The 54,496-nt window shown below is 42.1% G+C and carries 45 protein-coding genes and 1 rRNA gene; 18 read left to right on the top strand and 28 right to left on the bottom strand.

Annotation, left to right across the window (positions count from 1 at the left end; genetic code table 11):
- Nucleotides 1–253: 253 nt before the first annotated feature.
- Entirely contained in the window at nucleotides 254–1,129 is an 876-nt protein-coding gene (gene folD / locus WN50_RS06095; protein WP_046281818.1) for a bifunctional methylenetetrahydrofolate dehydrogenase/methenyltetrahydrofolate cyclohydrolase FolD, read from the bottom strand.
- Between the two features lie 400 nt (nucleotides 1,130–1,529).
- Here folD and WN50_RS06090 point away from each other — a divergent pair, with 400 nt between their 5' ends.
- On the top strand, nucleotides 1,530–2,006 hold the full coding sequence (locus WN50_RS06090; RefSeq protein WP_046281816.1) for a hypothetical protein: 477 nt from the start codon (nucleotides 1,530–1,532) through the stop codon (nucleotides 2,004–2,006).
- Complete coding sequence (locus WN50_RS06085) at nucleotides 2,003–2,443, top strand: NUDIX hydrolase (RefSeq protein ID WP_046281815.1); 441 nt, start codon at nucleotides 2,003–2,005, stop codon at nucleotides 2,441–2,443. The genes WN50_RS06090 and WN50_RS06085 overlap by 4 nt, the downstream gene beginning before the upstream one ends.
- A gap of 61 nt (nucleotides 2,444–2,504) precedes the next feature.
- Here WN50_RS06085 and WN50_RS06080 read toward each other — a convergent pair whose 3' ends face one another.
- On the bottom strand, nucleotides 2,505–2,720 hold the full coding sequence (locus WN50_RS06080) for a hypothetical protein (protein WP_046281814.1): 216 nt from the start codon (nucleotides 2,718–2,720) through the stop codon (nucleotides 2,505–2,507).
- 2 nt (nucleotides 2,721–2,722) lie between these two features.
- Between WN50_RS06080 and WN50_RS06075 the strand changes: the two genes are divergently transcribed.
- Nucleotides 2,723–3,172, top strand: coding sequence for a DUF2996 domain-containing protein (locus WN50_RS06075; protein WP_046281813.1), 450 nt, complete (start codon nucleotides 2,723–2,725; stop codon nucleotides 3,170–3,172).
- A 143-nt stretch (nucleotides 3,173–3,315) separates the two neighbouring features.
- Complete coding sequence (gene msrB, locus WN50_RS06070) at nucleotides 3,316–3,717, top strand: peptide-methionine (R)-S-oxide reductase MsrB (RefSeq protein ID WP_046281812.1); 402 nt, start codon at nucleotides 3,316–3,318, stop codon at nucleotides 3,715–3,717.
- Between the two features lie 109 nt (nucleotides 3,718–3,826).
- Here msrB and WN50_RS06065 read toward each other — a convergent pair whose 3' ends face one another.
- The 14 genes from WN50_RS06065 to rimP all read right to left on the bottom strand — a co-directional run bounded on the left by WN50_RS06065 (nucleotide 3,827) and on the right by rimP (nucleotide 21,421).
- Nucleotides 3,827–4,129 (bottom strand): 2Fe-2S iron-sulfur cluster-binding protein, encoded by a 303-nt coding sequence (locus WN50_RS06065; protein ID WP_046281811.1) that lies wholly within the window; start codon nucleotides 4,127–4,129, stop codon nucleotides 3,827–3,829.
- A gap of 128 nt (nucleotides 4,130–4,257) precedes the next feature.
- Nucleotides 4,258–6,999 carry a TolC family protein gene (locus tag WN50_RS06060; protein ID WP_049558399.1) on the bottom strand — a complete coding sequence of 914 codons (2,742 nt, stop codon included), beginning with the start codon at nucleotides 6,997–6,999 and terminating at the stop codon, nucleotides 4,258–4,260.
- Between the two features lie 136 nt (nucleotides 7,000–7,135).
- Nucleotides 7,136–8,467, bottom strand: a complete 1,332-nt coding sequence (locus WN50_RS06055) for a TIGR03279 family radical SAM protein (protein WP_046281809.1) — start codon at nucleotides 8,465–8,467, stop codon at nucleotides 7,136–7,138.
- Between the two features lie 79 nt (nucleotides 8,468–8,546).
- Nucleotides 8,547–9,416, bottom strand: coding sequence for an undecaprenyl-diphosphate phosphatase (locus WN50_RS06050; protein ID WP_082172341.1), 870 nt, complete (start codon nucleotides 9,414–9,416; stop codon nucleotides 8,547–8,549).
- Nucleotides 9,417–9,529: 113 nt separating this feature from the next.
- Nucleotides 9,530–11,095 (bottom strand): circadian clock protein KaiC, encoded by a 1,566-nt coding sequence (gene kaiC, locus WN50_RS06045; RefSeq protein WP_046281807.1) that lies wholly within the window; start codon nucleotides 11,093–11,095, stop codon nucleotides 9,530–9,532.
- 210 nt (nucleotides 11,096–11,305) lie between these two features.
- Complete coding sequence (gene kaiB / locus WN50_RS06040) at nucleotides 11,306–11,620, bottom strand: circadian clock protein KaiB (protein WP_009782897.1); 315 nt, start codon at nucleotides 11,618–11,620, stop codon at nucleotides 11,306–11,308.
- A gap of 163 nt (nucleotides 11,621–11,783) precedes the next feature.
- Entirely contained in the window at nucleotides 11,784–12,692 is a 909-nt protein-coding gene (locus WN50_RS06035) for a circadian clock protein KaiA (protein WP_323274224.1), read from the bottom strand.
- A gap of 318 nt (nucleotides 12,693–13,010) precedes the next feature.
- Nucleotides 13,011–14,291 (bottom strand): RNA-guided endonuclease IscB, encoded by a 1,281-nt coding sequence (gene iscB, locus WN50_RS06030; RefSeq protein WP_046277836.1) that lies wholly within the window; start codon nucleotides 14,289–14,291, stop codon nucleotides 13,011–13,013.
- 417 nt (nucleotides 14,292–14,708) lie between these two features.
- Nucleotides 14,709–14,936, bottom strand: a complete 228-nt coding sequence (locus WN50_RS06025) for a hypothetical protein (RefSeq protein ID WP_046277837.1) — start codon at nucleotides 14,934–14,936, stop codon at nucleotides 14,709–14,711.
- A gap of 133 nt (nucleotides 14,937–15,069) precedes the next feature.
- The gene (locus WN50_RS06020; protein ID WP_046277838.1) at nucleotides 15,070–15,720 is read right to left on the bottom strand and encodes a low-complexity tail membrane protein; all 651 of its coding nucleotides are present in this window, start codon (nucleotides 15,718–15,720) and stop codon (nucleotides 15,070–15,072) included.
- 135 nt (nucleotides 15,721–15,855) lie between these two features.
- Nucleotides 15,856–19,002, bottom strand: coding sequence for a translation initiation factor IF-2 (gene infB / locus WN50_RS06015; RefSeq protein WP_046277839.1), 3,147 nt, complete (start codon nucleotides 19,000–19,002; stop codon nucleotides 15,856–15,858).
- A gap of 142 nt (nucleotides 19,003–19,144) precedes the next feature.
- Nucleotides 19,145–19,396: a YlxR family protein gene (locus tag WN50_RS06010; protein WP_046277840.1), complete on the bottom strand. Its 252-nt coding sequence runs from the start codon at nucleotides 19,394–19,396 to the stop codon at nucleotides 19,145–19,147.
- Between the two features lie 154 nt (nucleotides 19,397–19,550).
- Complete coding sequence (gene nusA, locus WN50_RS06005) at nucleotides 19,551–20,771, bottom strand: transcription termination factor NusA (RefSeq protein ID WP_046277841.1); 1,221 nt, start codon at nucleotides 20,769–20,771, stop codon at nucleotides 19,551–19,553.
- 188 nt (nucleotides 20,772–20,959) lie between these two features.
- Entirely contained in the window at nucleotides 20,960–21,421 is a 462-nt protein-coding gene (gene rimP / locus WN50_RS06000) for a ribosome maturation factor RimP (RefSeq protein WP_046277842.1), read from the bottom strand.
- 486 nt (nucleotides 21,422–21,907) lie between these two features.
- Between rimP and WN50_RS05995 the strand changes: the two genes are divergently transcribed.
- Nucleotides 21,908–22,915 (top strand): SGNH/GDSL hydrolase family protein, encoded by a 1,008-nt coding sequence (locus tag WN50_RS05995; RefSeq protein WP_049558392.1) that lies wholly within the window; start codon nucleotides 21,908–21,910, stop codon nucleotides 22,913–22,915.
- A 108-nt stretch (nucleotides 22,916–23,023) separates the two neighbouring features.
- On the opposite strand, the gene WN50_RS05990 is transcribed toward WN50_RS05995, so the two are convergent.
- On the bottom strand, nucleotides 23,024–24,469 hold the full coding sequence (locus tag WN50_RS05990) for a hypothetical protein (RefSeq protein ID WP_342586740.1): 1,446 nt from the start codon (nucleotides 24,467–24,469) through the stop codon (nucleotides 23,024–23,026).
- A 93-nt stretch (nucleotides 24,470–24,562) separates the two neighbouring features.
- Between WN50_RS05990 and WN50_RS05985 the strand changes: the two genes are divergently transcribed.
- On the top strand, nucleotides 24,563–25,573 hold the full coding sequence (locus WN50_RS05985) for a glycosyltransferase family 2 protein (protein WP_046277843.1): 1,011 nt from the start codon (nucleotides 24,563–24,565) through the stop codon (nucleotides 25,571–25,573).
- 4 nt (nucleotides 25,574–25,577) lie between these two features.
- On the opposite strand, the gene WN50_RS05980 is transcribed toward WN50_RS05985, so the two are convergent.
- The 5 genes from WN50_RS05980 to WN50_RS05960 all read right to left on the bottom strand — a co-directional run bounded on the left by WN50_RS05980 (nucleotide 25,578) and on the right by WN50_RS05960 (nucleotide 34,096).
- Complete coding sequence (locus WN50_RS05980; RefSeq protein WP_046277844.1) at nucleotides 25,578–28,025, bottom strand: tetratricopeptide repeat protein; 2,448 nt, start codon at nucleotides 28,023–28,025, stop codon at nucleotides 25,578–25,580.
- A 244-nt stretch (nucleotides 28,026–28,269) separates the two neighbouring features.
- Nucleotides 28,270–30,108: a tetratricopeptide repeat-containing sulfotransferase family protein gene (locus WN50_RS05975; protein ID WP_046277845.1), complete on the bottom strand. Its 1,839-nt coding sequence runs from the start codon at nucleotides 30,106–30,108 to the stop codon at nucleotides 28,270–28,272.
- A gap of 48 nt (nucleotides 30,109–30,156) precedes the next feature.
- Nucleotides 30,157–32,007, bottom strand: a complete 1,851-nt coding sequence (locus tag WN50_RS05970) for a tetratricopeptide repeat protein (RefSeq protein WP_046277846.1) — start codon at nucleotides 32,005–32,007, stop codon at nucleotides 30,157–30,159.
- A 31-nt stretch (nucleotides 32,008–32,038) separates the two neighbouring features.
- On the bottom strand, nucleotides 32,039–33,847 hold the full coding sequence (locus WN50_RS05965) for a tetratricopeptide repeat protein (protein WP_046277847.1): 1,809 nt from the start codon (nucleotides 33,845–33,847) through the stop codon (nucleotides 32,039–32,041).
- Nucleotides 33,848–33,853: 6 nt separating this feature from the next.
- Nucleotides 33,854–34,096 (bottom strand): hypothetical protein, encoded by a 243-nt coding sequence (locus WN50_RS05960; protein WP_046277848.1) that lies wholly within the window; start codon nucleotides 34,094–34,096, stop codon nucleotides 33,854–33,856.
- A 121-nt stretch (nucleotides 34,097–34,217) separates the two neighbouring features.
- On the opposite strand from WN50_RS05960, the gene WN50_RS05955 reads away from it, so the two are divergent.
- The 5 genes from WN50_RS05955 to WN50_RS05935 all read left to right on the top strand — a co-directional run bounded on the left by WN50_RS05955 (nucleotide 34,218) and on the right by WN50_RS05935 (nucleotide 41,929).
- Nucleotides 34,218–37,703, top strand: coding sequence for a glycosyltransferase (locus WN50_RS05955; protein WP_046277849.1), 3,486 nt, complete (start codon nucleotides 34,218–34,220; stop codon nucleotides 37,701–37,703).
- Nucleotides 37,704–37,743: 40 nt separating this feature from the next.
- On the top strand, nucleotides 37,744–38,469 hold the full coding sequence (locus WN50_RS05950; RefSeq protein ID WP_046277850.1) for a Uma2 family endonuclease: 726 nt from the start codon (nucleotides 37,744–37,746) through the stop codon (nucleotides 38,467–38,469).
- A gap of 57 nt (nucleotides 38,470–38,526) precedes the next feature.
- Nucleotides 38,527–39,486, top strand: a complete 960-nt coding sequence (locus tag WN50_RS05945) for a GDP-mannose 4,6-dehydratase (protein ID WP_046277851.1) — start codon at nucleotides 38,527–38,529, stop codon at nucleotides 39,484–39,486.
- 62 nt (nucleotides 39,487–39,548) lie between these two features.
- Nucleotides 39,549–40,397: a YaaW family protein gene (locus WN50_RS05940; protein WP_046277852.1), complete on the top strand. Its 849-nt coding sequence runs from the start codon at nucleotides 39,549–39,551 to the stop codon at nucleotides 40,395–40,397.
- Between the two features lie 200 nt (nucleotides 40,398–40,597).
- Nucleotides 40,598–41,929, top strand: a complete 1,332-nt coding sequence (locus WN50_RS05935) for an O-antigen ligase family protein (protein WP_046281332.1) — start codon at nucleotides 40,598–40,600, stop codon at nucleotides 41,927–41,929.
- On the opposite strand, the gene WN50_RS05930 is transcribed toward WN50_RS05935, so the two are convergent.
- Nucleotides 41,871–42,635 (bottom strand): class II aldolase/adducin family protein, encoded by a 765-nt coding sequence (locus WN50_RS05930; protein ID WP_046281331.1) that lies wholly within the window; start codon nucleotides 42,633–42,635, stop codon nucleotides 41,871–41,873. The genes WN50_RS05935 and WN50_RS05930 overlap by 59 nt on opposite strands.
- Before the next feature lie 148 nt (nucleotides 42,636–42,783).
- Here WN50_RS05930 and rrf point away from each other — a divergent pair.
- The 6 genes from rrf (at nucleotide 42,784) to urtE (ending at nucleotide 48,531) form a co-directional block, all read left to right on the top strand.
- A 5S ribosomal RNA gene (gene rrf / locus WN50_RS05925) occupies nucleotides 42,784–42,900 on the top strand.
- A 410-nt stretch (nucleotides 42,901–43,310) separates the two neighbouring features.
- The gene (urtA, locus tag WN50_RS05920) at nucleotides 43,311–44,612 is read left to right on the top strand and encodes an urea ABC transporter substrate-binding protein (RefSeq protein WP_046280712.1); all 1,302 of its coding nucleotides are present in this window, start codon (nucleotides 43,311–43,313) and stop codon (nucleotides 44,610–44,612) included.
- Nucleotides 44,613–44,658: 46 nt separating this feature from the next.
- Nucleotides 44,659–45,819: an ABC transporter permease subunit gene (locus WN50_RS05915; protein WP_046280711.1), complete on the top strand. Its 1,161-nt coding sequence runs from the start codon at nucleotides 44,659–44,661 to the stop codon at nucleotides 45,817–45,819.
- On the top strand, nucleotides 45,816–46,988 hold the full coding sequence (gene urtC / locus WN50_RS05910; protein ID WP_046280710.1) for an urea ABC transporter permease subunit UrtC: 1,173 nt from the start codon (nucleotides 45,816–45,818) through the stop codon (nucleotides 46,986–46,988). The genes WN50_RS05915 and urtC overlap by 4 nt, the downstream gene beginning before the upstream one ends.
- Before the next feature lie 53 nt (nucleotides 46,989–47,041).
- On the top strand, nucleotides 47,042–47,797 hold the full coding sequence (gene urtD, locus WN50_RS05905; RefSeq protein ID WP_046280709.1) for an urea ABC transporter ATP-binding protein UrtD: 756 nt from the start codon (nucleotides 47,042–47,044) through the stop codon (nucleotides 47,795–47,797).
- Between the two features lie 38 nt (nucleotides 47,798–47,835).
- Nucleotides 47,836–48,531, top strand: coding sequence for an urea ABC transporter ATP-binding subunit UrtE (gene urtE, locus WN50_RS05900; protein WP_046280714.1), 696 nt, complete (start codon nucleotides 47,836–47,838; stop codon nucleotides 48,529–48,531).
- Between the two features lie 42 nt (nucleotides 48,532–48,573).
- Here urtE and WN50_RS31860 read toward each other — a convergent pair whose 3' ends face one another.
- The 3 genes from WN50_RS31860 to WN50_RS05885 form a co-directional block, all read right to left on the bottom strand.
- Nucleotides 48,574–48,756, bottom strand: a complete 183-nt coding sequence (locus WN50_RS31860) for a hypothetical protein (protein ID WP_425354783.1) — start codon at nucleotides 48,754–48,756, stop codon at nucleotides 48,574–48,576.
- Between the two features lie 67 nt (nucleotides 48,757–48,823).
- On the bottom strand, nucleotides 48,824–49,858 hold the full coding sequence (locus WN50_RS05895; RefSeq protein ID WP_046280708.1) for a CobW family GTP-binding protein: 1,035 nt from the start codon (nucleotides 49,856–49,858) through the stop codon (nucleotides 48,824–48,826).
- Nucleotides 49,859–50,218: 360 nt separating this feature from the next.
- Nucleotides 50,219–50,938 (bottom strand): GTPase G3E family protein, encoded by a 720-nt coding sequence (locus WN50_RS05885; RefSeq protein ID WP_046280706.1) that lies wholly within the window; start codon nucleotides 50,936–50,938, stop codon nucleotides 50,219–50,221.
- A 69-nt stretch (nucleotides 50,939–51,007) separates the two neighbouring features.
- On the opposite strand from WN50_RS05885, the gene WN50_RS05880 reads away from it, so the two are divergent.
- Nucleotides 51,008–51,589 (top strand): FAD/NAD(P)-binding protein, encoded by a 582-nt coding sequence (locus WN50_RS05880; protein ID WP_082172338.1) that lies wholly within the window; start codon nucleotides 51,008–51,010, stop codon nucleotides 51,587–51,589.
- Between the two features lie 42 nt (nucleotides 51,590–51,631).
- On the opposite strand, the gene WN50_RS05875 is transcribed toward WN50_RS05880, so the two are convergent.
- Nucleotides 51,632–52,864 (bottom strand): site-specific integrase, encoded by a 1,233-nt coding sequence (locus WN50_RS05875; protein ID WP_049558379.1) that lies wholly within the window; start codon nucleotides 52,862–52,864, stop codon nucleotides 51,632–51,634.
- The coding region (locus tag WN50_RS05870; protein WP_049558376.1) for a DUF5906 domain-containing protein at nucleotides 52,861–54,496 on the bottom strand (1,636 nt) is incomplete at its 5' end. The genes WN50_RS05870 and WN50_RS05875, both read right to left, overlap by 4 nt.

Raw genomic sequence — 54,496 nt, 5'->3', positions numbered from 1 at the left:
GGGGCGAGTATTTTAGTGGGAAAAGGAAAAAAGTTTTTTATTTGGAAGGAGGAGTAATTAATAGTTTTAGACATTTAATAATAAAAAAAAATACTCCCCTCTCGATTAATAAATAGTCCCGCCAGGGACACTTTTTCCCTCTCCTCGTAGGAGAGGGTTAGGGAGAGGTGGAGAGGGTTAGGGAGAGGTAGGAGAGGGGTTGGGGGAGAGGTTCTAAGCAAATGTTTATCGACTTTGAAACAGCCCTGCTACATCACTGTAAACTGTACTGAACCCGTTGCTTGTAACTCCAGAGGGTATTTTGTAACAACATGGCGACGGTCATTGGCCCGACACCACCCGGAACGGGGCTAATATAATCCACTAAAGGTTCGACACCTGCAAAATCAACATCTCCAACAATCACTGAGCGCCCTTCATAGTCGGTAATCCGGTTAATTCCCACATCAACCACCACAGCGCCCGGTTTAACCATTTGAGGGGTAATTAGTTTAGGATAACCCGCCGCGACGACTAAAATCTCAGCATCACAGGTGAGTTTTGCTAAATCTCGCGTTTTAATATGAGCAATAGATACGGTACTTTCTGCTTCCAACAGCATCAACGCCATTGGTTTTCCCACTAAAATACTCGCCCCAACCACCACCGCATCTTTACCTGCGACCTCTATGTTATATTCCCGTAATAACTGCATCACGCCTGCGGGTGTACAACTGCGAAGTCCTGCTTCTCCTCGTACCAGTCGCCCCATATTTGCCGGATGAAGCCCGTCTACATCCTTATCGGGGGAGATCTCGTATAATAGCGGAATCGCGTTCAGATGAGACGGTAGGGGGAGCTGAAGCAATATTCCATCAACAGTTGGGTTGTTATTTAAAGAATGTATGACCTCTGTTAACTCGGCTTGAGAGATATTTGCGGGAAAATGGGAACCAAATGATACAATTCCCACTTGTTCACAAGCCCGTTCTTTATTGCGAACATAAACCGCACTGGCTGGGTTTTCCCCCACCATCAACACCGCTAGCCCCGGCGGACGTCCAACTTTGGCTTGCAGAGATTGAATTTCTTGCTGTAACTGGGTTCTAATTTTTTGAGCGAGCGCTTTACCATCTAATACGTTAGCCATAGGAATTTTGGGGCTTAAAAAGACATCATTCACTCATATTCACATAAGCCTGTTTTGTTGGCTATAGCAGAGAAAGAGTTGATTAGGACACTGTTTTTCTGTCAAATCCTTTTATGATAAAGGTTTCAATTCTGTCTCCTGTCTCCTGTCTCCTGATTTCTGCTATATATTCGGAACAAAAGCAATAGAACCCACCGTCAATCTCTGTAGATTGAGTTAGATATCATAACTCCTTGCTTAAATTTACAGGTGAGGTGGGGAAATTGCCAAACTTCCCAACTCACCTCTTTAGTTTTCCGAACCTCTATCAAGATGCCAGAATTTGCTGCTATTGTGAATCTCAGGCAAATTTCAAACGGTTCAACTGTTGCCTAAAATTTTACCGGATGTTTTCTGTTCCATGACTACTACAACCCAGCCGAAATTTGTTCAGGTGTCTCCCACTGTGATGTTATTTTGTCTAACACCGTTGTTGTTTGGCTGCAATCAGTTGGCGACTTCAACGGCGAAACTCTCTCTCAATGTTACTCCCATTGAAAAGCTGGAGAAACGCAAAGCAGAGGCGAAGGTTTACATTAAAGGAACCGTAGAAAGTCATGCGCCCTTTGTCGGTGCGGCAGCCTATCAGCTTCAGGATAACACGGGTGAAGTTTGGGTATTCACGACTGAGCGTTTACCTGAGTTGGGACAGGAAATCCTCGTTCGCGGTAAAGTGAGTTATGAGAGTATTACCCTCAAAGAACTCCCTGAACAAGATATTGGTGGGGTTTATCTCAAAGAACTTGAACGAATTCAAGAACCTTCACCGGAAAACAGCGACAAAGAAACAAAACCTCCTATTCCTCAGTCTGAACCAGTTGTTGAGGAAAAAGAATGACAAACTTACCCGTTCATGTGGCTTTGGCTATTCTTTACCGAGAAGGTAAGTTTTTGATGCAACTCCGAGATGATATTCCGGGTATTGTATATCCTGGCGTTTGGGGTTTATTTGGGGGTCATGTTGAACCCGGTGAAACCCCTGAAATAGCAGTCAAACGAGAATTAATCGAAGAAATTGGTTATGAAATCTCTGAAGTTTCAGCGTTTGGTTGGTACAGTGAAACAAACGTCATTCGTCATGTTTTTTACGCCCCTTTAACCGTTGATCTTGATCAATTAGTTCTCAATGAAGGCTGGGATATGGGATTAATCACTCCTGAACAAATTCGCTACAGTCAAGCCTACTCCCAAAAAGCCGGAATGGTGCGATCGCTTGGTCGTCCCCATCAACATATTTTACTCGATTTTCTCGAACAAAAACAAGAAATCCTCTAGGAATAGAACAGTGGCTTGAGTCAAAGTGAGTCACGTAGTTATAAGGGTTTAAAGTTAACTGTCAGCCCACTACGCAGCCAATGTTCTGTTTTTTTGGCGATCGCACTAGACTTCCGCTCAGAGAACGGTATAATAAGGTTGGCATTGCTCCGAAGTTCATAGCAGTTTGTGAGCGAGTCAATTCTAACTTCACTTTTCGAGCGAGGTTGAGAAAAAAACGTTCATCAATAATTGCTGATTCTCGTGAGTTGTTGCTGAGATTTGAGCAAGGAAACATCAATGTCAGAAGAAACAAAAGCGAACGAGACTGATCAAGCTGAACCTAAAAACGCTGCTGCCGCGAAAAAAGAAAAGCCGCCTGCCGTTGAGGATAAGCCCTTTGCTGAGTTTATCGAACAAGATTATCTTCCCGCTTTGAAAAAGGCTTTAGGTTCTCAAGGGGTTGAGGACTTAGACCTAAAGTTTGCCCAAGAAAAGCTTCCGGCTGGGTTAGGGAATTCTGAACGGTGTTGGCAAGTTATAGGTCAATGGCAAAGCGGTAAACGTCAATTTAATGTTTACTTTCCCAATGAAGATATTAAAGCTCAAAAAGTATTTTCCTGTGCTGCAAATGGCAAACCGAGTATAATCGAGCCGTTTTTGGGAGATGAGCGCAAAATTACACTTCCCTTACTGGTTTTTGGTGTGGTTCAGCGACTCAATGCTCAAAAGTGGTTAAATCGTAATTAAGTCTTTCTATTTTCAACTGGATGTCTAAGTCAGTTTTTAGTAAAATGCTGGCTTATTTTTATGGATTGAGCTAATTGTTAAATTTTGTAAAAATTATTATAATTGATCAAAGAACAGACTGATTAACGACCCTATCTAAAATTATGGTTGAGAAAGTGCAGAAATCCGAACAGGAGTGGAAACAACAACTCACTCCCGAACAGTTCCAAGTCACCCGTAAACACGGAACCGAACGAGCCTTTACAGGCAAATATCACGATAATAAACAACCTGGAATTTACAAATGCGTTTGTTGTGGGACTGAGTTATTCACCTCAGATGCTAAATACGACTCAGGAACCGGTTGGCCAAGTTTTTGGAAACCCGTTACCGAAGCAAATGTTACTTGCAAAGACGATAATAGCCTGTTCATGCGACGTACAGAAGTATTATGTGCGAGTTGCGATGCTCATTTAGGTCATGTGTTTAATGATGGCCCCGCTCCCACAGGTCAACGCTATTGCATGAACTCCGCCGCTCTTGACTTTGTTCCCGCAGAGTCCTAACAAACTGCACTAATTGTTGATTTTTTGCTCAGGAGACTGACCACAAAGACACAAAGGCACAAAGATTAGATGGGGACAACCCTACCTCACGGGTTGCCCCTGATTATCGTTAACGCTTGGGTTTAGTATTAATACTAACCGGGCCATTAACCATTGTTTGGCAAGCCAGTCGATAAGTATCGGGTTTTTTCTTGAGGATGCGTTTTTCGGCGTCAGTAGGGGGTGAGAGATTTTCCATTCCTTCAACGACTTCTACAATACAAGTTCCACATTGACCAAAGCCCCCACAATTCATCATTTTTCCCATAAAGGTATAGAGATCAATTTGCTTTTCTAGGGCTTTAATCCTCAAGTTTGCGCCGTCTGCTGCAATAATTTCCTGATTTTCGTTGACAAATTTAATGTTAGCCATTCGAGATTCCTGAGTTCAATTTCTTTAAACTTATAAAAAAATGTTAACAAAATGAAGAATCATTCGTGATTCTGTGTTAAACATACAGAGTCAAAAAACCCTGATTTGAGATCAGCAACGACACCCGTTTACGGCGTGGCTTGCAGGTTGTTATCGGGAAGATTGCTTACTGCTCGGTGCAAACGAGACAAAGAACGGTTGTAACCAATAATCGCTTGCAGCAACTGGTTTTGAGCGCGAGTTAAGTCGGTTTCTTGGTTAATGACATCAAGCTGAGTTCCTACACCCGCCTGGAACCGCAACCGCGCCAAACGTAACGCTTCTGTTGCTTCTTCGACCCCTAAATTCGCCACCCCAATATTTTCAAAAGTCGCCTGCAAATCATAAAAGGCACTTTCTACTTCCAAGCGAATATCATTACGAAGTTCAGAATACCGTTCTTCTGCGATCGCAATATTAATCTCTTGCTGACGAGCATTCGCTTTCGCCAAACCCCCATCAAAGAAATTCCAGCGCATTTGTAACTGAATTGAATAACCATCGGCCCAACCTTGGTCTGCAAACGGATCACTGTTATCGGATAATATCCCTAAGACATTGTAGTTGGCACTGGTCGTTAAATTCGGTCGTTGTGCAGCACGGGCGTTAATTCGTCTTTGTTCAGCGAGATTGCGGTTAACCAATTCCTGTTCTAATTCCGCTCGGTTTTGGTAAGCCAGTACAATACTTTCGTCTAAAGTGAAATCCCAAGCCCCAGCCAGGGAGATGGCATCGGCGGCGATTAAGTTAACATTTTGACTGACATTCAAAATATTCGCCAGTTCCCGTCGTCGGGTTCTTTGGTTACTAATCGCATTGGTTAAATCCTGCTGAACTCGTGATAACGTGACTCGCGCCTGCAACACTTCAAATCGAGTTCCCACACCTGCTCGTTCTAAAGCTTCCGCATCTTCCAAACTTTTTTGGGAGTTGCGAACCGCAGCCCGTTGAATCTCGACTTCGGCATCAGCTTCTTGCAAATTATAATAGGCTTCGGTGACATCCAAACGCAATTGTTCAACACTGCGTTCAAACTCCAACCGCGCCAAACGCAACTGTTCTTCAGCCGCTCTGATTCGCGCTCCTCGCGCCCCACTCACGTCAAAATCATACTGAAGTTGGAATGTATTCTCAAACGTAGTCACCCCGTAAGTTCGGGAAAGAGAGATGGCTTGTTCTGGAGTCGCTCTGGCTTCGACCTCACGATTTCTCGCTGAGTTGGCAATATCGCTACCGGCACTAAAAGAGCGAGTTAGGGTTGAGATGTACGCTAGAGTCGGATAAAGATCTGCTTGAGCTGATCTCAAAGCTGCTAAATTTTGTTCAACTTGCAGTTCAAACACTCGGATTCCTTCGTTGTTGCGTCGGGCTAAGTCCACCGCTTGCGGTAAAGTAATCGGTACGGTTTCTTGAATTTCCACATCCCGAGGCTGATTTGGACGATACAAAGGATTAGAACTCGGAAAAGTAATCGGGGGCGGATTTGTTTCTAAGATGCCGCTTGGGGTTGGTTGCGGATAGGGTTCGTTAGGCGGACTGAGATTGGGGACTTCTAAGGTTGGGGTGTTTGTTTCTTGAGCAATTTGTGGGGGAAGATTTGCACCCGGCGGTTGAGGAAGCATTTGAGACAGTTCAAATAAGTTGGGAGTCGGGTTGCTCGATTTTTCCCTATTTTCTGTCAGTGAGACTTCAACCGGATTTGGGGATTGGGGTTGTGATGCGGTTTTTGAACTGTTGCTGGGATTTAAGGGTGAAGGAATGGGACTCGGGTTGCTAGCCGAGGCTTTAACGGGATTTTCCTTAAATACTGTTTCCTCAGTAGGCTGGGAATTTTCAACGGTTGGGCGATTGCGGGCTTTAGGATAGATGAATTTATTAAGAATCCGTTGCACGGTGGAATCTGTTGGCGTCGGTTTAGTCGGATTTTCCTTAAATACTGTTTCCCCAGAAGACTGAGAATTTTCAACAGTTGGCGTTTGTGAACGACTCGTTGTGAAATGATTGACAATTGACTGTTGGGCGGTGGAATTTGTCTGAGTCGGTTTAGTCGGATTTTCCTTAAATACTGTTTCCCCAGAAGACTGAGAATTTTCAACTTTTGGGGTTTGTGAACGACTCGTTGTGAAATGATTGACAATTGACTGTTGGGCGATGGAACTTGTCTGAGTCGGTTTAGTCGGATTTTCCTTAAATACTGTTTCCCCAGAAGACTGAGAATTTTCAACTTTTGGCGTTTGTGAACGACTCGTTGTGAAATGATTGAGAATTGACTGTTGGGCGGTGGAATTTGTCTGAGTCGGTTTAGTCGGATTTTCCTTAAATACTGTTTCCCCAGAAGACTGAGAATTTTCAACAGTTGGCGTTTGTGAACGACCTGTTGTGAAATGATTGAGAATTGACCGTTGGGCAGTGGAATTTGTTGGCGTCGGCTTCACAGGATTTTGCTTGAACGCCCTCTGCACTGAAGACTCAGCCTTATTCAGTGTCAGTTTCTCCGTTCCAGTTGAGGGTGTCAAACGATTGAGAATCCGTCGTTGTGAAGGTTTAGTCGGATTTTCCTTCCAAGAAGCCTCTAAGGGGTCAGAATCCGCCTGTGAGGGTTGGTCTATAAGTTCTGAGGGTTGATTTTTGGCTTGGGCTGCATCGGCGGTAGATTGGGCTGATTGAGATTTAGCCAAATTTTGCTTAAAACTCCTCTGAGAAATAGAGTTTTCAGTCGATGTCTTCTCGGTGGATTCAACCGAGACTGGGACTGCTATCCCTTGTCCTAAATAGGTAAATGTAATGGCGCCGCTCACTCCCACAGCCATTAAATTGTGAAAAACAGGCATAAGTTTTTTTACTGCGTCTGCAAGTCCAGAAACAATTTTAGAGCAATCAGGGTATGCTGCTACACAGAATCAAGTGGGGAAAGTAGAACATAATAAAAGACCGCAAGCTTCAGGGGTGACAATCAATGTAGGAGTCTCACTCGCTCAAGGCCATTGAGATCAACTCCTCGACATCAGTCACTGGAAAAATCGGGACGTTTAGCTGTGCAGAAAGTTCCCCTACACTCATATCATCCAGAAATAATGTGTCTTCGTGTTTCAGCATAACCGAGGGAAGCAATATTCCATCGCCTAAATCTTTCCCTTTGAGACTCTCAAGTAAGTCTTGACCCGTGAGCAAACCAGTAACGCTGATGGTTTGTCCCCAGTATTGACTGCACAATGGGACCATCTCAACGGTTAGTCCCGAAATTTGATTCAATCGTTGAACAACCGGACGAAAGGCGACTTCGACTGCATTTCCCACAACCCAAGTGAATTTTCGAGGGGTTTGTCTAGAGTTGGGAAATTTAGCGATCGCTGTTTCAAATTCTTGCAGAAATTTGCGAATTGATCCCACTCCATTGCCAATTTGAGGATAATCTTCATAATGGCTCGTTGGGGGTAATTCTTGACGCGCAATTAAAAACCATTCATCGGCTAGCCAAACACTATTTTTCCTTTGTTTTTGCTGTAGTTTTTCTTGTATCGTTTGCACTTGAGCAATCACTTCTGCGGCTTTTTCTGGAGTCACGGGAATGAGTTCATCTTCAACGGGACGAAACCGCGTTAACCCCACAGGAACCACTGCAACTGAGGCGACTGTCGGAATTTCTCCCCTCGTAAATTGAGTTAAATCTTGTAAGGTTTTTTCTAAATGTTGACCATCATTAATTCCCGGACAAACGACAACTTGAGCGTGAATTTGCAGGCGGTTTTCTTGGAACCATTGCAGTTGTTTTAATATTTCTCCCGCACGGGCATTTTTCAACAAACGAATTCGCACATCGGGTTCTGTTGCATGAACAGAAACATAAAGCGGAGAGAGTCGCATTTGTGCAATGCGTTCCCATTCTCGTTGAGGTAAATTGGTTAAAGTTAGATAAGAACCGTATAAAAAACTTAGGCGATAATCGTCATCTTTGAGATAAAGGGTTTCTCGTTTTCCGGGGGGTTGCTGATCAATAAAACAAAACGGACAGCGATTATTACACTGTATCAAACCATCAAATAATGCCGTTTCAAACTCTAATCCCAAATCATCATCGTAGTCTTTTTCAATTTCGATCTGATGAACTTTTCCGCGACTATCCAGCACTTCTAATTCGAGAATTTCATCCGCACATAAAAATTGATAGTCAATTAAATCACGGGGAGGCTGTCCGTTAATGGAAATAATTGCATCTCCGGGTTCAAAGCCAATTTCAGAGGCTATCGAATCAGCAAGAACTTTAGTAATTTTAGCAGGACGAATGGAACGGGTACTCATCTTAACTTTTCCTCGGGGATGTTAGGCGTTAGTAGAAATTTCTCCCAACCAACACCTAACGCTGAATCATGTACTCAAGTTATATATTATCTAAAACTCCTCCACTGACTGCCACTAAGATAGCGACACCAAAAGCCAATCGATACCAAACAAACACCCAGGTATTTTGAGTTTGTAAAAAACGAATTAACCAAGCAATGGCGAGGTAGGAAAATACAGCCGATGAAATGACTCCAGCAACTAGGGAGACTGCGCCAATATTACCCAATCCATTCTCTAATAATCCTTTTAATTCGACTAAGCCTGCTAGAGTAATGGCAGGAATTCCTAAAAGGAAGGAAAAACGAGCCGCAGTTGCGCGTTCAAGTCCCATAAAAAGCCCTGCGGTAATGGTTGAACCGGAGCGAGAAACGCCAGGAACTAAAGCTAAAGCTTGAGCCAATCCCATTAATACACCATCTCGCACATCAAGCTGTTCATAATTTCGCTTGCGAGTGCCAGTTTTTTCGGCTAATCCTAATAGCAATGCCATCACAATTGAAGCCACAGCAATAGAAATGGTATTGCGTAAAGGGGAGTTATCAAAATCGGGAATAAAGATTTTAATTAACAACCCAAAAAAAACGATAGGGATTGTTCCCAAAGCAATTCCTAAAGCGAGGCGAAACTCAGAAGATTGATAATTTGAATGCCTGATTGCCTTAAATGCACCAACTGTAACCTGTGTCAAGTCATTCCAAAAATACCACAGCACTGCGGCGATACTTCCGAGTTGAATCACGGCGGTAAAGGCAACACCGGGATCTCCCCAACCCAATGCTACGGGTACAACCTTCAAGTGTGCCGTACTACTAATTGGCAAAAATTCGGTTAGTCCTTGGACTATCCCTAAGATAATTGCCTGAAATACATTAATCTCTGTTGTTGTCAGTACAGTTGATGGTTCCACGAGGTTTTGACTGAAAATTTTGAACGATTGGTAATGAACCCTTCCTACGGTGCATCACCTAGTAACAGTGTGGCATTCTCACCTAGCAACGGCAAGTCTAGTCTCAATTAAAGCTACTCGTCAATTTCACCTCTTTTCCCTTGTACCCCTTCAATAATACGGGAAAGTTCGCTTTTTTCATTGATACTAATGCGAGTGGGAGAACCACTAATAATCCGTTCATAATCCCTAAAGGAATCGGTAATCCGAGGGCCTCTTTCGGTAATTGTATATTCTCGGATGCCTTTATCGTGCCATGAACCTCTCATTTTAAACACGTTAAGCGCCCGAGACATTTCTCCCCTAATTTCTACATATTGCAGCATCAAAATGGTATCGGTGATGGTAGAAATATGAGAATCAGTAATCGAGTGAGAACCCATAAATTGATCGGTTGTATTGGTAAAAAATCCAGTAATTTCTTCTTGTTTGGCGTATCCGGTTACTCCAATGACAAACTGTCGAAACGCATTATTACTAACCCCTCTTGCTAGAGCTGATAAAGAATCAATGGCAATCCGAGCGGGTTTAAATTCCTGAATTTCTGATTTAATAATTTGCAGATGATCTTCGACTCCGGCTGATTCGGGATAACTACACAAAATTCTGAGTAATCCTTTGCGTTCCATGCCTTCAAAGTCAATGCCCCAAGAGTTGGCATTTCTCAGCAATTGAGCGCGAGATTCTTCATAGGCAAATAATATTGCCCGTTCACCGTTTTGGCAAGCATTATTGAGAAAAACACTAACCAATAAAGTTTTTCCGGTTCCTGTTGCTCCGGTTGCCAAAATAATCGAGTCTTTAAAAAATCCACCCCCACACATTTGGTCCAGGGTTTCATCTCCAGAAGAAACTCTCGCATTTGATGAACGTTGAGTCAGTCGCATGGCTCCTAAGGGGAAGATACTAATACCGTTATTCGTAATGGTAAAGGGGAATTCTCCTTTCATGTGAGTGGTTCCCCGCAGTTTGAGAATTTCCATCGTCCGACGACGACGTTCTCCTTCTAAAACGTTGCGGACAATCATCACATTATCCGAGACGAATTCTTCGACCCCAAAACGAGCAACCGGGCCATATTCTTCTTCTCGTTCTGTTGTCATAATCGTCGTGGCTCCGACTTGTTTTAAACGAGCCACTAACCGAAAAATTTCCCGTCTGACGACGCCTGCGGCTTCGTATTGTTGGAAAACGGCTGTCACGGAGTCAATGGAAACTCGTCGGGCTTTATATTTGCGAATGGCGTATTGAATGCGTTCAATCAGGGCGGATAAGTCAAAGTTTCCGACAATATCTTGACCTTCGGGATCGGGAGAAGCATCCAAAATAAAAAGTTTCCCCTGCTCGACTAATTCCTGTAAATCCCAACCGAAACTAGAGGCGTTTTTAATAATATCATTAGGAGATTCTTCAAAGGTAACAAAGATACCGGGTTCATCAAAATTTATAATTCCGTTGTAGAGAAACTGAACTGCAAACAGAGTTTTACCTGTGCCTGATGTACCACTGACTAAAGTTGTTCTTCCTAAGGGCATTCCGCCATGACTAATGTCATCAAAGCCTTCGATCATCGTTCGGATTTTTTGAACGCCAATAAGTTTACGTCCATTGGTGTTCGCGTCTTGACTGTTTTCACTCATAATCTTTAGGTTGAAAAATCCACCTCTAATGCTAGAATATTATTTCCCTATTGCTACATTTACCACAAAATAGGGATTGGCTGTGCAGATTGTTGGCAGATGTAAAAGAACAGTGGGTGTTCTCAGTCACGGGCAAACTGGGGATAACTGTTACTTTTGTCAAGAAAGATCATTGAAAGGGGTTGTTGATGTCCTGCTACACCGAACACTTCAGAGGTTCAGTCCATCATCACCTAACTCTTCATAGAGCAAGTCTAGCCCAATTAAGACTTTTTCTCGATCTGAAAGGTCTCCTATAATTTTTCTGACTGGTGGAGGTAGAATTTTCGACAGCGTGGGTGTCGCCAGAATTTTATCCTCTTCTGCCAGTTGAGGGTTTTTGAGAACGTCAATCACTTTCAACGCATAAACTCCCTGAAACTCTTGTTCTAAGATTTCTTTAAGCGTTTTCAAGGCTCGCACAGAGTTCGGGGTATTCCCGGCAACGTAGAGCTTGAGAACATAGGTTTTTTTTAATGGACTCATAAACTTTCAGGGATAGCTTGACAGATAAATTTTATCGTGAATGGCTTTCCTCTCCGGCTTTGTTTCCCTTTTGTTAAAGGTTATTGCAAATCTTAATTCAGTGTTTACTAAACGTTTTATTTTTTGACGTGAAAATCTGATCTTGAGTTTTATTTTCTCAACCCTAAGAATCTCTCGGAATTGAGCGTCGATACATTTCACATAAATGCGCCACCATATCAATTAGAGTGAGGCGGTAATCGAGTAAGACATCTTCACTGCGTCCTTCGAGTTTCAGTTGTTTGGAGAAATTATCCATCAATTCCATGTGAATTTCGACGATGCGAGTTACCGGAACATCGGCAAAAAACGCAATGTTAACATATTCATCGATTTTATTATTCAGGGTTTTATCTGCTGAAAAATAACTCAGAACAATTTGACGATATTTCAATTTAAGCTGATCGAGCAATTCCTGTCGCTCGGCGGGAGGCAGATTTCGCAGGAAGTTCTGAGGACTTCGTTTGTAGTAAACTCCTAAATATCCTAAGCGTTCATGTAGTTTCTCAGCCAGTCGTCTCTGCTGACGCATGATAAAGTTGGTCAACTCCGTCGGTTCATTGGCGTCTAGGGAGTCATCCGTCAGACGAGTCGTAACGGCTTGAGTAATAAATTGACTGATGGCTTTGTCTACATAACCGTTGATTTGATTGAGTTGGTTGACATTGATATGAACTTCACTATTGTGATAGATGTAGTTCGTTGTTAGTGTCGGTGTCTGAGTTGATTGGGAAGAATCACTCGGTTCGGGTGTCTGTTGAGTCTGAGGCGGCTTGATCTGAGCATCTAAGATGACGGTTGGTAAAGAGATATTTTGGTGTTGCAGTTGCTCGACTAATAGAGTCAGATCGATTTCCTCCTGCACAATTAAACAGTCGAGTTGCTCTCTTTCCTGACTGACGTATTGGAGTAACTCTTCGATCGAATGGACCAGAACGACAGCATAGCGATCGCTCTGCAAACTAGACATAACCGATTCAGCCATCTGTGTTGATGGCACAAACAAACAAATTGAGAGCTGTGGACGCCACACGGTCGTTGAGGTTGAAGTTAAGTTACCCGCCAAAGAGTCACTCAGAGATCCAGTCTCCTTTACTAATATTTCGTGAGTCTATAAAAGATTTAATCATAAATTGTAACTAATCGTGAACTATCCGACGCTGATACGATCGTATAAAGGGTGAGCAGGTGTTCTCAACGGGGAGTGCGGAAGAAATTGGACTTCCCCCTAAAACACCAACAGACGGCGGTTCCATCAAATGCGGTCCGGGGACTCCCACTATAAACTTCAGTTTTAGCGGGAGAGGAATTCCCGCCAACAAACAACATGAGCGCAGCGAATACAAGATAATTATCTGTATTCATAGCCGTCAGCCTTGAATATTGCTTGCAAGTATTTTGGATGTACATCAAACTTTTTCGCTTGAGTTTGAAGCACGAAACTTGGTCGAAAACGAATGGCAATTCTACCCGTGTATTCCCCTGCAAATTTCCCTTTAGGAATTTCAGCTTTTACAATATCGCCCGTTTGAAATCCTTGAAAGAATTTTGCTTTGGGAGCGTGAGCTTTTGGAAAACCGTATTTGCCGGGGCGACAACGCCGCCTAACGCCGTGACCTTTTGCTGTTATTAAGAGGGGTTTAACTCCTTTAATCAACAGCTTTTCTGGGGTTGATTTTCCCACACAAGCTGCATCAGTCCAGTGGCTTTTTTCAATCCCTCGGGTTTTGCGATTGTACTTAGTCAGTCCACCGGAACCGACCTCTACAGGCAATCCCTTAGCTTGCAGTCGATTGTACAATTGCCACCGGGTAGCGTTGACTGCCGCCGCATCTTTTAGCGGTGCTTTGGCTTGTTTTAAAATTCTCCTCAACAGGTCGGGTTTTTTACTCAAAAATTGCTCAATCGGTTTATCGCCTTTAGATTGGTTGCACTTTCGGCAAGCCAAAGTTAAATTGCTAACTCGGTTTGAACCTCCTTTCGATTTGGCAAGAATGTGTTCGATTTCCAGGGGAACATTTTCAGCATCGCAATAAACGCATTTTCTACCCCACTTTTGAAGTAAATACTCTTTCACTTCAAACCCGTAAAGTTCCCCCCGTTGATACTCGATTCCATAAATCTCTGGGTTTTGCATTTGCTGAAGGTCAAACTTCACCAACTCCTGAGAAATTGCAGTAACGGGACAGAATTTTCTAAGTCGTTTCACCCAAGTTTCAATATTGGCAATTCTACTTTCAAGAGAAGGAGGCAGCCAACCTTTTGGGCGAGTACGATTTAAAAATCTAGGCTGGCGATAGCGGGTTTTGCGGTTGCGTCGTCCCCTTCTTAACGCCCTTCGAGAATCAAGAGCATTTTTTATTTGTTGCCCCCGGTGAGAAATTTCCAAAGCTGTTGTTACTCGTCCAGTTTCTTCTTGAACGATTGCAATTCCCGTTGTTTTACTACCGGGGTCAATTTTAATTCTGTGCGAATGCGTTACTGAATCTTCAAAAGTTCTATCGCAGCATACGATGGTGAACGGATATTTTATGAATACTTTTGCCCTCCTTTTTTTTAACAGTTCCCTCGCCCTTGCCGGAGGGCAGGGGTCAATAGGTTTCAGGTTTTTATCTAACACGAAAACTCGCATTACTTTGAGTCTCTCCTTACGGGTAAAGTTTGCCTCGACAATGTTATTTAGCCTTGTTAGGTATAGTTCACTGGCTTAACTCGTTACGCCTGTTTAAAACTGTACGAAAGAGCCGCAAACTGGCACGCATTCATGGGTTTCGTGAGCCAAATAACGTAGCCCCAAAAAGGGCTGAGTCTGGTCAAGTTAGAGCCTTTTTACAAGCTCCCGCGCTTAACCCGTTGGCGAAGCCTGCTGCGCGAAAAGCGCATAGGGTTTAGCGGCGAGTTCTTGACCCGTCTTGATCGTTGTGATCCCTTGATTGTTGGCTTGGCTCAATCGCGCGGCTTTCATCCCGACACTCACCTTTGAGGTAGAGCGCGGGACAACAGCCTAATCGTTAAAAGTGTTTTCTGGAAGTCAATTGAGTTTGAGAGTTTAATAAGCTAATGTTTCTAAGGTTTCTCGCAAATAAGTGCGAACCAGGCGATCAAGATTGATCTGAGGCTGCTGTTCGGGGTAATCTTGGTGTTCTAGCTGCCAGCGTTGAAATCCCGAACTAGAAGCAATGGCTTGTTTGAGACTGTGCCAAATTTGAGAGTCTTCTTGTAATCGGGGAGTAGCCACCGCGTCATTTTCAGGGAGGGTGGAAGTTGATTTAGCCATAATCGGTCACCAAATAAACAATAAAGTTGGAATGATTTGCAAGCTTCACTCTATTTTTACAAATTATTACGGCAAATGCCTGTAGCTGTGAACACCGTCTAAGGCTTAGGTGGGCTGGGTGGGTTCTGAACTGTTAACGTTCTGAGGGTTCTTTGGAGTCAAGCGATGGCAAAGAATTCTCTGTTATTTGGGGTATCAGTGCCGCAGGTAAGATGCGATTCACCCGTAGTCCTATCCGGGTAAAACCTTGACGAATTTGTTCAATCGTTAAAGGTTCTGTTGCTGACCATTCTGCTTTTCGAGTCAGTAAAACTCCAATCACACTCACAGGAACTTGAGCAAATAAATTACAGCCTAAAAAGGCGATGCTAGCTAGGAATAATCCGAGCAAACGCCCTTGCAAGGGTAATGAAACGACATGAGCTGCTAGAGGAGCAAGACGATAAAGTTGCCAAAGAATGGGTAAAAATAGGAGCGGTGCAATTAAAGCTAATCTTTGATTGAGTGGCGTTTTGAACCGGGCCAGAATAGTCCGTTGCACAGGTGTCAGTTGTTCAGGTTTCATCGCCATGACTAAGACGCTGAAAATGTAAAACGGCTGAAACCATTGCATCCAAAAAATGGGGAGGATGCCGACGATAGCAACGATAGCGATTTCCACCCCGACAGGCCAGATCGGATAACCGACTGCTAATCCTAACAGGCAAAGTGCTAACCATAGGGGGAGTACCGCTAAACCAGAAAGATGAATCCAGAGATAGGGATCTAATCGGAAATTCGACATTTTTACGGGCGGTCGGGGGCTAGCTTGATCATACTCTAAAAAGATTAAGCGATCGCTGCGTTCTTAAGATTGAAGCGATCGCGTTGGGTGTTTTGCAGGAAGGAGGGTTTTTCTTCTTCCTCTATCTTAACTGACCTAGACAGAAAGAGTCCGTCGCTTGGTAGCCATGCGGTAGGCTTCGATGATGTCTCCTTCTTCCCAGTCATGGAAGGTATCGAGACCCATGCCACATTCATAGCCGGCGTTGACCTCTTTGGCATCTTCTCGCATCCGTTTGAGGGAAGAGAGTATGCCTTCGTGGATGACATTGCCTTTGCGTAGGACTCTGACTTTGCAGTTCCGAACGGCTTTGCCTGTTTGGATATAGCATCCTGCCACCTTGTTTCGACCCACGGGGAAGACGGCTCGGACTTCGGCTTGACCGAGGGCTTCTTCAACCAATTCGGGTTCAAGCAGACCTTCCATCGCGGCTTGTACATCATCTAAGAGGTTGTAAATGATGTTGTACTCGCGAATATCAACCCCAGCTTGATCGGCTGCTTGTCGGGCGCCGTTTGCCAAGGTGGTATTAAAGCCTATCAAGACCGCATCGCTAGCGGCGGCAAAATCGATGTCCGTTTCAGTGACTTCTCCGGGGGCTGCCAAGAGTAACCGCAGTTGCACTTCTTTTTGAGGAAGTTTCTTGAGGGCGTTGACAATGGCTTCTACAGACCCTTGAACATCTCCTTTGAGGATGATATTCAGTTCTTTGAGTTCTCCTTCTTGAGCGCGAGCTGACAGGGCGCTGAGACTGATGCGGCCTTGGAGGAGACGAGACTTCCGTTGAGCCTGGGCGCGTTCGTCGGCTAGGGCTGCGGCTTCTTTTTCGTTCTCGAAGACCTCAAATTCATCTCCGGCGGCGGGAACGTCTCGGAGTCCGAGGATCTCAACGGCAAAGGAAGGGCTAGCGGCTTCTACCCGTTGGCCTCGGTCATCAACCATGGCTCGGACTTTACCAAGAGCTGATCCGGCTACCACAATATCACCGACGCGCAGAGTTCCATTTTGAACTAACAGGGTGGCAACAGGGCCTCGGGCTTTATCGAGGTGAGCTTCAATGACTGAGCCTCGAGCGGATCGATCAGGATTGGCTTCTAAGTCTTCAACTTGTGAAACGAGGATAATCATTTCGAGAAGCAGATCCAGGTTTTCTTTCTTGATGGCGCTGACCGGAACCATGATGGTATCACCGCCCCATTCTTCCGGAACGAGATTGTGTTCCATCAGTTCTTGCTTGACCCGATCGGGTTGGGCGCTTTCTTTGTCGATTTTGTTAATCGCGACAATAATTGGCACTCCGGCAGCTTTGGCGTGGCTGATGGCTTCGATGGTTTGGGGTTGAACGCCATCATCGGCAGCGACGACTAAGATGGCAATATCTGTTACTCTAGCTCCCCTTGCCCGCATGGCGGTAAAGGCTTCGTGACCGGGGGTATCCAGGAAGACCACCTGCTGCATTTTGCCTTCGTGTTCGACATCGACGTGATAGGCACCAATATGCTGGGTAATGCCTCCGGCTTCCCCTTGAGCGACTTTGGTTGCTCGGATGGAGTCGAGTAGGGTGGTTTTCCCGTGATCGACGTGACCCATGATGGTGACGACTGGAGGACGTCGTTGCAGGTGATCTAAATCGGCTTCATTAAAGATGTTGTCGGGTTTTTCTGCACCGGATTTCTGCTGTTCGGTTTCCAGTGGTACTTCCAACTCTTGACAGACCATCTCAATGATGTTGAAATCAAGAGTTTCAGTAATGTTAACGGCAATTCCTCGAGCAAACAGCCTGCGAATAATATCCGTTTCAGGTATAAACAGGGCATTGGCTAGCTCTTGTACGGTTAGGGAGCCAGAAATTACCAGTTTTTCAGGACGCGGAGGTTGTTTGGACTCGGCACTGTTGTTGCCGCGAGAAGAACTGCTGGAGTCTTCCGATGAACCGCCCCGGTTGCGGGTCGGCTTTTTGGCTTTTGAAGGCCCCGCACTGGCTGCCGTTGGTTTTGTTGGGGATGATGCGCTCTTTTGTTTGGGGGGACGAGCCAGTGATAGACTCACGGCTGCATCTAAGTCAGACTGACCGTTGAGGGAGCCGTCCAAGTCCTCATCCTCTTCATCTTCAATGGGAGGTTTAACGCGAGGACGCTTGGCTTTGAGTTTGGCGGCTTTGGCGGCCTTGTCTTCTTCTTCCTCATCCCATCCTGCACGTTTGGTTGTTGTGCTGCGAGTGGACTGGGGCTTTTTGAGTGCGGTGAGGGTTTTCTTCGGTCGCTTGATCTCCAGATCGAGGTCGTCTGTCGGGGTGATGATTTCGTCATCGGTTTCGCTGTCGCTTGCCTCGGGTTCGGGTTCACTGCCTCTACGAGCGGGTGGCGGCTGAAGTTCCGGAAGCGGCTTGGGTTTGAGGGCTGTAATTTCTTTGCGAGGCTTGCGAACAACCTCTTTTTCCCTCGGCTCTTTGATGTCGGAGGTTTTGGGTTCAGAACTGCTCGGACGCTGATTTTTGGTCGGTTTGCTGGGGCCAGGCTTGTCCGGCGTTTTAGCCACTGTTGGCTGTACCTCTGGCTCCGCCGACTTAGGCGTTGGTTTATTGGATTTTAAAATCGGTTTGTTCTTCACAACGGCAGGGTCGGAGGAACTCGCCGAGGGCCGCACTGGAGGAGAGACCAATTGGGGAGCTTCCGCTAGCTGGGATGCTTGAGCGGAGTCCGGGTGATTGGACTCGTCGGAAGAGGTGACTGTTGATCGCTCCGGAGGATTTTTCGCGGAACTGTCAACTGCCGGTTGATTTACGGATTCTGATGGAGATTGAGGGGCAGAATTGGGCTTCGATAGCACAGGCCGATCTAGTAGTGGTGGTTTCTCAGAAGGCTGGGAGGGAACTGAGGGTTGGGGTTGAGTGGCTGTTGGCACGGATACTGAGTTGTTCTGTTGAGTGGGAAATCGGTTCGAGTTGGAGTTGACCTGAAGTTTGGGTTTACGAACTTCTAGGATTTGTTGTTTTTTCTTGTGATCGGCTTGAGAATCGGACAGTTTTGATGGATGGCTTGCCCGCTCGGAGTTGGAATCATGATGACTCTCGATGGGGTGGGTTGCCACATATTTCTCAATCCGTTGAGCATCTGATTCAGTAATTGTACTACTATGGCTTTTGACTGCAATGTTGAGCCGTTCACATACGGCTAAGATATCTTTGTTGTCCAAATTCAGTTCCTTTGACAACTCGTAAATTCTGACTTTGGTGTTGTTCATCCACTTTGCCCTCTTCGTACCAACCCGTTATCTACATTAGTTTATCTTGACATTTTTCTTCCCAAATTAACAATTGTAACCTGTTGTCGAGCTGACAACAGTAGCTAAACTCGCGAAGATAGCCTTGGCTCTCAAGATGAGTCTATTCTGAGGTGGCACGCTGCCAGAGGATTTGATAAATTTCTTCCGGTATGGCAGCTTTGAGCGATCGCCCCAGACGATTCTTCTTTTGAGCGGCTTTGAGACATTCGGCATTCCGACAGAGATAGGCGGAACGACCCATGCCTTGATCTAATTGTACCTGATGGGACGAGTAGACTCGAACCACTCGCCAAAATGTCTCTTTGGGAGCGGCTTGGCGACAGGCGACACAACGACGACAGTTGGGTGGCATGATCAATCAGCATCTTGAAGGACATGGGGGGTCTATCTGACTCGGGTTTTTGGGTGTGAGCGGGATCAGGGCTTCACAGCCCAATCTCTCTTTTATTTTTATTTTAGAGACTGTTCCCCGATTTATGAATAACCATGACCTGATGTTCGCCTGATTATTCGGTTTCTAAGTCCTCCTCATCTTCAGAGTAATATGCTTCTTGATCCTGCAACTGTTCTGCTATTTTTTGATCTTCTGCAACTGCATCATATTTTGCAGTATCTTTGATGTCAATTTTCCATCCGGTCAGCCGAGCCGCTAAACGCACATTCTGACCTTCTTTACCAATCGCTAAACTGAGTTGATCTTCTGGGACTAGGATGTGAGCGCGACGTTCTTCGGGGTTCATCAGACGCACTTCATCAACTCGGGCTGGACTCAAGGCATTGGCAATGTAGGTTGCGGGATCGGGAGACCAACGGATGACGTCGATTTTCTCGCCTCGTAATTCGTTGACGACGACTTGAATGCGTGATCCTCTCGCTCCAATGCAAGCCCCAACGGGATCAACATCGCGATCGAGGGTATCAACGGCGATTTTGGTTCGTGGGCCTACATGAGAGGAGGGCGGATTGGCTTCTCGGGCGACGGCGACAATGCGAACGACTTCATCCTCGATTTCGGGGACTTCGTTGGCAAAGAGGTATACCACTAAACCCGCGTCGGCTCGAGAGACGATCAGTTGTGGTCCTCGTTGCGATCCTTGAGAGACGCGCTTGAGATAGACTCTAAAGGTGGCATTGGCTCTGTAATTGTCGTTAGGGAGTTGCTCTCGTTTGGGAAGTTCGGCTTCGACTTCTTGATGACCGAAGCCACTGGCGACGGACATGATTACAGATTGTCGTTCAAAGCGCAATACTCGGGCTTGTAAAACGGTTCCTTCTAAGTCTTTAAACTCATCTTGAATCATTTTACGCTGCTTGTCTCGCAGCTTTTGAGCCAGGACTTGTTTGGTTTGAATGGCGGCCATCCGACCAAAATCATGTTGATCGGGTGTGACATCAAGGGTGACTGTATCGCCGAGTTGGGCTTCGGGTGCTACTTCCTGCACGTCTTGCAGGGAAATTTGATGATCTTGGTTCGTAACTTCTTCAACAATGGTTAAATTTTTAGCCAGGACGCGAAATCCTTCTTCTTCGACATCGAGTTCGACATCAAAATTGTCGAAATAGTCTTCGCTAAACGGGGTATTAATCTCAATGGTGCGACGGTAGCGTTCGTATCCTTTTAACAAGGCTTCCCGTAAGGCATCTTCAACGGCTTGCTTGGGTAAGTTCCGTTCTTGAGAAATGTTCTGGATCATGTCTTTGAGTCCAGGTAAACTGACCATTGACATAGGCTGATTCTCCTGTGTAAATGAGATATGAATAACGAGAAATCAAGAAGAAAACTAAGAATAAAAAATAAAAAATCATTATTTTCAATTCTCAAGCCGGGTCTGAGTCGTGATCACTTTCCCATTATTCCAAGGGATGCAAATGGCAATCCCCTGGAGCTGATCACGAGTGTAAAAATGCTCAGGTTTCACTCTTCTTCTTGAAGGAGAACTTCGGCAATCAGCGTGCGAGGAATTGCTATTTGTCGTCCTTTCTGATTAAGATAGACGGCTGTTTCATCGCGACGAACTAACTTTCCCACCCGCTCCTTATAGCCTTTATAGGGTTCTGAAGTTCTGATGAGTATGGGAAATCCTTTGAAGGAGATAAAGTCGCGATCGCTCGTGAGTGTTTGAGAAATTCCGGGGCTAGAAATCTCCAACACATAAGCATCGGGAATCAAATCTACGGTATCTAATTGTTCTTCCAACGCTCGACTCATTTGTTCGCAGTCGTCTAAACCCGTGTCTCGGTTGGGGTTGCGGATATCGACGCGCAAAACAGGGGGGGCTTGGTTGGTATAAAAGACTGCTCCCACCACTTCTAATCCCAGTGCTTCAGCAACAGGGGTGGCTAGATCGATGATTTTTGGGACAAGGGGGTGAGCCATACTTCGATAGCAGAAAATTAGACTTAAGACTTCAAACTGACTCCTAGATCGGTAAACAAGATACCGAAGGAGGTGGGACTGCTGGCTGTAGCATTTCCTACAAGCTTACAGGTTGACCTGACCCCTGCCACTAAAAAAAGTGGGCGTCACCCACTTCACAGTGTCTTCCACAAGAAGTCAGACAGACAAATCCCGTTTGGAATTTATCTCGTAACCTTTAGTTTAGCTTAAATCTGTCCCTTTTGTCAGGCAGGGCTGTTTCGTTTTCATGTTTGGCGATCAGGTCGCTTGCCGTGCAAAGCGTATCACCTAACTAAAACTCATGTATAGACTCCTGTCCATCAATATAGTATAGTATCTCAATGTTGGCAATTCGTGATTTTTAAGACTAACTGATTGAACAGACTGTAATCCTATTGAATAGTTGTAAATGAACTTGTTGGTATGTTAAAAAATACTCCTTTGAAGACTTTCGTTACTGCCACAATGAGTAGTGCAGCTTTCTTGTGTGTGGGTGTTCATAACGCTGATGCTATTTCTTTCAACTCCATTTCTCATATTTATGCCTTTGGTGATAGCTATTCAGATAATGGGGCAGCACGTCAAATTACAACAGCAGCAGTCAACTCTGGGGTTCCTGGAGCATTTATATTCCCCCGATTGGATGTCTATGACTCTGATGGTCGATGGACAAATAATCCCGGATTAACATCAGTTGAGGTACTCGCAAAACAAGAAAATTTACAGTTAACAAATTATGCTGTAGGTGGTGCAAAAAGTGGCAATGGCAATTTAAGTACCTGGCTCGATCAATATCAAAATACGGGTTTATTCGGTCAAATCGAACAATATAAAACAGAAGTTAATCGCGTGGCCGATTCTCAAGGATTATACTTTATTTTTATATCTACAAATGACTTGTTAGAAAGGTTTTTTAATAATCAGACTGGTTCGGTCGAAGCACTAGCTGCTGCTGCTATTAATAATATTGTTTCTGGAGTATCAGAACTTGCAGTGGTAGGGGCGCAACAGTTTTTTGTCGTAAATTCTACCGATCTAGCTGCATTACCGCTTTTTGAGGAATACTCTGAAGAGGCAACTAAGTTTAGAGATGTTATCAATAAAAGTCTTCCCGGTCAACTGGATACCCTCAATAAGCAATTAGGTGTTGAAGTTGCACTGTATGACCATGTTGCAATTAGCAACAAAATTCGTTCTAGCCCAGAGGCATACGGTTTGACCAATATAAATGATGCTTGCCAACTTGTATACAGTGCTGATGAGTTGAAGCCTGGTTGTTCGACACCTAATAATTATTATTACTTCGACGAGATTCATCCGAGTCGTCGTGTACATCAAATCATTGGTGAAGATATGGCCAGTTTCTTAGAGACACAAAAAACCACAACTGTTCCTGAACCATCAACTGTTGTGGCTTTGATATCTTGTACGGCAATGATCGGTTTACTACAGCGTAAAGTTCATAGTAAGTAAGGGCATCACCGTACCAGAACGGAAAATTGTATGTGCTTTCCTGAAACGCATACAATATACATACGCATTTCAGCGATACTTGTTTTCCTTTGCCCAAGAGGGAAGTATTTAGAACTTCTTTCCTTTCGTGAGTTGTCGCAGTTGTCTGGCTTCTGCGATCACTTGTTCAAAATTTTCTTCATCGACTCTTTGGACGTAATTAATTTTAAATTCTTCTAGAAAATCGACGAGGAGAGATTCAATTTCATTGAGGCTTTGTTCTTTTTGAATTTCTTGGCCGAGAGCCGTGCCAAAATGACGAACCAGTTCGTTTGATAACCGAGTTCCTACGGGATCTTCCATCGCGGTTTTAACCGTTTCATAGGTGGTTTGTGGCCCTTCAACGGCTAATTTTGATAACTCAGTAACCAGACGTTCGGTCAGTTGTGTCGGTAGATCTTGTAAGCCCGGAATTTGCTTGAATCTTGTGGAAATCGGAGACTGTTGAACAGCACTTTGAATACTATGACGGAGAATGGCTTCGATTTCGGGTTGAACTTGGGGAATGGCTTTGTATACGGTCATCTGAACTAAACGAGTGGCAAGAACTTCTATTTCATTAATATTATTGATATCGATGTAGCGACGGTTTTGAGCTTTAAAAAACTGTTTTAAAAATTCTCCACTTTCGATATCATTTTGCAATTGATTAATCGCTTGAATCACAACAATTTCTGTGAGTTCTTGAGCAAAACTGCTGAGGATTCCCCGAATGGCTTGCAAACGAACTCGTTCGATATCAATCCATCCCACTTGTTCTAAACGAATCATCACCGGAAGAATTCTGAGCGATCGCCAGACGGGAATAAACAAAAAGACATCATACCAACGCCACAGCATCGCATCAAACCAGGTAAACCGCGCAAAACGGCGACCAATTAGATAAGTTCGCAGGATAAATTCGGTGATAAAAATAATGATAAAGGGTAAATCTATTTTCCAAAATTCATCGATAAACCTTCCTCTTTCACCAATTCCGCGATAATAGTTCACTTCCATAAAAGGAATGATTTCTTCATCAAACCATGCTAATTGTTGTTGGAAGCCTTGTTTTGTTAAATAGGTTGGAGTCCAAAAAATACGAAAGGCTTCTTTTGCCGAATCTTGTTCACCTGGAACTTGATCTCGCATTTTGTTTTTGATTTTTTCTAATGAACCGCTTTTGTTGGCAACGGAAAAAGGATCTTCGTTAATCAAGTTAATACTTTTGGTTTGCAAGTCTTCTAGGGTTTGATTCACCTGAGATGAATTGATCCCAAACTCTGAGTATTGCTGTTGAAGTTGTTCTACAGTTTCGATATATCCTTTGGTGGCGCGGTGGGGTTCAATTCCTTTGATTGGATCATACAATTGTATAATTTTAGGGGTGTAGCGGAAATAAAAATCGCGCAGGGGGATATAACTTAGATTAAACAAGACTAAAATAAAATTAATCACGGTTAGCAGTGTCATTAATTGTTCAAACAAAGGAACTTTTTTCTTTTTCTTACGGAATCGGGATTTTGAGGTTTGCATAAATCAGGAAAAATGAAAATTTATAGGGCTACTTTAGTTAGACTCTACTAACTTTCCATCAACACTTCGATAGATTTTTACGGAAATTTAACCATGTCAACTGCTTCTAAATTACCCCGGATCAGTGTTGTTATTCCAGCTTACAACTGTGATCGCTATGTTGCACAGGCGGTTGAGAGTGTTCTTCATCAAACTTATTCTTCTGTTGAAATTATTGTGATTGATGATGGTTCTCAAGACAATACTCGTCAAGTTTTACAGCCTTACAGCGCCCAAATTCGCTATGTTTATCAAGACAACCAAGGGGTATCTGTGGCTCGAAATCATGGCATTCATCTCGCACAGGGGGAGTTTGTGGCGTTTCTAGATGCGGATGATGTATTTCTCCGAGATAAACTGGCGGCGCAGTTAGCAGTCTTTGAGGCGAACCCGAAACTGGGAATTGTGCATAGTGGTTGGCGACGCATTAACCAACAGGGGGAAACGTTAATGGATGTTCAACCTTGGGAGATGGTGCCTGAGTTGAACTTAGAATCTTGGTTGCGCTGGAAACCTTTTGGAACGATGGGAACTTTGATGTTTCGTCGGAATTGGTTAGAGGAAGTTGGAGGTTTTGAACCGGGGTTAACTCATGCTGAGGATGTGGATTTAATATTACGTTTGGCGTTAAAAGGTTGTGAGGCGGAGTGGTTACGTCAATCAACGGTTTGTTATCGACAACATGATCAAAATACGATGCGAGATGGAATTTCCCAAGCGAAATCTATTAATTGGGTGTTAGAACGATTTTTGAGTCGAGAAGATATTCCTTTGGAAATTCGCCTCATTGAAAAATGGGTGCGTTACAGCACGTTGGTTTGGAGTTCTTGGTATTTATATTATACAGGTTTTTCGCCAGAAATGGTACAATATTTGCAGAAATCTTGGCATCATAGTCCCTATTTAGCAGTGGAAACGGTGATGAATTGGATGGAGAGTTTTACGCAATATTCGATGAATTTGGGAGATGATTTTGATGCGGATAAACTGAGTGAAATTCCCGAATGGAAAATGTTGATGGAATGGGTTGTTGAAAAAATGTTCCAGCCCCATCAAAATCATTAAGTTTTTACAGTCCGGCTTTCTTAATCATCTGTTCAAGTTGATTAAGATTGACGCAAATATTACGAGTGACTGGGCTAATTTTGGGATTGTCATCATCGGGTAATCTCTCCCCGAATAAGTAATAATGTTCTAAGCGACAAATATTACTGAGAAACCAATAGAGTGGGGTAATATAGCCGGGTGAAAAAATCTCAATTACTTTCGTTCCGGGGTTACAAAATGTCAGGTTAGTTAATCCCGCACCATGAGGCGCAACAACGACTTCAGCCGCATTCAGATAATGAGCTTGTTCAACGATAGACAAAGATTCTAAGTAAACTCGTTGAAAGCCATATTTTTCTAAAAGTTGAACTACGGCTTCATTATTGATTGTTTTACGATAACCGGCTTTGTTTCTATCAATATAAATTCGTTTGTAGTTAGGAATTTCGGGGCGAAGTTTCGGGTTGAGAAATGCTCGTCTGAGATATTGACATTTCCATTCTGAAATGCCAAATTCTTGGGTAATATTAGGAACGATCACTTGTTTGGCTTTCAGATGGGGATAATCAAAGCTTTCTATAATTTGATCAGCAGGAATTCCCACCGCTTCTAAAGAGTCTATTTGATATTGATTCGGACAGTGAGTGAAGACAAATTTATCAACTTTAATCTTCTCAATCTCGGATACTTTTTGAACAAGATCGAGACGAGCCACGACATCAAACATCCAATGAAAATATCCACCATTTCCCCAACGAACCGATAGAAAAGCCAGAGTTTCATCGATTTCGTGAACAGAAGAATGATGATTAGATGAGATTAAAAACTCGGGATGTCCGCTACAAAGTTCGGGAATTAATTGATTTTTTGCGTTTAAAACAGCACTGGTTAAAATCGGATCGGCTAATACCTGTCCTTGGGGAAGGATACTCGCAAAAGCCGCAGAGGATCGAAAATAATTATGTTGGAAATCTTGATGAAGATTGTCATCTAATATAATGGGTGGTACACATTCAGTTAGACTTTCTGAATAAAGGTTAATTGTAATTACATCAGAAGCTGATTCTAAGCTAACAACTTGCTCTTTTGAATATTGACAAAAGGTTTCAATGACAATCGGTGGTAATAGTTTATAATGGCGACAAACAATGGCTGATCCAGGATAGCCTTGATGTTCAAATATATGGGCGAGTTCATCATAGGCTTGAAAACAATGGGTTTTTAGTTCGATAGCTTTGATAAAAGCATCAATTGCATCATGCCAATTTTTTTGCTGTTGTAACGCAGAACCGAGTTTGAGATAAAGTTCGTATACATCTGGATTGACTTGAACTGATTTTTTATATAAAGCTATGGCTTCTTCCCATTGTTGTTTTTTCTGTAATAAATCACCCAGTTTTTCGTACAAAAATGGAAGATCTGGATCTATTTCTAACGCTGTTTTGTAGTGGGCAATTGCTTCATCTTCTTTGTTGTTTTGCTGTAAGGCATCTGCTAATTTATAGTAGGATGTTGAAAGGTTAGGATTGATTTTTTGTGCGTCACGATAGATCGCGATCGCTTCTTCTATGTTATCTTGTTCAATTAAAGCATCTCCGATTTTAATATAAGGCCAATAGTTTTCAGGGTTGAGTTGGAGTCCTTGACGGTAGGTTTTGATAGCTTTTTCCCATTCTTGGCATTCCATCCAAGCATCTGCTAATTTAAAATAAGACCAAGATAAATTCGGGTTAATCTGGATACTTTGTAAATAACAATTAATTGCTTCTTCCCACTGTTGTAATTGGGTGAATACATCTCCTAAGCTGTTATAATAATGGCTAGCACTAGGATTGAGTTCAATTGCTTGTTGGTAGTTGAATATTGCTTCTTGCCATTGTTCTTGTTGACTCAACGCTTTACCCAACAGATAATAAAGTTTCGCTTCTTTTGGATAAAGTTCTTTCGCCTGGGAATATAAATTAACGACTTGTTCAAGCTGATTCTGTATTGATAACGTTTTACCTAAGCTGAAATAATCTTCAATTTGGAGTTTATCTGGTTCTAATAGAGACGCTTTATATTGACAGTTGGCTGCTTTTTCCGGTTGATTATTTTTTTGCCAAATTCGGGCTAAGTTTCGGTAAACTCCGGCTAAATTGGGTTGAATTGCCAGGGCTTTTTCATAGGAAGTTATTGCTTGTTCCCACTTGTGTTGAGACGCATATAAACTTCCTAAATTGGCATGAACTTCAGCAAAGTCTGGTTGATATTCTAAGGCTTGATGATACCAGTATTTAGCCTCATCTAGTTGTCCTTGTCGTTGCATCACAACACCCAGGATTTTGTAAGCAGGTGCAAAATTAGGTTGGATTTTCAAAGCTTGATGACACAAGGTAACAGCTTGTTTCCATTGTTGTTGAGCGATGTACAAATTTGCTTGTTGACAAAGCTGACTCGCTGCTGTTTCTGAGTTAGCCGCCAGGTTCATATTCAACGACTTTATAGGGGACTGTTTATTTATATCATTGAATTGCAGGCTTTTCTGCGGTATCAACTTAAAATTTGACGACTGTGGCTATCTTAATAGTAAGCTGTCTCTTGAGACTGGATGAGGTATTTTTCACGGATTTAACTCTCTCAAACCTGCCGCTTTGTGGCAGTAGACACAAAAAGCCCATAATATCAATGTGACTTTATTTTACTCAAAATGGGTTTTTATGTCAACCCCCTGATTAATTCCAATTAAATTCTCTCCGTAAAAACGCCTCTAATCTTTGATTTTGGGGATTAAAAAAATCCCCTAATTGTGTGCGAACATTCTCAGGTATTGGTTGATAGTATCCTTGATTGTAAGGTTTAAATTCACTCAACGAATGATGCGGTAAATTCAAAAACTCAAAAACCTTTTTAAGTGTGATTTGGGGTTTTTCATACAAGTCTTCACTTTTTAAAATCAGAAAATTTTCAGCCGGAAAGTGCATCATCCAGTTTTGTATAAATTCCACATACATTCCCCGCCAAATATATTTATAAGTTTTTTCCCAGTAGTTGGGATTAATAGAAGTTTCGGGATAATTTCCCAAGAGTTCTAATTCTAAGGAAATCGCTGCTTCGAGAGATTGTTGTTCTAATCCTAACCTAACCCAGTGATAATATTGAGAAACCGTTCTTTCAATGGGATTTCTGAGTAAAATAATTAACTTCATCTGTGGAAATGTTTTAGCAATGCGGCGAGCAACTTGTTCATCTTCTAGATAGCTAGGTGTTGATTCTCCGGTTACAAAGTTTGCAGATGACTTGAGACTCGGAAAATGAGAAAAATACCAATCAAATCCTCGTTTATAATGATGATTCCAAAAATAAATCTCTTTCTTGATTGCAGGTAAAATTTGAGGGTGTTCTTCCAAATAACGATAGAGCGAAGTCGTTCCGCCCTTCTGAGTTCCAAGAATAATAAAACTGGGACTGAGTGTTTTTTCGTTATCCCAATACTGTTCAACAATCTCAGGATGAGAACGTTTAGTTTTTTTATAAATTGCTCTTTTATAAGCAGCAATAGCAGGTTTTATTTTTCCAGATCTCGTTAAAACTTCCCCGAAGTTTAATTCAACTAAAGGAGCATCTGGATAACGTTGAACAGCATCTTGATAAAGCGTTAAAGCATCATTCAGTTTATGGTGTTCGGCTAAAATATTCCACAAGTTCCAGTAAGACCATTGATAAAAAGGTTGAAGTTCTATCGCTTTTAGATAAGCTTGGAGAGCGGGTTCATATTGTTTGTGCTGAAAAAGAAGTTGAGCTATTTTTTGATGGGCTTGAAAGGACTTCGGATCGATTTCTATCGCTTTTTTATAATTTATAATTGCTTCATCCTCAGATTTGACTTTAACAAAAGCATCTGCCAATCTTTGATAAGTAATTGCTGAATTTGGGTTGATTTTTAAGGCTTTTTGGTAGGTATCAATGGCTTCTAGCCAGCGTTCAAGTTGGCTGAATGCTTCACCTAAGTTATGAGCCGCTTCAAAAGAATCCGGTTTAACTTTAATTATTCTTTGATAACATTCGATTGCTTGTAAGGGTTTCTCCTGCTTAAGCAGCATATTTCCTAATGTTAGATATTCCTCTGGGGTTGCCCAGTTTGGTTCTAATTGCAAAGCTTCATACCAATATTGTACTGCTTCTTCTTGTCGGTTAAGTTGAGTTAAGATTTGAGCGATATTTCGATAAGCAATTGCTAATTTTGGTTGAATTTCAAGAGCTTTTTGGTAAGCCTCTATCGCTTTATCCCACTGCTGCTGTTTCGTGTAAATATTCCCAAGATTTGCATAAACTTCTGCCAAGTCGGGTTGAATTTCAAGAGCTTTGAGATAGTATTTTTGAGCTTCTTCTTCCTGACCTTGAACTTGTAGAGCTACTCCTATTGTTTTATAAGCGAGTGCAAATTCAGGCTGATATTTTAAAGCTTGCTGACAAGAAATAATAGCTTCCTGAAATTGCTGCTGACGCAAGTAAACCAGGGCTTGTTGATACAAGTTCATTGCCGTTGTCGTAGATTGCTCCGAATCATTCATAATGAAGATAGCTGTAATAGGTCAGGACTTTTTATTATACTCGATTCTTCAACCTGATTCAGTTGCCGAAATTGAAATCACTTTAGAATAGCTGTCAATTTCTTCATCTTTTAATCCAGTCGCTGTTTTTATAATCATCAATTGGTAGCCTTTGTGAATAACTGTAATGGCATCAGACACCCAGTTCAAAAAACAATCAATACCCACTTTTGCCTGTTGATCTGGATTATCGGATTCATTCACTTCATAGTCATCAAAAATAATAATTCCTCCAATTTTAGTTAAACGCCAGGATTGTAAAGTATCCTGCAATGCAGGCATCGCTTGATGGCATCCATCAATGTAAACAATATCATAAAAATTAGGTTGTAGTGAACTGAGAATATCTTGAGAATAGCCAATCATTTTAATCACTTTCTCCGGGAAACCAGTTTGATTAATATTTTGCTCAAACTCAGGCTTAAAATACGGATCGATACAGGTTATTTTCGCGGTAGGATGAGTTAAAATATAATCTAGAAACCAACAAGTAGACATTCCTTGATAGCTGCCAATTTCTAAAATATTTAATTCCGGTGTATTGCTTAAAAACTTTAAATGTTCTTGCCAGGTGCGAATATTGTTGCTAAACCAGTCTTGAGTAAATTGATAGTTTCTCTGTTGACAGAGATCCCATCCTTTTAAAACAAGAGCTTTTTGGTGATATAAAATCGCTTCTTTTGCTTGACCTTGTTGAGTTAAAAGATTACCGAGTGTTGTGTAGGCATCAGGAGAATTAGGATTTTTCTGGATACTCTGATAGCATTCAGTAATAACTTGCTGAAATTTTTGTTGTTGATGCAAAACTTGTTTAATTTTTATGAAAACTTCTGGATGATTCGGTTGAATTTTATCAGCAAGCTTATGAAAAATGATCGCAGCTTCAAACTGCTGGCATTGAACTAATGCTTCCCCAAGCTGTAAATAAGGTTCAGCATGATTCGGGGTGAAGCCAAGTTCAGCAATATTGATAGAATAATTAATTGAAAGCTTTTCAGAATTCATTTGAAAAACTTGATAATACCCGTCGAACACCTTCTCAAAACTTGACTGGTTAATTTGCTGACGAATGGCATATCCCAATCGTTCATAAATGGTATTTATAAAACTTGCGTTAAAAGGATTTTCTCGAATTTTAATGGCATAAAGATAAGCAATAACAGCATCATGCCACTGTTTTTTCTCCGAAAAAGCATCTCCTAAGTTATTATATGACCAAGCCGCTTTAGGATTGATTTTGATTGCTTGATGACAAGCTGCTATTGCGTTATCCCACTGCTGTTTTTGAATATATATTTTTCCTAAGTGAAGGTATGACCATAAGGAATTTTGATTCAGTTCAAGGACACGACGAAAAGCAAAAATTGCATCATCCCATCGTTTGAGTTGAAATAAAGCATCTCCTAATTTTTGATAAACTATTGCTATATTGGGATTAAGATTAATCAGTTGATGGTAACAGGCTATAGCTTCTTCAAGTTGACCCAATTTTGCTAAAACATTTCCTAAGTTTAAATAATTATTCTCATCTTTTGGATCTAAACGAAGTGCGACTTGATAGCTAATCATTGCATCTTGCCACTGTTTTTTTTGAGCGTATATGCTAGCAATGTTGTGATAAACTTCTGCGTCATCTGGCTTAATTTCTAACGCTTTTACATAACACTGTAAGCTAGTTTCTAGTTGACCTTGACTCTGAAAAGCCAATCCTAAAGTTTTATAACTCTTAAGATTTGGCTGAATTTTTAAGGCTTGTTGACAAACAGCGATCGCTTCCGAGTATTTTTTCTTCCTTAAGTAATCTTCTGCTTGTTTGTCAAGTTGTTGAACAGAAGATTCTAAACTCACGATAGGTTCCATAATTTGCTTTAAGTTTTATCTAAATTATCAATCAATTATTCCAGTTAAATTTCATCTCTAATAAATCTTCTAACTCTTGATTGTAAGTCTGGAAGTAACTGCTTAATAGATTTCTCATAGATTCATCCAAGTCAGGATAAGAACGAGCATTATATTTTTTATACTCAGTTAAAGGATAATTAGACAAGCCCAAAAAGTCAAACATTTGCTGTAAAATACAACTCGGATTAGAATAAAATCTCTCACTCGAAATAATAAACATTTGCTTTCGAGGGAAAATCTCTAACCATTTTTTAAAAAATTCTACATAAACGCCTCTAGCAATATAACTATTGGGTTGATTCCAGTGACTCATATTGGGAGTATTTAATCGTTCAATTTCAGAGATCATCGCCTCTTCTAAGGAACGAAATTCCCAATTCATGCTAACCCATTGATAATAGTGAGAAACCGCTCGATAAATTGGATTTCTCAAGACAACAATTAGTTTTGTTTTGGGAAAAGTCTTAAAAAGACGTTCTGGAGTTTCTGAGTGATCAAGATAACTGGGTGTTGCTTCTCCTGTTAATATATTTTGATTCGCCATAACTGGAGGAAAATGTGCTAAGTACCAGTCAATTCCCCGATGATATTTGGTTGACCAAAAATCGATTTCTTTAATTAAAGACGGCATAATCTGAGGATGTTTAGCCAAATAATAGTATAAAGACGTGGTTCCGCCTTTCTGAGTTCCAATAATGATAAAATCGGGCTGGTTAACTGGCTCTAATTTTTCAAAATTTTGCATCCAGTCGGGATGAAATTGTTGAATTTTTTGATAACAAGCGGCTTGATAACACAATAACGCTTCATCTAATTCTCCTTTTTGGGTTAAAATTTCTCCTAAATTCACATAAGACCAAATTGAGCAAGGATTTTTTTCAATAGCTTGTCGGTATAAATGTTCAGCCATTTCTAATTTTCCTTTTTTAGCCAATATTTCCCACAATCCTTGATAGACCCAAGTTGGCATTTCCGGCTTCAATTCAATCGCTTTTAGATAGGCTAAAATAGCCTCATCCCACTCTTGCTGTTGAGATAAAGCAACTCCTAAATTATAGTAACCTTGATAGGTTGCAGGGTTAGTTTTGATTGCATAATGATAAGATTTTAGCCGTTCTTTAAGCTTTATTTGTGTTTTTTGAATCTTTTCTAACTCGATTGTGGCTGTTAAGTCTTCGGGCTGAATTTCTAAGACTATTTCATAGAATAATGCTGCTAATTTAAGGTTTTTGCTTTGATGAAAAATATCAGCCAGCTTCAGACAAGTTTCAACCTCATTTTGGGTTAACTCAAGAAGCCGACAATAATTTTGTTTTTCTCCAGAGTAATGCTGAATCGCTTCTTCTAATTTTACATAGACTTCTGACAAACTAAGTTGTCTATGAATCGCTTGAAAATAAGCATAAATCGCTTCCCCCCAGCGACTTTCTTGACTGAGAGCTACTCCTAATTTATAGTAAGACCAAGCAAAGTCGGAATCTAGAACAATAGCCTGTGAATAAGCAGAAATCGCCTCTTGAAATTGATTCATTTCTGAAAGCGCATTTCCCAAATTATAGTAAGACCAAGAAAACTTAGGATTCAGTTGAATTGCATGATGATAAGCCGAAATCGCTTCTTCCCATTTTTCTAACTGAAAGAAAGCTTCGCCTAACTGATGATAAGACCAAGAAAACTTAGAGTTCAGTTCGATTGAACGTTTATAAAGAGAAATTGCAGCCTCAATGTTTCCTTGAGAAAAAAGCAGTTCAGCTTGTTGGTAAAATTGAAATGCTTCCGGGGGGATAAATTCAGACATTCAGTTTTACAAATCTTTCGTGAGAATGTGCATTAAGTATGAAATCGAAAATGCCACAAGTGGGATACCAATTAAAAATCCTAATAAAACCTTTGAAATTGAACTAGCAATCATCAAAAGTGCAATGTAGGGAACTCCAAGAATAAGAGTCGCCATCACAATTTTAAAGGGAGTCCACTTAATCTCCCGTTTTAAGTGTTGAAAAGATTGACCTTCTAGGTTACGGAGAGTCGGAGGTTTTCCAGACATTGCCCACTCCTTGAGAAGAAAAATATCAGAAAATTACAACAACATATCAGAAGTTTTACACTTCTAACTCTTTGTGGTACATGATATATAGGATAGCAAAAAGTTGAGCAAAAGCGAATAGATGTCAACGGTGATGGAAACTCCTCTAGTTAGCGTAATCATTCCAGTATATAACGGTAGCCGCTACCTTAGCCAAGCCGTCGAGAGTGTTTTGAGTCAAACGGATTGTCATTTTGAAGTCATTGTTGTTGATGATGGTTCCACAGATAATACTTCTGAGATTTTACAACATTATAGCGATCGCATCCGTTATTTTTTTCAAAAAAATCAAGGGGTGGCGGCGGCGAGAAATCGGGGAATTCAGGAAGCAAAAGCGGAGTTCATTGCCTTACTCGATCAAGATGACATTTTTATTCCCCACAAACTCGCAGAACAAATCGCTTGTTTTGAAACATTTTCAGAAGTTGGATTTGTTAACAGTGGTTGGCGTTTAATTGATCGAGAAGGAAACCCCATTTCTGATATTGAACCTTGGCATAATTTACCTAATTTAGACTTACAAACACTGATTATACACTCTCCAATTTTACCCAGTTCCATGATGTTTCGGCGAACTTGGTGGGAGAAAGTTGGCGGGTTTGATTCTCGGTTTAACGGAGTAGATGATGCTGAATTTGTTTGGCGGTTAGCAGTAGCCGGATGTCAGGCGATTTGGTTGCAAAAAGTAACCGTTGGATATCGCCAACATGAGCAAACTGTTTCTAATCAAAAAGCCGTTGAACGTGCAGAAACTTTGATAGCTGCTCAAAATTACTTTTTTAGTCAAAGTCATCTATCTGATGCCGTTCGTCAACTTGAAAAGCCGGCTCGTTATCAAGAATTAACTTGGTTAGCTTGGCATCTTTATTCTACAAAAAATTATCAAAATATGGCTGAATATCTCCATAAATCTTTAGCCTATACTCCTGACAACATCCCAATTACAATTTCTGATTGGATTAAACGGTTTACCGGACATTGTAACGCCTACGGTGAACAATTTAATCTAGAATCTTTTAGAAAATTACCTCAATGGCAACAACTGATTTCTAGTCTTCTTCCTTCTCCACCCCCAAAAGTGAGTGTAATTATTCCCGCTTACAACTGTGAACAATATATTGAACAAGCGGTTAAAAGTGTATTAGAACAAACTTATACTGATTATGAATTGATTGTGATTGATGACGGTTCTACGGATAATACAAAACAGATTTTAAGTGCTTATTTAGATGTAATTCGATATATTTATCAACCGAATCAGGGTGCTGCAAAAGCGAGAAATCATGGCTGTAAACTCGCTAAAGGTCAATTCTTAGCCTTTCTCGATGGAGATGATTTTTTTACTCCCAATAAATTAGCGGAACAGGTTAATTTTTTTGAACAAGATTCGACAATTGATTTAGTTCAAAGTGGTTGGATGATGGTTAATAAAACAGGTAAAAATCTAGCTGATATTACACCTTGGAAAGATGCACCAAAACTCAACTTAGAAACGTGGGTATTACATAAATGTGTTCGTCCCAGCGCTTTAATAATGAGAAAAATTTGCTGGGAAAAAGTCGGAGGATTTGATCATCGTTATCCCCCCACAGAAGACTTAGATTTTGTTCTCCGTTTGGCTTTAATGGGATGTAAAGCCGTTTGGTTGAAAGCAATTCATGCAGGTTATCGTCAGCATGACAGTAATTTAATGTCAGGGGGAGAACGAGTAATTAAAAATACCGAACTTTTGATGAATCAGTTTTTTAATAGGCGAGAGATTCCCGAAAATATTCAACAGTTAAAACAGAAAGAACATTATCAACGTTGGGTATGGTTAGCATGGCGAATGTATCGAGATGGTTATTCTACATTAATGACTGATTGCTTCAAAAAATCTTTGAACTACACCTCGGATTTTAAAGCTAATATTCTTACACACTGGATAAAAGCTTTTAGCAATATTTCGGCAGAATATGGTGAACCTTTTGATGCTCACAAATTAATGCAATCTCCAGAATGGCAACAAGCTGTTACTTACTTAATGAGTAAAACTTCTTTTGAGAACAGTCAGAATTTATCTCGTAAACAACATATTCTTTTAATGAATACAGATGATCCGGGAATTGGGGGTTTAGCTCAATATGATCATCTCATCATGTGTCAGTTGGCTAAACTGGGATATCGTGTAACCGCTATTCGTCCCCAACATTCTAGTCCCTTAGTTGAACAAGAACAACAATTAGGCATTCAACAATACTGGCTAGAATATAGTACCAGTCAAGATTTATCGAGAATTTTAAGAAACACAAAAGATGCGGAAGAAATTTATGCTAAATTCCAACCCGATTTTATCATTTTTAGCGATGGTTGGCCGTTTTCCCATTTTGCAGCAAAACAAGTCGCCATTCAACAAAATATTCCCTATATGATTGCATTGGGTTTAGCGACTCCCGAACACAAAGATTTTACAATGGGTGATAATATTCCCTACGTTGAAGGCGTCTTATATCAATATGGTTTAGCTAAAGCAGTTAATGTCGCCGCCAAAGAACATTTAAACATTCTCCACGAACAGTTTAAACTCCATAAAAACAAAGGAAACGTCATTTATTATGGACGTTCTGAGAAATATTTTTCGCCGCCTAATCCCTCAACTCGTCAACGTTTACGTCAAGAAATTGGCATTCCTGATGATGGAATAATGTGTTTTACTTCTGCGAGACTTGCTCCCATAAAAGGACATCGTTATCAACTCGAAGCCATTGCCCAATTAAAACAAACTTCCATCTGGAATAAATTATACTTTGTTTGGGCAGGAACAGGTCAAGGAAGTGATCATAATCTTGAACCTGAACTCCAAGAAAAAGTTCAACAACTTGGTGTTAGTAATCAGGTAAAATTCTTAGGACAACGTTGGGATATTCCCGACTGGTTAGAAGCTTGTGATATTTTCATTTTAACCTCTCTAGCCGAAGCTGCACCGTCTTTTGCGGTTATGGAAGCAATGGCTAAAGGTGTACCAATTATTGCTTCTGCTGCGGGGGGAATTCCTGAAGGTTTAGGAGATACTGGTAAACTTTTACCTGATCCTAATTTTTATCCAGAAGACACTGTAAAAGTATTAGTTGAAACCCTAAAAGAATGGGCAATTAATCCTGAAATAAGACAAAAAAAAGCAATTGCTGCTAAACAAAGAGCCGAACAACTGTTTAAAGAAGAACGAATGCTCAAAGAAACTCTAGAAGTGATTGAACAGGCATTATCTGATGATTCTAATAATGATTTTGCAGATTTACCTTATGTCAAAAAAGGAGTTAAAAACCTCAACCAACGCCTAGAGTATGCGGGTCAAGTTTGGAATGCTTGGAATGCTTACCGTCAAGGAAACGAAGAACAAATGAAACGCTATCTTCAACAAGCCTTAAAATGTTCGCCCTTTTCGTTTTCAACCGAAATACTCTTAGATTGGATTGATGATTTTTCTCGGCTGTTTCAACAGAAAGGAGAACAATTCGATATCGAAGACTTAAGTCAATGCTACGCTTGGAAGAATATAGTCGAAAATGACTTGAGAATCCCCCGATAAAGTGTTAAAATGAAAGCAGATAAAAACGGGACTTGATCTGATGTCAGAACCTCAAATTATTGAAGAAAAACCTCCGGTCATTGCTTTACCTCCCACTCAAGATGATCTCCCTTGTGATGATGGAATTCCGATGGAAACTGAACGCCATAAACATCAATCCGATTTATTAATAAATGCCCTGTGGGAACGATTAAAACAGCAAAATGCCTATGTGGGAGGCAATATGTTTGTTTATTTTAGTCTGGAGCAAGTTCGCAACCAAGACTTTCGCGGGCCAGATGTATTTGTAGTTTTAGATGTTCCGCGCCAAGAACGCAAAAGTTGGGTGATTTGGGAAGAAGGAAAAGGGCCTGATATTGTGATTGAATTATTGTCTGAGAGTACCCTTTCCCGTGATAAAACTGAAAAAAAACGGATTTATCAATCTCAAATGCGAGTGCCGGAATATTTTTGGTATGATCCTTTTAACCCCGAAGATTTTCAAGGATTTCGCTTACAAGGGAGTGTTTATCAACCTCTAGAACCTGACGAACAAGGACGTTTAATGAGTCAAGAATTAGAGTTAGCCTTAGTTAAATGGTCAGGCAGTTATCGAGAGATTGATACGGTTTGGTTAAGGTGGGCAACTTTAGAGGGAGAACTACTTCCAACAACAGAAGAAATTGCCGAACAACAACGCCAACGCGCAGAACTTGCCGAACAACAACTCGAACAATTGAAACAACAGTTGAGAGAAAGGGGAATTGATATGCCAGAATTAGACTAGGAATCAAGAGATAATTAAGAGGAGTGCATCTCAACAGGTAGACATTGAGGAAATCTAATGAAAACCGCTTTAATTTGTGGAATATCAGGACAAGATGGAGCCTATCTCGCTGACTTATTATTAAAAAATGGCTATTCTGTTTGTGGCACCTCACGGGATGCTCAAATGTCATCGTTTCAAAACTTGTCTCGCTTGGGGATTTTAGAACAAGTTAAACTAGAGTCCATGAGCTTAACAGACTTTCGGAGTGTGTTGCAAGTTCTCACCAAAATTAAACCCGATGAAGTCTATAATTTAGCCGCCCAAAGTTCAGTGGGTTTATCCTTTAACCAACCAGTAGAAACCCTTGAAAGCATTGCAACAGGAACCCTAAACCTCTTAGAAGCGATTCGGTTTACAGGCGCCAAAACCAAACTTTATAACGCAGGTTCAAGTGAATGTTTTGGAAATACAGGGGAACTTGCCGCCGATGAAAATACGCCTTTTCGTCCTCGCAGTCCCTACGCCGTCGCCAAGTCCGCCGCTTTTTGGGAAGTCGCAAACTATCGAGAAGCCTATGGTTTATTCGCCTGTTCTGGTATTTTATTTAACCATGAATCCCCCCTACGACCCGAACGATTTGTCACCCAAAAAATCATTACAACCGCCTGTAAAATTGCTGAAGGAAGTGCAGAAAAACTTTATTTAGGGGATATTTCCGTACAACGAGATTGGGGTTGGGCGCCGGAATACGTGGAAGCCATGCACAAAATGTTACAACATGATGAACCCGATGATTATGTGATTGCCACAGGAGAAACTTCATCATTACAAGATTTTGTCGCCGAAGCCTTTACTTGTTTGGGTCTGAACTGGCAAGATTATGTAGAAACCGATCAAAGTTTGTATAGACCGACTGATATTGCGGTAGGTCGGGCGAACCCAGCTAAAGCCAAAGAAAAATTAGGATGGCAAGCGCAATACAAACTCCCCGATGTTGTCCGCATGATGATTGAAGCTCGACAAAAGGGATTTTAGTCTAAAGTGAAGTAGTAGAATAATAGACGATAGGCAATCTGCGGGTTAGGAGGGTATGAATCTTGGATGAACTCAGAGGAGCATTGGAACTCGCAACCGAAGAGGAGTTGCAACAACTAACCGAATTGCTGTTTAGCCGTCGGTTTAATCCCTTAGACTATTTCAACACCCCTCAACCCATTGATGTTCAAAGTCGTGACCATGAAGCTTGGCTGGATGCACTCGAGCAACGATTTCGCTATTTAGCCGCAGATGGACTCACCGTGTTGAGAGGACGCACTCACCAAGTTAGCTATCGTCAAGCTTTAATACAAGTTTGTCGTTATCTGAAAATATCCTATTCTAAAAATCTCTCAACGACTGATTTAGAAGCTGAAATCTTTTTATTTTTGTTAGGACGGGCTTGGAAACGTTTACCCGCTTGCGAACAACAAGCCCTGACTCTACGCATTAGCCACGCTCTGGCTGAGTCGAACTCCGCTCAACCCTTGCCGTTGTCTGCTCAAAAAGACCCTTTAGGGTTCTTATTTAAAGCTGGAAGTGCGATCGCAGTCAGTACCATTGTACAACCAATCGTGTTGCAACAACTCGCCCGTCAATTTGCCCTGCATTTTGCCAAATACCAAATGGCAAAACAGACTATTGTCCAAGGAGGAGCAACCGCCGCCACCCAGTTCCAAAGTTATGTTACTGTTCAGATGGCAAAACGAGGAATGGCCGTTAGTGCAGCCCGTTATGGTGCTACTCGCAGTGTGTTTGCGCTTCTTGGCCCAGTGTTGTGGACTTGGTTTGTGGCTGATGTTGGCTGGAAAACCATCTCAACCAACTACGCCCGTATTATTCCCACAATTTTTACTTTGGCACAAATTCGCCTGACTCGTTCAGATTGGGCTTGGGAACCTGTTGGATAAACAGCGATGTAGGGGCGGGTTCCGAATTAATCTATGTTTTTCCACAGATAACCTGTATAAACCCGCCCTTCTTACTATTTTTTTTCCTGTTCCCTGAAAAAGTGGGGCGGGTTTATGTAAGTTATTTGTAGGAAAACATAAATCTGAGTGGAACCCGCCCCTACAAAACTGGTCACTGATAACTGATAACTGTAAAAGCTGTGTCTGTACTTACACGACATCCTGAACCCAAACTGCAAGGGCTTTGGAATTTATTTCAAGTTGGATTATTCCTGCTTCTACTCCTGCCAACCTGGGGCGGAATTCTAATCGTTTTGGCTGCAATTGTCACCTGGACGAAAAAATTTAAACATATTATTAGTCAACCCGTTCATCAGGCTTTAATCGTTTTAAGTCTGTTACTGATTTTAACCGCAAATTTTGCAGAAAATCCTTCCGAAGCGTTTATTGGATTATCAAATTTTTTACCCTATTTTTTTGTCTTCGCAGGTTTCAACACTTTAATTCAAACCCCTACTCAACTCCGCCAACTGTCTAGAATTTTAATTCTTCCTGCTATTCCCGTTGTTATTTTAGGTCTAGGTCAACAATTTCTCGGATGGTCAGGAATTGAACAACTGCAAGGATTTTTCGGTTGGGTTATCGTTCTCAATGGTAATCCACCTGAGCGAATGTCTTCTATATTTATGTATGCCAATATATTAGCCATTTATCTTTTAATTGTATTAATTCTAGGAGTCGGACTCTTAATTGAACGGCTGCCGTTTTGGAAGTTTAAACCAGAAAAAATCTATCCTAAACCCCTTCCCCTTGCGGTTTTGATTCTTGCATTATTAGGCGTAACAATTGCCTTGATTTTTACCAACTCCCGCAATGCTTGGGCGCTAATGGTATTTTCGACTGTTGCTTATTCAGTTTATTTAGGGTGGCTGATTGTGTTAGGATTAGTCATTGCTGGAGTCACCGCAATTTTTGGGGCGGCGTTTGCACCTGAGCCTATTCAAAAGGGATTAAGAGTGATTGTTCCGGCTTATTTTTGGGAACGTTTGACCGACCAAAACTTTGAACGTCCTGTAGAAACGCTTCGTATTACTCAATGGAAATTCGCCTGGAACCTCACCCAAGAAAAACCGTTAACAGGTTGGGGACTGCGAAATTTTACCGCCCTTTACGAAAGCCAAATGAACGTTTGGATGGGTCATCCTCATAACTTATTTTTAATGATGACCGCAGAAGTGGGAATTCCGGCAACGTTACTCTTTTTTAGCATCATTGCTTGGATTTTAGCTGAAGCTGTTAAACTGGGAATTCAACAAAAAATCCCTAGCGAAGACCGATTAATTTTCTTCAGCTACGGACTTGCATTTGCGGTTTGTGTGTTGTTTAATTTATTAGATGTAACGTTGTATGATTTCCGAGTGAATACCTTGGGATGGATATTATTAGCCGCAATTTATGGCAACACTCAACAGTTTACTCTAACAAATCCGGTTGTTGATGAACAATCTTGTCATACAACGACTGAAAACTAAACCAACCCATAAAATGACTGCCAATCTGACTATAAGTTAAACTGGCAATATCGGGTTTAATTAATATGGGTTTTCCTGCGGCTTCTGCCATTAATTGCGCCTGGCAAGACCGTTCCATTGTAATAAACCACCACGCCGCTTCATCGACAGAATGACCGAGCGTTAATAAACCATGATTACGCAGAATAATCGCTTTGCGTTCACCAAGCGTTTCAGCGATGCGTTTCCCTTCTGATAAATCAAGCACCACTCCGGTATAATCATCAAACAAAGCATGATCTTGATAAAAAGAACAGGCATCTTGAGTTAAGGGGTCAAGCAGTCGCCCCAAACAAGACCAAGCCTTCCCGTACACCGAATGAGCGTGGGCTGCGGCTATAACATCGGGTCTAGCTTGATGAACTTGGGAATGTATGGCAAAGGCTGCGGCGTTAACGGGTTTATTCCCGTGAACCACTTCCCCTTTTTGATTCACCAATAATAAATCAGAAACCCGAATCTGGCCAAAATACATCCCAAAGGGGTTCACCCAAAATAAATCCGGCCATTCGGGGTCACGGGCGGTAATATGTCCGGCGACGCCTTCATCAAAGCCATAATGGGCAAATAAACGTAAAGCTGCGGCTAACCGTTGTTTGCGGTGTTGACGTTCCGCTTCAACCGTCTCAAACGTCGGGGGTTGGGGCAAATCGAACTTTTCAAACATCACTCTCCTCCGTCGATAAACAGCCCCCTCAAAAAAATTTTGAAAAAGGGGTTGACAAGTTTAGAAAAAGCCACTATATTAGTTAATTGTGCGAGGGAAACAAACACAACCCAAGCGCAAACGACCTAAGAAAGTATTTTAAAGCTTTCCTGGTGTCTATGGCTCAATGGAACCACACCGATCCATCCCGAACTCGGATGTGAAACGTTGACACGGCGAAGATACTTGGTGGGTAGCTGCCTGGGAAAATAGCTCGATGCCAGGATAATAAAGTAGGGGCGGGTTCCGCAGAGATTTAGGGTTGTGAGAAACAACCTCAATAAACCCGCCCCCAACACAAAAAAACATCCATCAAACAGCCTTCTTCCAGTGATAAATCGGAAGGAGGCTTTTGAATTTTGATTAGGATTTCTTAACAAGCCGCTCCGTTTTTTTGTATCTATAAATACATTTTACGGAGAGAAAATCCTCTAGGATACATCAGCACATGGGCAAGCTTGTGAGAGCAATAGAACGTTTTTCAATCGCCTCAAATTTCCGATTCGCGTAGAACCTAGAGAAACATCTCCTGAGAAATTTGAGAATACCGAAGTCATTACAGAAATTGCGATCGCAAAAAATCCCCAATTATTAACTTTTATTGTTGGTTTGAATTGTAAGCTTAGAGAGAAGAACATGAGCAAAGGTATCAGACGGCGGAAATTCCTGCTTTACGGATCAGCAGCTTTCGGAACCAGCTTCATGCTGAAAGCGTGTAGCAGTCCCCAAAGTGATAACACAACTCCCGTAAGTGGAAGCGGTGGTGGCGATACCATTAAAGTCGGTATTCTTCACTCATTGAGTGGGACAATGGCAATTAGTGAAACCACTGTTGTTGAAGCCGAAAAACTTGCGATTAAAGAAATTAACGCAGCAGGTGGGGTACTCGGTAAACAAATAGAAGCAGTTGTAGAAGATGGCGCCTCTGACTGGCCAACTTTTGCAGAAAAAGCGGAAAAATTGATTGATCAAGACGGTGTAGTTGCTGTATTTGGATGTTGGACTTCAGCCAGTCGTAAAGCGGTTAAAGACGTTTTTGAGTCCAAAAATCATCTGCTTTGGTATCCCGTTCAATATGAAGGACAAGAATGCTCTAAAAATATATTCTACACCGGAGCTGCCCCCAACCAACAAATCGAACCTGCGGTGAAATGGCTACTCGAAAATAAAGGAAAAGATTTCTTTTTGGTGGGTTCCGACTATGTATTTCCTCGCACTGCCAATACTGTTATTAAAGAACAACTAGCAGCAGAAGGCGGAAACACCGTCGGCGAAGATTATCTGCCGTTGGGAAATACCGAAGTTACTCCAATTATTACCAAAATTCGTCAAGCGTTACCCAATGGTGGCGTGATATTTAATACTCTTAATGGTGATAGTAACGTCGCATTTTTTAAACAAATGCAAGGCGCTGGACTCACCCCCGATAAATACCCCGTGATGTCGGTGAGTGTCGCTGAAGAAGAAGTGCGACAAATTGGGCCGGAATTCCTCGTTGGACATTACGCCGCTTGGAACTATTTTCAAACTGTTGAAACCCCCGAAAATCAAAAATGGGTGAACGCTTTTAAAGCCGAATATGGGGCAAATCGCGTGACAAATGATCCGATGGAAGCGGCTTATATTATGGTATATTTGTGGAAACAAGCCGTTGAAAAAGCCGGAACTGCTGACGATTTAGAAAAGGTTCGTCAAGCGGCTATTGGTCAAACCTTCCAAGCACCAGAAGGGTTAGTAACTGTTAACCCCAATCACCATCTTTCCAAAATTGTTCGCATCGGTCAAGTGCGTCAAGATGGTTTATTTGATATTGTTTGGTCTACGAATGATCCCGTAAAACCGGAAGCCTGGAACCAATATGTTCCAACAACAAAAGGCTATTCTTGCGACTGGACAGACCCCAACAAAGGCGAGAAATTCAAATTAGAAGGAGTTTAAAACAGTCACCCGCCCCAACAAAACTGTCCCCTGTAACCTATGATTTATGACTGAACTTGCTGTTGGAATTTTTAACGGTATTAGCATCGGTTCTGTACTCTTGATCGCTGCTTTGGGGTTGGCGATTGTTTTTGGACTGATGGGGGTGATTAATCTCGCTCATGGTGAGTTGATGATGTTGGGTGCTTATTCTACTTTTGTCGTCCAAAATATCTTTCAAAACTTTGGTGATGGACTGTTTGCACTCTATATCTTTTTTGCAATTCCGGTTGCTTTTATAGTATCGGCTTTAACCGGGTTACTTCTCGAACGAGGGGTGATTCGTTTTCTGTATGGACGACCTTTAGAAACGTTACTCGCAACTTGGGGCGTTAGTTTAATTTTGCGTCAATTTGTACGCAGTGCAAACTGGCTTTTGGCGATCGCAATTTTACTCTTTTGTGCGCTATTTTTTGGCGGACTCTGGGTGGTGCGTCGTCGCCCTGACTGGGAACAAATAAAAAACTTAGCGATCGCAATTTTACTCCCGTTATCCTTCGCCATTTCTGGCATTGCAGGATATTTAATGTCTGGCGTTAGTGCTTTAAGTAAACCCTGGTTTAGCGCTCGAAATGTTGATGTTACCGCTCCGGCTTGGTTGCGAGGCGGGATAGAATTAGGGATTTATCAACTTCCCTATTCTCGCATTTTTATTATTATTTTAACCATTCTTTGTTTAGTTGGAATTTATGGATTTTTGAACCGTTCCGACTGGGGTTTAAGAATACGGGCTGTGACTCAAAATCGTCAAATGAGCGCTTGTTTAGGCATTCCCACCGATACCGTAGATGCCCTAACTTTTGCATTAGGATCGGGGTTAGCAGGAATTGCGGGATGTGCGATTACTTTGTTAGGATCGGTTGGCCCGAACATCGGACAAAACTATATTGTTGATACGTTTATGGTGGTGGTTGTTGGGGGAGTTGGCAACTTATTCGGGACAGTATTAGCAGCATTAGTGATTGGAGTTGTCAGTTATTTAATCGGTTCAGGAACGTTTGCGCTGTTATTTAGCAAAACGGATAGCCTGCAATTTCTCACTGACTTTTTCACCTTTTTTGCTTCTACGAGTATGGCTAAAGTGATGGTATTTGCCCTCATTATTGCTTTCTTGCAGGTGAAACCATCCGGCATTTTTCCGCAGAAAGGACGAACTGTAGAACTATGAAAACTGAAAAAGCAAACCAACCCAAACAATTCTTTCGTCTGTTAAAACAGAGGCGAGAAATAGTGATTGCTGTTGCTATTGCTGTAGTCTTTGCGCTGATTATGCCTGCAATTTTACCTGTTTTTCGCCTAAAATTAATCGGGCGGTTTGTGGCGTTAGCAATTGCAGCTTTGGGAATTGATTTAATCTGGGGTTATACAGGCTTACTCAGTCTCGGACATGGGATTTTCTTTGCGTTGGGAGGTTACGCTTTTGCAATGCACCTCAACCTGCAACTTCCAGACGAACAAATCCCCGACTTTTTTAGCCTTTATGGTGTGAGTGATTTACCGGGATTTTGGCAACCCTTTTACTCGTTTCCGTTTACAATTATCGCCATTTTTGTTATTCCAGCCATTGTAGCCGGACTATTAGGTTATCTCGTCTTCCGCAACCGCATTAAAGGCGTTTATTTCTCGATTTTAACTCAAGCGGCGCTATTGGTGTTTTTTAACTTTTTTAACGGACAACAAAAACTGATTAATGGCACCAACGGACTGAAAACAGATACTTCCACAATTTTCGGGGTATTAGCAGGTTCTCAAGGCGCACAACTCGTCTTTTTTCAATTGTCGGTGTTGTTTCTACTATTAACTTATTTCCTCTGTCGTTGGCTAACTCGTGGGCGGTTTGGGCGGTTACTCATTGCAATTCGAGACTCGGAAATGCGGGTGCGTTTTTCAGGATACAACCCCACAGGGTTTAAAGTCTTAGTGTTTGCAATTTCGGGGGCTATTACGGGAATTGCAGGAGCGCTTTACACCGTCCAAACGGGCATTATTACGCCGAGTTTTATGGAAGTTGCTTTTTCAATTGAAATGGTGATTTGGGTGGCTGTAGGCGGCCGAGGAACGTTGGTCGGAGCGATTATTGGTACACTATTAGTCCGATTAGCCCAAACGTTTTTAAGTGAACAATTCCCGGAAGTCTGGCTATTTTTTCAGGGGGCGTTATTCTTAATTGTAGTGACGATTCTCCCCAATGGAATTTATGGCTGGGCGAGAGATTGGGCTTTACCTGAATTGCGATCGCGTTTAGGATTACAAGAACAGTTGATGACTTATCCTGATATTGATCTTAACCCGGATGTGCAACGAGAACAAGAAGAAATTGAAGGTGTTAAGCATTGAAAATCAACGGTTTTATATTCGCTTATCTTTACTGAAATTAGCCCTAACTACTGATGAATGAAAATATTTTAGAAATTGAAAACCTGACGGTTAGTTTTGATGGGTTTAAAGCACTGAATCACCTCAATTTTAGCTTAGAAACAGGGGAATTGCGGGTGGTAATAGGGCCGAATGGGGCGGGAAAAACCACCTTTTTAGATACCATTACGGGGAAAGTTCAACCCACAGAAGGAACGGTTTATTTTAAAGGAAAAAATTTGCGAAATCTCACAGAAGATAAAATCTCTCGTTTAGGAATTGGGCGCAAGTTTCAAACGCCCAGTGTTTATTTAAACCTAACAGTGGGGGAAAATTTGGATTTAGCGTGTAACCGTCAAAAAGATGTGTTTTCAACGCTATTTAAAAAACCAACACAGGGCGATCGCTTAACCGTTGCGGGACTGTTAGAAACCATTGGTTTAACACCAAAAGTTAACTTAAAAGCGGCTTTATTGTCTCACGGTGAGAAACAACGTTTAGAAATTGGGATGTTAGTGGCGCAGTCTCCAGATTTATTATTAGTCGATGAACCTGTAGCGGGGTTAACCGATGAAGAAACGGAAAATGTCGGGAATTTGTTGTTAGCGTTGGCGGAGAGTCATTCGATTATTGTGATTGAACATGATATGGAATTTGTGCGTCAAATTGCCCAAAAAGTTAGCGTTTTACATCAAGGTTCGCTATTGTGTGAAGGAACAATGGATGAGGTTCAAAATGATCCGCGTGTGATTGAAGTATATTTAGGACAGCAACAGGAGGAAGCAGCATGACAGTGGAAATTAAACCCCCAATGACTACATCGGAGTTGATGCTAAAAGCGTCAGGGCTGAATGTTTATTATGGAGAAAGTCATATTCTGCGGGATGTGGATCTCAGTGTCCCTGTTGGACAAATGGTGTGTTTAATTGGGCGAAATGGGGTCGGGAAAACAACGCTATTAAAAACCATTATGGGGGTGTTATCGCCGCGATCTGGATCGGTAATATTGGGCGAACATTTAATTACTAAATTATCCCCTGATCGTCGTGCAAGATTGGGAATTGGTTATGTTCCTCAAGGGCGAGAAATTATTCCTCGGCTAACCGTTAAAGAGAATTTACTGTTAGGATTAGAAGCACGTCCAGGGAAATCTAAGAAAGTCATTCCTAATGAGATTTTTGAGTTATTTCCCGTATTAGAAACCATGTTAGGACGAATGGGAGGGGATTTAAGCGGGGGACAACAACAACAATTAGCGATCGCTAGGGCGTTGATGGGAAAGCCGAAGTTATTGTTACTTGATGAACCCACAGAGGGAATTCAACCGTCAATTATTTTAGAAATAGAAGCCGCAGTGCGACGGATTATTGAACAAACGGGAATTTCGGTATTATTGGTTGAACAGCATTTACATTTTGTTCGTCAAGCGGATCGTTATTATGCCATGCAAAAAGGGGGAATTGTGGCGTCTGGAGAAACGCGAGATCTTTCTCAAGAGGTGATTCAACAATTTCTAGCCGTTTAAATTACAGCGTCAAATCTTCGATATGTGAGAAATTTTAAGGCTTTAACAACCCGTTTGGGTGTATCTTTTAAGCCTTCTTGATCTGGGTTTTCTCCGAGTCCGAGAGCGCCAAGTCCGCACCGCTTGACGCATTTCTTCTTCGGAAATAGGCGATTGAGATTGAGTGGTAAAGCTCGGTAATTTACCGTTTTGATTGTCTGTCGGCGTGGAATTTGCTAAGGTCATAAAATTATAGTTTTGTTCCTAAAATAAACAGCAGTTTTTTACAAATTACTCTCGAAAAAGCTAGAGGTTAAAACGATTTAACACCTATTGCTTGTGCGAGTTGAGTGGGTTGTAAGATTAAACAGTTTTGCAACTGTTGACGGATTTTATGAGCCTCTAAGTGACGACCAATAAACACAATCTGGTTCTCCGGTGAATTTATCCATTCCTCAACTTGGATATCGTATCGAGGGCCGCTGAGTTGGAAAATGTGGCGCATTTCGCTATTATCAAACCAGAGAATTCCTTTGGCACGAAAGACTTCTATCGGCATTTCTTCCGTTAAAAATTTCTCAAATTTTTCAATATCAAAGGGAGAATGACTTTGGAAAGAAACCGAGATAAAACCATCATTATCTAAGTGAGGGGAATGGTGATGGTGATGTTCGTGATGGTGATGTTCTTCGTCGGCTTGATACAGTTCAACTGGGGTTAAACCAACATCTAAAACAAGCGGTAAAGGAACTTTTGCCTGTTGGGTTCTTAAAATTCTCGCACCGGGTTTAACGGTTTGAATATAAGCTTCTACTTCTTCAACTTGTTCTGGGGCGGCTAGGTCAGTTTTATTTAAAAGAACCACATCCCCATAGACAATTTGTTTGAGGGCGGCTTCACTGTCAAAATGTTCGGGAGTAAACGCTTCTGCATCGACTAGGGTAATAATTGAATCTAGGCGGGTAAATTCCCGAAGTTCCGTCCCTAAAAAGGTTAAAATAATCGGCAACGGGTCAGCAACACCTGTGGTTTCAATCACCATATAGTCTACCCGTTCTTCTCGTTCTAAAACGCGATAAACCGCATCAACTAAACCATCATTAATCGTGCAGCAAATACAACCATTACTCAATTCTACCATATCTTCTTCGGTAGAAATGAGGAGTTGAGCATCAATATTAATATCGCCAAATTCATTCACCAAAACAGCAACTTTTAAGTCCTGTTTGTTGCTCAAAATTTCATTCAGCAGTGTGGTTTTTCCGCTTCCTAAAAAGCCTGTGATAATTGTAACGGGCATTCCCCGCTTGGGAATATCCAGCGTCGTGGAGGAGGGGATAGTTTCCATAAAACTTGTTCTGCGACTCAATAATGAAAATGATAACAGTTATCAAAAACAAACGCAAGTTTCTAGCGTTGACAGACATGGGTGGGGTCATCTGCAGAGGAGTCAGGAGTCAGGAGTCAGGAGTCAGGAGGAAATCAAGAAGAAGAAAGAGGAGGAGCGGTGCGACCCCCTTCGGGTTCAGCAGTCACTTCAAGTCGGGGAACCCTTTCGGCAGTTGCTTCTGGGGGGAACCCCCAAGACCCTCCGGGTTCGCAAGAGAGGGAATGCCGACCAAGAGAGGGAACGCGCACCAAGAGAGGAGGAGAAAGTTTTTTATCACTAATTATCCGGACATGATATCACTTGTTTTAACGGATATTTTCATAAGTTGATTTCCTCAGTTTCTAATGAAGTTTGAATTTGTTGTTGATAATAGCTAATTTTAGATTCTGGGAGAAAACAATCTTTGAGGGTTTGTGAAAGTTCTGCTTTGTTTAAATCAAATCCCACAATTTCTAAACCGCTAAACCGTTGAGGTCTTCCGGCTAACCACAGAGGAACGTCTAAAGCGACAAATTCTTGATTCATTGTTCCCGCTACAAAATCCCCATAAATCGATTCTCCACTGACAATATCAAAAATTCCCTTCGCCCGAATCACTTCCCCATAGGCACCTTTAATCAGTTCAAACCAAAACACCGCTAAACTCGACCAGTCGAGAATTTCTCCACTTAATAAACTGCGATGAATTTGGACTTGAGAGGTGTGAATTTTAGTTAGACTTTCAGCAATGTTTTCATTCCCGAGAACTACTGACTTGGCGTTTAATTGTTCGAGTAAAGGTTGAACCGAAGACAGGTCTAAATGCCAGGGAAGTTCGATATAAGTGGTGAGTTTAGGTTCAGGATTAAATAATTCAAATTCCTGACCCTCCGTTAAAATTTCGACCTCGGGAAAGTCACTGGCGATACAAGTCCCATCAATGACAACAGAACCCTCGCCCGGGTTGAAATAGCGGACCTGCTGCTGCGTTTGGCTGATTTGTTCTCGTATCCAGTGGGTTTTACCCGCGCCCGGCGGGCCAGTAACGGCAATAATCATCGGCTCTTCCCCTCAAAAACAATAATCATTATTATAGAAATAGCAGAAAATGATAACTATTATCAAATTATGCCCTACTTCAGTCCCATTGCGATTATCGGTGCTGGCCCCCATGCCCTCACCCTAGCGACTCACTTCCTGCAAAAACAGCCTAAACCCAATAAAATCAGGGCTTTTGACCCGAGTGGAGTTTGGTTGAGTCAGTGGTGTCAGCAGTTTGCTGCCCAGAATATCCCTCATTTGCGATCGCCTGCGGTTCATCACCCCGACCCGAACCCCTTTGCTCTGCGGAAATTTTCTGAAAATCGTTCTCACGAGTTGTTTCCGCCCTACGACTTACCGGGAACTAAACTGTTTGAAGATTTTTGTGCAGATGTCATCCAACGTTGGAAACTCGGAGATCGGGTTGATCCAGCCGAAGTTGTGGGAATTTTGCCTTTAAACAGTCGGGGACGATCAAAGTTTCAGTTGGCTTTAGGCGATGGACAAACTGTAGAAGCGAGACGGGTGGTTCTGGCAATAGGAGGCGGTCAGCTTCACTTTCCCGACTGGGTACACCAGATTTCCTCTTTTCCCCCTGAACGCTTGTCTCACAGTCAACATCCCCTTCTCTTCACAACAACTGAACCCGTTATTTTAAGGGGGTTTTGACAGACAGAGTTCTAAAATCTGGTGAACCTTGCGGTGAACTATTTACCTTCTGAGCTGTTCTTCTAACTCAGCTATTCGGTCTTTGAGAAACTGGTTTTCAAGCCGTAACCGGGTTAACTCGTTCATCTCCTGTTTGTCGCTGAGAAGTTTTCTGTAAATCTTGTCACTGGTAGAAGCGTCCATGTATTTCTGATATGTCTTGACGTGCATTTCCACTGAATGACCCATCCAACGGGCCGCGTCATCTATAGGGATGTCTAGCTCATGCGCTCTGATGGCGTAGCGATGCCTGAGACTGTAAGCTTCATTCTTGAACCCATAGGCAATCAGTATTTTTCCTAACCTAGTGACCTTGCTCTCATGGTTTTTGGCATTACTGGGGAACCGCTTAGGATTCAACAGGTCAAACCGTTCAACCCAGTGAGGATATAGAGGATAAACCAGTCGTTCTCCAGTCTTGTTGTCCTCCTCTACTCTGAACTTGTGAAGATCATTGTCAGGACTGGTGAAAAATTTAAGGTGCTTCTCAATCCCGTTGAAAACTTCTTGAGTTCTCAGACCGTAAGTGGCAATCATCCCGAATGACCAGGCGATATCATCAGGCAACAGGTCAAACGTCATCTCTATTTCTGTGTCAGATGGCAAAATTCTAGGAGTGGTTACAGGCTTACAGTTGTATGGCTTTACCTCAATCCCTTCTTGCTTGGCCAATGCTTTAATAATTCTGATTAGACTAGCTCTGGTACGACTGTTAGGCGGTGTTGAGCATATCCAAGCCTCAATATTTTTGTCTGTAAAGCAGTCTAAGTCAGGTATTTTCTTGAAAGAGGCATCATAAGAAGTTCTGAATGTACTTAGCTTCTTACGAGTTTGAGGCCGATCGCGCCAGTAGTTCTCCTCAAAGTCAGCCTTAATCTCACCCATTGTTCTGTGCTGAGGCTTGGTTTTAGGCTTAACTCCGTACATCTCCCAATCAAATGTGTTTAGCTTTAACTGAGTCGTGATTTCTAATGCTTTAGTCTCTGCAATTCTCACCCCTTCTAAGTCAGCAGGTGCAGTAGAAATCTCATAACGCTTTGTCCCTTCTGGTGTTGTTTCTCCCGGTTTACAGGGTAACGTTCCCCTTAGATACAGTCGGTTTTTTCTACGTTGAATTGTTAGCTTACTTCCGAGTGCTTTAAGACGCTCGTTTGACTGCAAAATAGCACTGTTAATCTGGCTGTCAACCTCTCGGAGAGACTGACAGGCTTTGTTATTCAATTTACGCTGAGTCATTCTTCTAGATATTTAGTGATGCGGTTGTTCTCTTGCCGACGCTTGACATCATCAATCTGTGATTCCCACCTGTCAGCTATCTCTGCTAACTGCTCATCAGTCAGCTCTTGAAATTCTGATTGCTGATATTTCTCCAGAATTAAAGAGAAGTTGAAATCATCAGGAGTTAGCTTAATTTTCAGTTGTTTGGCTAACCGCTTAACTCGCTGTGTAGGTGTCTCTGGTTTGGTAGACTGATTAACATCAAGGCTCAGAGCAATCTGATTCCCTTCCGGTGGGTCAGATACAGGTTGAATATCTCCACAAGATGCCTTGAAAACCTCAATATTCTCAGGCTTAACGTTTAAGTATCTATCCCCATAGGTGACTCTCCAGGGATTGCCATCAATCTCATACCGTCCATCAAGAATCGCTTCACCTGTGTAGATGGGATGGTTAACCCAAACAGTCGGCTTGTTGTCTTTATTCTTCTTGAGCCACTTCTTCTTCTGGTCGAGGGTGTATTTTGCAAGCGGGAGTTTAGGCTCAGAGGTGATCTCTTTTTCCGGTTGTTTTGATAATTCTGGTGAGTCCTCACGGTTAATAGTAGGAGTGTGTAGGGTTAAGTCTTCACACTCTACACAGTCGCTCACAGAGGGAGTTTCAGCTATCAGACTTTGCTTTACAGACTGCTCATCTGGAGTCCTCACACTCTCAACCAATGACTGCTCATAGGTCAAAATGTGATCGTCTTTCCCTTCAACTCTCAACCGAATCCCCTTAATCTGAGTAGCGCTTCGGGTTCTGAATCTTGACACTTCCCATTCCAGATAGGACTGACAAATTTCTAGAAAGTCTGGAGAGAACCGGGTCACTGATTTTGCGATTAGACCCGAGCGCTTGCAGAAATCGGCGTAGTCACCAAATAAAGTTTCTGGAGTTCTCTTATCAGCCTCATTCCTATCTCCACCAACAGCACAACTGGCTGACGGATCATAAATCACACGTTCGTTAATCCAAGCGGTAATAGAATCCTCTCCTAACCGGGACTGCCAGGACTGAAGTTTACAAACTGGAATATCCCCAACACCTCTTATGGTCTGAGTCGCAAAATTATCATCCAAGCTCAGAAGGTAATTTGTGAATGCTGCTAACTCCGGCTTAAATTCTGCTCTGAGGTCGCGTCTATCCTTATCTGCAACTTTTAAGTTCATTGCTACCGGGATAACCCGGCGCTTCCAACCGTTACCTTTAATTCCCTGAGCGATCGGGTGTTCACTTACCAGCATTGCCATCCCTGTGAACCTGAATTGAAAGGCTGGTTTACCTTTCTGCTCTCCACTGAGGTTGTTTCCGCCTATCAGCTTCATAATGTTGCCGATGTTTTTGCGAAGCTCTTGCTCATCTGAGAACAAAACCAACCGTTTCTGATAAGCTCTTACAGGTGCGAATCGGTTTGTACAAAACTCCTCAGCCCCTATATCAAGAACGTTGTTTTCTCCAATTAAATCGGTAATTAGGTTGCTGTAAGTCGTCTTTCCGCTTCCCCCTAAACCTATCAGGTGCATCATTTTCTGCAAGTCTGACTTTCCGGTTAAAACGGCTTGGGCAAAGCAAATTAACAGGTTTTTCACAACTGGATTACCCTGTGAA

The sequence above is a fragment of the Limnoraphis robusta CS-951 genome, from assembly GCF_000972705.2.
Note: the sequence above shows the minus strand (reverse complement) of the source record. Positions and strands in the feature narration are given on the sequence as shown.

What these genes read in the sequence shown, in the direction of transcription:
- WN50_RS05915 (WP_046280711.1), top strand. Translation starts at nt 44,659, where the DNA reads ATGACTGAACTTGCTGTTGGAATTTTTAACGGTATTAGCATCGGTTCT.
- WN50_RS05970 (WP_046277846.1), bottom strand. Translation starts at nt 32,007, where the DNA reads ATGGAACCTATCGTGAGTTTAGAATCTTCTGTTCAACAACTTGACAAA.
- urtC (WP_046280710.1), top strand. Translation starts at nt 45,816, where the DNA reads ATGAAAACTGAAAAAGCAAACCAACCCAAACAATTCTTTCGTCTGTTA.
- WN50_RS31860 (WP_425354783.1), bottom strand. Translation starts at nt 48,756, where the DNA reads ATGACCTTAGCAAATTCCACGCCGACAGACAATCAAAACGGTAAATTA.
- iscB (WP_046277836.1), bottom strand. Translation starts at nt 14,291, where the DNA reads ATGCGAGTTTTCGTGTTAGATAAAAACCTGAAACCTATTGACCCCTGC.
- kaiC (WP_046281807.1), bottom strand. Translation starts at nt 11,095, where the DNA reads ATGAGTGAAAACAGTCAAGACGCGAACACCAATGGACGTAAACTTATT.
- urtD (WP_046280709.1), top strand. Translation starts at nt 47,042, where the DNA reads ATGAATGAAAATATTTTAGAAATTGAAAACCTGACGGTTAGTTTTGAT.
- urtE (WP_046280714.1), top strand. Translation starts at nt 47,836, where the DNA reads ATGCTAAAAGCGTCAGGGCTGAATGTTTATTATGGAGAAAGTCATATT.
- WN50_RS05990 (WP_342586740.1), bottom strand. Translation starts at nt 24,469, where the DNA reads ATGCAAACCTCAAAATCCCGATTCCGTAAGAAAAAGAAAAAAGTTCCT.
- msrB (WP_046281812.1), top strand. Translation starts at nt 3,316, where the DNA reads ATGGTTGAGAAAGTGCAGAAATCCGAACAGGAGTGGAAACAACAACTC.
- WN50_RS06090 (WP_046281816.1), top strand. Translation starts at nt 1,530, where the DNA reads ATGACTACTACAACCCAGCCGAAATTTGTTCAGGTGTCTCCCACTGTG.
- WN50_RS05995 (WP_049558392.1), top strand. Translation starts at nt 21,908, where the DNA reads ATGAGTAGTGCAGCTTTCTTGTGTGTGGGTGTTCATAACGCTGATGCT.
- WN50_RS06055 (WP_046281809.1), bottom strand. Translation starts at nt 8,467, where the DNA reads ATGAGTACCCGTTCCATTCGTCCTGCTAAAATTACTAAAGTTCTTGCT.
- WN50_RS05985 (WP_046277843.1), top strand. Translation starts at nt 24,563, where the DNA reads ATGTCAACTGCTTCTAAATTACCCCGGATCAGTGTTGTTATTCCAGCT.
- WN50_RS05975 (WP_046277845.1), bottom strand. Translation starts at nt 30,108, where the DNA reads ATGAATGATTCGGAGCAATCTACGACAACGGCAATGAACTTGTATCAA.
- WN50_RS06020 (WP_046277838.1), bottom strand. Translation starts at nt 15,720, where the DNA reads ATGTCGAATTTCCGATTAGATCCCTATCTCTGGATTCATCTTTCTGGT.
- urtA (WP_046280712.1), top strand. Translation starts at nt 43,311, where the DNA reads ATGAGCAAAGGTATCAGACGGCGGAAATTCCTGCTTTACGGATCAGCA.
- WN50_RS06080 (WP_046281814.1), bottom strand. Translation starts at nt 2,720, where the DNA reads ATGTTTCCTTGCTCAAATCTCAGCAACAACTCACGAGAATCAGCAATT.
- WN50_RS06085 (WP_046281815.1), top strand. Translation starts at nt 2,003, where the DNA reads ATGACAAACTTACCCGTTCATGTGGCTTTGGCTATTCTTTACCGAGAA.
- WN50_RS06075 (WP_046281813.1), top strand. Translation starts at nt 2,723, where the DNA reads ATGTCAGAAGAAACAAAAGCGAACGAGACTGATCAAGCTGAACCTAAA.
- WN50_RS05930 (WP_046281331.1), bottom strand. Translation starts at nt 42,635, where the DNA reads ATGTTTGAAAAGTTCGATTTGCCCCAACCCCCGACGTTTGAGACGGTT.
- WN50_RS06065 (WP_046281811.1), bottom strand. Translation starts at nt 4,129, where the DNA reads ATGGCTAACATTAAATTTGTCAACGAAAATCAGGAAATTATTGCAGCA.
- WN50_RS06060 (WP_049558399.1), bottom strand. Translation starts at nt 6,999, where the DNA reads ATGCCTGTTTTTCACAATTTAATGGCTGTGGGAGTGAGCGGCGCCATT.
- WN50_RS05885 (WP_046280706.1), bottom strand. Translation starts at nt 50,938, where the DNA reads ATGATTATTGCCGTTACTGGCCCGCCGGGCGCGGGTAAAACCCACTGG.
- WN50_RS05895 (WP_046280708.1), bottom strand. Translation starts at nt 49,858, where the DNA reads ATGGAAACTATCCCCTCCTCCACGACGCTGGATATTCCCAAGCGGGGA.
- rimP (WP_046277842.1), bottom strand. Translation starts at nt 21,421, where the DNA reads ATGGCTCACCCCCTTGTCCCAAAAATCATCGATCTAGCCACCCCTGTT.
- WN50_RS05980 (WP_046277844.1), bottom strand. Translation starts at nt 28,025, where the DNA reads ATGAACCTGGCGGCTAACTCAGAAACAGCAGCGAGTCAGCTTTGTCAA.
- nusA (WP_046277841.1), bottom strand. Translation starts at nt 20,771, where the DNA reads ATGTCAATGGTCAGTTTACCTGGACTCAAAGACATGATCCAGAACATT.
- infB (WP_046277839.1), bottom strand. Translation starts at nt 19,002, where the DNA reads ATGAACAACACCAAAGTCAGAATTTACGAGTTGTCAAAGGAACTGAAT.
- WN50_RS05960 (WP_046277848.1), bottom strand. Translation starts at nt 34,096, where the DNA reads ATGTCTGGAAAACCTCCGACTCTCCGTAACCTAGAAGGTCAATCTTTT.
- WN50_RS06010 (WP_046277840.1), bottom strand. Translation starts at nt 19,396, where the DNA reads ATGCCACCCAACTGTCGTCGTTGTGTCGCCTGTCGCCAAGCCGCTCCC.
- WN50_RS05955 (WP_046277849.1), top strand. Translation starts at nt 34,218, where the DNA reads ATGTCAACGGTGATGGAAACTCCTCTAGTTAGCGTAATCATTCCAGTA.
- WN50_RS05965 (WP_046277847.1), bottom strand. Translation starts at nt 33,847, where the DNA reads ATGTCTGAATTTATCCCCCCGGAAGCATTTCAATTTTACCAACAAGCT.
- WN50_RS05880 (WP_082172338.1), top strand. Translation starts at nt 51,008, where the DNA reads ATGCCCTACTTCAGTCCCATTGCGATTATCGGTGCTGGCCCCCATGCC.
- kaiB (WP_009782897.1), bottom strand. Translation starts at nt 11,620, where the DNA reads ATGAGTCCATTAAAAAAAACCTATGTTCTCAAGCTCTACGTTGCCGGG.
- WN50_RS06025 (WP_046277837.1), bottom strand. Translation starts at nt 14,936, where the DNA reads ATGGCTAAATCAACTTCCACCCTCCCTGAAAATGACGCGGTGGCTACT.
- folD (WP_046281818.1), bottom strand. Translation starts at nt 1,129, where the DNA reads ATGGCTAACGTATTAGATGGTAAAGCGCTCGCTCAAAAAATTAGAACC.
- WN50_RS05945 (WP_046277851.1), top strand. Translation starts at nt 38,527, where the DNA reads ATGAAAACCGCTTTAATTTGTGGAATATCAGGACAAGATGGAGCCTAT.
- WN50_RS05950 (WP_046277850.1), top strand. Translation starts at nt 37,744, where the DNA reads ATGTCAGAACCTCAAATTATTGAAGAAAAACCTCCGGTCATTGCTTTA.
- WN50_RS05875 (WP_049558379.1), bottom strand. Translation starts at nt 52,864, where the DNA reads ATGACTCAGCGTAAATTGAATAACAAAGCCTGTCAGTCTCTCCGAGAG.